54 protein-coding genes (2 of these 54 running past the window's edge) are annotated in these 55,609 nt (G+C 72.5%); 28 read left to right on the top strand and 26 right to left on the bottom strand.

Annotated elements, in window-relative coordinates; all coding sequences use genetic code 11:
• A protein-coding gene (locus AB0F52_RS26710; protein WP_360176475.1) for a TetR/AcrR family transcriptional regulator C-terminal domain-containing protein crosses the window boundary here: on the top strand, window positions 1-441 show its 3' portion. Its footprint begins 354 nt before the window's first position; only the last 441 of its 795 coding nucleotides appear in the window; its start codon lies off the left edge, out of view; it ends in the stop codon at window positions 439-441.
• Window positions 442-743: 302 nt separating this feature from the next.
• Window positions 744-917: a hypothetical protein gene (locus tag AB0F52_RS26705; RefSeq protein WP_360176472.1), complete on the top strand. Its 174-nt coding sequence runs from the start codon at window positions 744-746 to the stop codon at window positions 915-917.
• Here the strand turns inward: AB0F52_RS26705 and AB0F52_RS26700 are convergent, their stop codons facing one another.
• From AB0F52_RS26700 to AB0F52_RS26670, 7 genes are all read right to left on the bottom strand, one after another.
• Window positions 918-1,667, bottom strand: coding sequence for a methyltransferase domain-containing protein (locus tag AB0F52_RS26700; protein WP_360176736.1), 750 nt, complete (start codon window positions 1,665-1,667; stop codon window positions 918-920).
• Between the two features lie 2 nt (window positions 1,668-1,669).
• The gene (locus tag AB0F52_RS26695; protein ID WP_360176469.1) at window positions 1,670-1,900 is read right to left on the bottom strand and encodes a ferrous iron transport protein A; all 231 of its coding nucleotides are present in this window, start codon (window positions 1,898-1,900) and stop codon (window positions 1,670-1,672) included.
• The gene (locus AB0F52_RS26690; protein ID WP_360176466.1) at window positions 1,897-2,127 is read right to left on the bottom strand and encodes a glutaredoxin domain-containing protein; all 231 of its coding nucleotides are present in this window, start codon (window positions 2,125-2,127) and stop codon (window positions 1,897-1,899) included. The genes AB0F52_RS26695 and AB0F52_RS26690 overlap by 4 nt, the downstream gene beginning before the upstream one ends.
• On the bottom strand, window positions 2,124-4,229 hold the full coding sequence (locus tag AB0F52_RS26685; RefSeq protein WP_360176463.1) for a phage holin family protein: 2,106 nt from the start codon (window positions 4,227-4,229) through the stop codon (window positions 2,124-2,126). The genes AB0F52_RS26690 and AB0F52_RS26685 overlap by 4 nt, the downstream gene beginning before the upstream one ends.
• Window positions 4,226-4,807, bottom strand: a complete 582-nt coding sequence (locus AB0F52_RS26680; RefSeq protein ID WP_360176460.1) for a VTT domain-containing protein — start codon at window positions 4,805-4,807, stop codon at window positions 4,226-4,228. Before AB0F52_RS26680 ends, AB0F52_RS26685 begins: the two co-directional genes overlap by 4 nt.
• Complete coding sequence (locus tag AB0F52_RS26675) at window positions 4,804-5,595, bottom strand: MBL fold metallo-hydrolase (RefSeq protein WP_360176457.1); 792 nt, start codon at window positions 5,593-5,595, stop codon at window positions 4,804-4,806. The genes AB0F52_RS26680 and AB0F52_RS26675 overlap by 4 nt, the downstream gene beginning before the upstream one ends.
• Before the next feature lie 124 nt (window positions 5,596-5,719).
• The gene (locus AB0F52_RS26670) at window positions 5,720-7,900 is read right to left on the bottom strand and encodes a germacradienol/geosmin synthase (RefSeq protein ID WP_360176733.1); all 2,181 of its coding nucleotides are present in this window, start codon (window positions 7,898-7,900) and stop codon (window positions 5,720-5,722) included.
• 200 nt (window positions 7,901-8,100) lie between these two features.
• Here AB0F52_RS26670 and AB0F52_RS26665 point away from each other — a divergent pair, with 200 nt between their 5' ends.
• Window positions 8,101-8,397, top strand: coding sequence for a GNAT family N-acetyltransferase (locus tag AB0F52_RS26665; RefSeq protein ID WP_360176454.1), 297 nt, complete (start codon window positions 8,101-8,103; stop codon window positions 8,395-8,397).
• A 153-nt stretch (window positions 8,398-8,550) separates the two neighbouring features.
• Complete coding sequence (locus AB0F52_RS26660; protein WP_360176451.1) at window positions 8,551-9,567, top strand: S1 family peptidase; 1,017 nt, start codon at window positions 8,551-8,553, stop codon at window positions 9,565-9,567.
• Between the two features lie 57 nt (window positions 9,568-9,624).
• On the opposite strand, the gene AB0F52_RS26655 is transcribed toward AB0F52_RS26660, so the two are convergent.
• Window positions 9,625-10,248, bottom strand: a complete 624-nt coding sequence (locus AB0F52_RS26655) for a class I SAM-dependent methyltransferase (protein WP_360176448.1) — start codon at window positions 10,246-10,248, stop codon at window positions 9,625-9,627.
• Window positions 10,249-10,325: 77 nt separating this feature from the next.
• Complete coding sequence (locus tag AB0F52_RS26650; protein ID WP_360176445.1) at window positions 10,326-11,903, bottom strand: discoidin domain-containing protein; 1,578 nt, start codon at window positions 11,901-11,903, stop codon at window positions 10,326-10,328.
• Between the two features lie 169 nt (window positions 11,904-12,072).
• Here AB0F52_RS26650 and AB0F52_RS26645 point away from each other — a divergent pair, with 169 nt between their 5' ends.
• The 7 genes from AB0F52_RS26645 (at window position 12,073) to AB0F52_RS26615 (ending at window position 20,529) form a co-directional block, all read left to right on the top strand.
• On the top strand, window positions 12,073-12,801 hold the full coding sequence (locus AB0F52_RS26645) for an SDR family oxidoreductase (protein ID WP_360176442.1): 729 nt from the start codon (window positions 12,073-12,075) through the stop codon (window positions 12,799-12,801).
• A 96-nt stretch (window positions 12,802-12,897) separates the two neighbouring features.
• Complete coding sequence (locus AB0F52_RS26640; protein ID WP_360176439.1) at window positions 12,898-14,097, top strand: cytochrome P450; 1,200 nt, start codon at window positions 12,898-12,900, stop codon at window positions 14,095-14,097.
• A 311-nt stretch (window positions 14,098-14,408) separates the two neighbouring features.
• Window positions 14,409-15,623, top strand: a complete 1,215-nt coding sequence (gene aspS, locus AB0F52_RS26635) for an aspartate--tRNA(Asn) ligase (protein ID WP_360176436.1) — start codon at window positions 14,409-14,411, stop codon at window positions 15,621-15,623.
• Window positions 15,624-15,631: 8 nt separating this feature from the next.
• Entirely contained in the window at window positions 15,632-16,459 is an 828-nt protein-coding gene (locus tag AB0F52_RS26630; protein ID WP_360176433.1) for a hypothetical protein, read from the top strand.
• Between the two features lie 63 nt (window positions 16,460-16,522).
• Window positions 16,523-17,278, top strand: coding sequence for an SDR family oxidoreductase (locus tag AB0F52_RS26625; RefSeq protein WP_360176430.1), 756 nt, complete (start codon window positions 16,523-16,525; stop codon window positions 17,276-17,278).
• A gap of 205 nt (window positions 17,279-17,483) precedes the next feature.
• Window positions 17,484-18,287, top strand: coding sequence for a hypothetical protein (locus tag AB0F52_RS26620; RefSeq protein ID WP_360176427.1), 804 nt, complete (start codon window positions 17,484-17,486; stop codon window positions 18,285-18,287).
• A gap of 181 nt (window positions 18,288-18,468) precedes the next feature.
• Window positions 18,469-20,529: a PQQ-dependent sugar dehydrogenase gene (locus AB0F52_RS26615; protein ID WP_360176424.1), complete on the top strand. Its 2,061-nt coding sequence runs from the start codon at window positions 18,469-18,471 to the stop codon at window positions 20,527-20,529.
• A gap of 34 nt (window positions 20,530-20,563) precedes the next feature.
• On the opposite strand, the gene AB0F52_RS26610 is transcribed toward AB0F52_RS26615, so the two are convergent.
• The gene (locus tag AB0F52_RS26610; protein WP_360176421.1) at window positions 20,564-21,589 is read right to left on the bottom strand and encodes a carbohydrate kinase family protein; all 1,026 of its coding nucleotides are present in this window, start codon (window positions 21,587-21,589) and stop codon (window positions 20,564-20,566) included.
• Between the two features lie 219 nt (window positions 21,590-21,808).
• Here AB0F52_RS26610 and AB0F52_RS26605 point away from each other — a divergent pair, with 219 nt between their 5' ends.
• Window positions 21,809-23,089, top strand: coding sequence for a 6-phospho-beta-glucosidase (locus tag AB0F52_RS26605; protein WP_360176418.1), 1,281 nt, complete (start codon window positions 21,809-21,811; stop codon window positions 23,087-23,089).
• Here the strand turns inward: AB0F52_RS26605 and AB0F52_RS26600 are convergent.
• A complete protein-coding gene (locus tag AB0F52_RS26600; protein ID WP_360176730.1) occupies window positions 23,086-23,787 on the bottom strand; it encodes an SDR family NAD(P)-dependent oxidoreductase in 702 nt (233 codons plus the stop codon). The genes AB0F52_RS26605 and AB0F52_RS26600 overlap by 4 nt on opposite strands.
• Before the next feature lie 203 nt (window positions 23,788-23,990).
• Here AB0F52_RS26600 and AB0F52_RS26595 point away from each other — a divergent pair, with 203 nt between their 5' ends.
• On the top strand, window positions 23,991-25,181 hold the full coding sequence (locus AB0F52_RS26595; RefSeq protein WP_360176415.1) for a cytochrome P450: 1,191 nt from the start codon (window positions 23,991-23,993) through the stop codon (window positions 25,179-25,181).
• A 142-nt stretch (window positions 25,182-25,323) separates the two neighbouring features.
• Window positions 25,324-27,048: a 3-oxosteroid 1-dehydrogenase gene (gene kstD / locus AB0F52_RS26590; RefSeq protein WP_360176412.1), complete on the top strand. Its 1,725-nt coding sequence runs from the start codon at window positions 25,324-25,326 to the stop codon at window positions 27,046-27,048.
• On the opposite strand, the gene AB0F52_RS26585 is transcribed toward kstD, so the two are convergent.
• The 5 genes from AB0F52_RS26585 to AB0F52_RS26565 all read right to left on the bottom strand — a co-directional run bounded on the left by AB0F52_RS26585 (window position 27,045) and on the right by AB0F52_RS26565 (window position 33,300).
• Complete coding sequence (locus AB0F52_RS26585) at window positions 27,045-28,073, bottom strand: LLM class flavin-dependent oxidoreductase (protein ID WP_360176409.1); 1,029 nt, start codon at window positions 28,071-28,073, stop codon at window positions 27,045-27,047. The two genes, kstD and AB0F52_RS26585, sit on opposite strands and share 4 nt — an antisense overlap.
• Before the next feature lie 50 nt (window positions 28,074-28,123).
• The gene (locus AB0F52_RS26580) at window positions 28,124-29,296 is read right to left on the bottom strand and encodes a Glu/Leu/Phe/Val dehydrogenase dimerization domain-containing protein (protein ID WP_360176406.1); all 1,173 of its coding nucleotides are present in this window, start codon (window positions 29,294-29,296) and stop codon (window positions 28,124-28,126) included.
• Between the two features lie 20 nt (window positions 29,297-29,316).
• Window positions 29,317-29,898 (bottom strand): TetR/AcrR family transcriptional regulator, encoded by a 582-nt coding sequence (locus tag AB0F52_RS26575; RefSeq protein ID WP_360176403.1) that lies wholly within the window; start codon window positions 29,896-29,898, stop codon window positions 29,317-29,319.
• A 302-nt stretch (window positions 29,899-30,200) separates the two neighbouring features.
• Window positions 30,201-30,590 (bottom strand): hypothetical protein, encoded by a 390-nt coding sequence (locus tag AB0F52_RS26570; protein WP_360176399.1) that lies wholly within the window; start codon window positions 30,588-30,590, stop codon window positions 30,201-30,203.
• Window positions 30,591-31,593: 1,003 nt separating this feature from the next.
• On the bottom strand, window positions 31,594-33,300 hold the full coding sequence (locus tag AB0F52_RS26565; RefSeq protein ID WP_360176396.1) for a TIGR03086 family metal-binding protein: 1,707 nt from the start codon (window positions 33,298-33,300) through the stop codon (window positions 31,594-31,596).
• Between the two features lie 84 nt (window positions 33,301-33,384).
• Between AB0F52_RS26565 and AB0F52_RS26560 the strand changes: the two genes are divergently transcribed.
• Together AB0F52_RS26560 and AB0F52_RS26555 are read left to right on the top strand one after the other, a co-directional pair.
• The gene (locus AB0F52_RS26560; protein WP_360176393.1) at window positions 33,385-34,026 is read left to right on the top strand and encodes a helix-turn-helix domain-containing protein; all 642 of its coding nucleotides are present in this window, start codon (window positions 33,385-33,387) and stop codon (window positions 34,024-34,026) included.
• A gap of 177 nt (window positions 34,027-34,203) precedes the next feature.
• Window positions 34,204-35,031, top strand: a complete 828-nt coding sequence (locus AB0F52_RS26555) for a DUF11 domain-containing protein (protein ID WP_360176390.1) — start codon at window positions 34,204-34,206, stop codon at window positions 35,029-35,031.
• 76 nt (window positions 35,032-35,107) lie between these two features.
• On the opposite strand, the gene AB0F52_RS26550 is transcribed toward AB0F52_RS26555, so the two are convergent.
• Complete coding sequence (locus AB0F52_RS26550; protein WP_360176727.1) at window positions 35,108-35,827, bottom strand: trypsin-like peptidase domain-containing protein; 720 nt, start codon at window positions 35,825-35,827, stop codon at window positions 35,108-35,110.
• Between the two features lie 217 nt (window positions 35,828-36,044).
• On the opposite strand from AB0F52_RS26550, the gene AB0F52_RS26545 reads away from it, so the two are divergent.
• A complete protein-coding gene (locus tag AB0F52_RS26545; protein ID WP_360176387.1) occupies window positions 36,045-36,863 on the top strand; it encodes an alpha/beta hydrolase in 819 nt (272 codons plus the stop codon).
• On the opposite strand, the gene AB0F52_RS26540 is transcribed toward AB0F52_RS26545, so the two are convergent.
• Entirely contained in the window at window positions 36,820-39,597 is a 2,778-nt protein-coding gene (locus AB0F52_RS26540) for an AAA family ATPase (protein ID WP_360176384.1), read from the bottom strand. The two genes, AB0F52_RS26545 and AB0F52_RS26540, sit on opposite strands and share 44 nt — an antisense overlap.
• 121 nt (window positions 39,598-39,718) lie before the next feature.
• On the opposite strand from AB0F52_RS26540, the gene AB0F52_RS26535 reads away from it, so the two are divergent.
• Window positions 39,719-40,276 carry a hypothetical protein gene (locus AB0F52_RS26535; RefSeq protein ID WP_360176381.1) on the top strand — a complete coding sequence of 186 codons (558 nt, stop codon included), beginning with the start codon at window positions 39,719-39,721 and terminating at the stop codon, window positions 40,274-40,276.
• Window positions 40,273-40,776, top strand: coding sequence for a YceI family protein (locus AB0F52_RS26530; protein WP_360176378.1), 504 nt, complete (start codon window positions 40,273-40,275; stop codon window positions 40,774-40,776). The genes AB0F52_RS26535 and AB0F52_RS26530 overlap by 4 nt, the downstream gene beginning before the upstream one ends.
• Here the strand turns inward: AB0F52_RS26530 and AB0F52_RS26525 are convergent.
• Window positions 40,769-41,416, bottom strand: a complete 648-nt coding sequence (locus AB0F52_RS26525; protein WP_360176375.1) for a rhomboid family intramembrane serine protease — start codon at window positions 41,414-41,416, stop codon at window positions 40,769-40,771. The genes AB0F52_RS26530 and AB0F52_RS26525 overlap by 8 nt on opposite strands.
• Window positions 41,417-41,510: 94 nt before the next feature.
• Between AB0F52_RS26525 and folP the strand changes: the two genes are divergently transcribed.
• A complete protein-coding gene (gene folP / locus AB0F52_RS26520; protein ID WP_360176372.1) occupies window positions 41,511-42,389 on the top strand; it encodes a dihydropteroate synthase in 879 nt (292 codons plus the stop codon).
• Window positions 42,390-42,859: 470 nt separating this feature from the next.
• Here folP and AB0F52_RS26515 read toward each other — a convergent pair whose 3' ends face one another.
• A complete protein-coding gene (locus tag AB0F52_RS26515; protein ID WP_360176724.1) occupies window positions 42,860-43,912 on the bottom strand; it encodes a class I SAM-dependent methyltransferase in 1,053 nt (350 codons plus the stop codon).
• Window positions 43,913-44,105: 193 nt separating this feature from the next.
• Here AB0F52_RS26515 and AB0F52_RS26510 point away from each other — a divergent pair, with 193 nt between their 5' ends.
• From AB0F52_RS26510 to AB0F52_RS26500, 3 genes are read left to right on the top strand one after another with little or no spacing between them, the layout of a single operon-like run.
• Complete coding sequence (locus tag AB0F52_RS26510; protein WP_360176369.1) at window positions 44,106-45,233, top strand: hypothetical protein; 1,128 nt, start codon at window positions 44,106-44,108, stop codon at window positions 45,231-45,233.
• Entirely contained in the window at window positions 45,230-46,141 is a 912-nt protein-coding gene (locus tag AB0F52_RS26505; protein ID WP_360176366.1) for an ABC transporter ATP-binding protein, read from the top strand. Before AB0F52_RS26510 ends, AB0F52_RS26505 begins: the two co-directional genes overlap by 4 nt.
• Complete coding sequence (locus AB0F52_RS26500; RefSeq protein ID WP_360176363.1) at window positions 46,138-46,980, top strand: ABC transporter permease; 843 nt, start codon at window positions 46,138-46,140, stop codon at window positions 46,978-46,980. Before AB0F52_RS26505 ends, AB0F52_RS26500 begins: the two co-directional genes overlap by 4 nt.
• Here AB0F52_RS26500 and AB0F52_RS26495 read toward each other — a convergent pair.
• The 3 genes from AB0F52_RS26495 to AB0F52_RS26485 all read right to left on the bottom strand — a co-directional run bounded on the left by AB0F52_RS26495 (window position 46,970) and on the right by AB0F52_RS26485 (window position 48,883).
• Window positions 46,970-47,776, bottom strand: a complete 807-nt coding sequence (locus AB0F52_RS26495; RefSeq protein WP_360176360.1) for a lipase — start codon at window positions 47,774-47,776, stop codon at window positions 46,970-46,972. The genes AB0F52_RS26500 and AB0F52_RS26495 overlap by 11 nt on opposite strands.
• Window positions 47,777-47,879: 103 nt before the next feature.
• On the bottom strand, window positions 47,880-48,326 hold the full coding sequence (locus AB0F52_RS26490; protein WP_360176357.1) for a hypothetical protein: 447 nt from the start codon (window positions 48,324-48,326) through the stop codon (window positions 47,880-47,882).
• The gene (locus AB0F52_RS26485) at window positions 48,323-48,883 is read right to left on the bottom strand and encodes a sigma-70 family RNA polymerase sigma factor (protein ID WP_360176354.1); all 561 of its coding nucleotides are present in this window, start codon (window positions 48,881-48,883) and stop codon (window positions 48,323-48,325) included. The genes AB0F52_RS26490 and AB0F52_RS26485 overlap by 4 nt, the downstream gene beginning before the upstream one ends.
• A gap of 190 nt (window positions 48,884-49,073) precedes the next feature.
• Between AB0F52_RS26485 and AB0F52_RS26480 the strand changes: the two genes are divergently transcribed.
• Window positions 49,074-49,253, top strand: coding sequence for a hypothetical protein (locus AB0F52_RS26480; RefSeq protein WP_360176351.1), 180 nt, complete (start codon window positions 49,074-49,076; stop codon window positions 49,251-49,253).
• Here the strand turns inward: AB0F52_RS26480 and AB0F52_RS26475 are convergent.
• Together AB0F52_RS26475 and AB0F52_RS26470 are read right to left on the bottom strand one after the other, a co-directional pair.
• Complete coding sequence (locus AB0F52_RS26475; RefSeq protein WP_360176348.1) at window positions 49,250-50,434, bottom strand: glycoside hydrolase family 64 protein; 1,185 nt, start codon at window positions 50,432-50,434, stop codon at window positions 49,250-49,252. The two genes, AB0F52_RS26480 and AB0F52_RS26475, sit on opposite strands and share 4 nt — an antisense overlap.
• A gap of 37 nt (window positions 50,435-50,471) precedes the next feature.
• Window positions 50,472-51,386, bottom strand: a complete 915-nt coding sequence (locus tag AB0F52_RS26470) for an EamA family transporter (protein ID WP_360176345.1) — start codon at window positions 51,384-51,386, stop codon at window positions 50,472-50,474.
• A gap of 139 nt (window positions 51,387-51,525) precedes the next feature.
• Between AB0F52_RS26470 and AB0F52_RS26465 the strand changes: the two genes are divergently transcribed.
• Window positions 51,526-52,023 carry a MarR family transcriptional regulator gene (locus tag AB0F52_RS26465; protein WP_360176342.1) on the top strand — a complete coding sequence of 166 codons (498 nt, stop codon included), beginning with the start codon at window positions 51,526-51,528 and terminating at the stop codon, window positions 52,021-52,023.
• Here the strand turns inward: AB0F52_RS26465 and AB0F52_RS26460 are convergent.
• Entirely contained in the window at window positions 52,020-52,964 is a 945-nt protein-coding gene (locus AB0F52_RS26460) for an MBL fold metallo-hydrolase (protein ID WP_360176340.1), read from the bottom strand. The two genes, AB0F52_RS26465 and AB0F52_RS26460, sit on opposite strands and share 4 nt — an antisense overlap.
• A gap of 396 nt (window positions 52,965-53,360) precedes the next feature.
• Between AB0F52_RS26460 and AB0F52_RS26455 the strand changes: the two genes are divergently transcribed.
• The 3 genes in view from AB0F52_RS26455 to AB0F52_RS26445 are tightly spaced (at most 9 nt apart) and all read left to right on the top strand, a layout consistent with a single transcriptional unit that may run on beyond the window.
• Window positions 53,361-53,837, top strand: coding sequence for a PTS sugar transporter subunit IIB (locus AB0F52_RS26455; protein WP_360176337.1), 477 nt, complete (start codon window positions 53,361-53,363; stop codon window positions 53,835-53,837).
• Window positions 53,838-53,844: 7 nt separating this feature from the next.
• Window positions 53,845-55,476: a PTS system mannose/fructose/sorbose family transporter subunit IID gene (locus AB0F52_RS26450; protein WP_360176334.1), complete on the top strand. Its 1,632-nt coding sequence runs from the start codon at window positions 53,845-53,847 to the stop codon at window positions 55,474-55,476.
• Window positions 55,477-55,485: 9 nt separating this feature from the next.
• A protein-coding gene (locus tag AB0F52_RS26445) for a PTS mannose transporter subunit IIAB (RefSeq protein WP_360176331.1) crosses the window boundary here: on the top strand, window positions 55,486-55,609 show its 5' portion. 266 nt of this gene lie beyond the right edge of the window; the window shows 124 of its 390 coding nt (coding positions 1-124); it begins with the start codon at window positions 55,486-55,488; the stop codon falls past the right edge of the window.

Raw genomic sequence — 55,609 nt, 5'->3', positions numbered from 1 at the left:
CACCTGCGGCACCCGTGGCTGCTGCAGGTCTCGCCCGCGCGCCCGGTGCTCGGGCCGGGGGAGTTCCACGTGCAGGAGACGCTGCTGTCCGTCTTGGCGTCGACCGGGCTGCCGCTGTCCCGGGTCCGCTGGGTGGTGGCGGCGTTGTTCAACATCGTGCGCGGCTCGGTGCAGGCGGCGGCGGAGTCGCGGCAGGCGGCCCGCGAGACGGGACAGTCCGAAGAGGACTGGTGGTACGCGCGGTCGGCGTTGCTGGGCGAGCTGGCGCCGGACCTCCCGGCCCGGTTCCCGACGGTGGCTCGATTGGGTGAGGAGGGCGAGTACGAGGCTGCGGCGTCGTCGGAGGAGCCTTATCTCGAGCGGGAGGCGCGGCTGTCGTTCGAGGCGGGCCTGGAGCTGCTGCTGGACGGCGTCGAGGCGGCGATCGTGCGGCAGGGCTGACGTGGGGAGGGCGGGATGGGGTTTCTTCGATCAGGTGGTGCCGGAACCCGTGGAGCTGCCGGGCGTCGACGCCCGGACGACCGTCGCCCTGACCGGGGCCCGGGTCTGGAAGGCGAACCTCACGCTGGAACTGGGCTTCTTCTTCACCCCACCGGTGGGCGAGTGCGTCTCCGACCCGATGGGCGCCCAGGAGCGGATGCTCTTCTACCGGGACGAGCCTCGTCCGGGCGCGGGTCCACCGGCGCCGGACGGACCCCGGCTGGCCGTGGTCTTCGCCGACGGCCGGTACGCGACGAACCTGCGTGCGGGGGGCCGCCGGCAGATCCTCGACCTGTTGGCCGCTGCCGCCGGCCGGGCCGCTGACGCTCGTCTTCGCGTGGCCCGCCGAGCGGCTGACCGAGCATTCCGTCACGCTGGACGGGCAGGAGATCGCCACGGCCGCGGCTCACTGCGTCGACGTGTTCGGAGCCCGGTAGTCAGGGCTTCCGGGCCTCGATGAGGAACCGGGCCGTGTGGGCGACGAACGGGCCGTCGCGCTCGATCAGCTCGTGCAGCTCCCGCAGCTTGTCCCGGTGCTGCTCGACCGTGAAACCCGGCACCATCCAGATCACCTTGCGCAGGAAGTACACCACCGCGCCGATGTCGAAGAACTCCGTACGCAGCGACTCCGAGCGCAGATCGACGACCTCCAGCTCCGCGGCGGAAGCGGCCGCGACGGCCCGGTCCGGGTGACGGCTGCTGCGCGCTTCCTCAGGCTGCGGGCCGAGGAAGAACTCGACCAGCTCGAACACGCTCGCCGGGCCGACCTGCTGGGAGAAGTACGCCCCGCCCGGCCGCAGCACGCGGGCGATCTCGGTCCACCGCGTCGTCACGGGGTGGCGGCTGGAGACGAGGTCGAACACGTCGTCCGCGAACGGGATGCCGGCGGTCGCCACCACCAAGACCCCGCGCGGCCGCAGCCGGGCCGACGCCTTCGCGATGTTCGGCGCCCACGACTCGGTGGCGGCCGAAACCGGCGGCAGGGACGGGCAGCCGTCGAGGACTTCGCCGCCGCCGGTTTCCAAGTCGAGCGCGGTGGAAACCTGGGTCAGGCGCTCGCCGAGCAGCCGCTGGTACCCCCACGAAGGCCGCGCTTCGGTGGCGCGGTCGTCCAGCCACGAGAAGTCCCAGCCGTCGACGGACACCGCCGACGCTTCGGCCACCAAGTCCTCGAACACGCCTCCGATGGTCACAAAGCCGGCGGCGGGCCGCCACCCGATTTCCGGACCGGCGGCGGGGGCACCGGCTTGGCGAGCGTGACCGCGGAGAACGCCACCACGACCGGGCCGCGCCGGGTCTCCACCGTGCAGGAGTCCTCGTCGCGGGCCACCAGGTCGCCGAGCGCGTCGGTGAAGCCGCCCTCGATGCGGTAGCGCACCACGACCCGCGTACCCAGCGGCAGTTCTCGCAGCAGTTTCACAGCCGGCCGCTCAGCTCCTCGTCCGACGGCTCGACCAGGAACGAACCGTCCTCCCAGACGATCGTCGGGATGCGGCGGGCGCCGTCCTGCAGCTCGCGGACGCGGCGCTCGGCGTCGGCGTCCGCCTCGACGTCCACATAGGAGTATTCGACGCCTTCGCGGTCGAGCAGCGCGCGGCTGCGCTTCACGTCCGGGCACCAGCTCGCGCCGTAGACCGTCAGCTTCACGAAACTACCTCCCTGACCGGGGTTTCCACCGGGGCGTGCCCCAACTCTGCCAGCCAGCCGCGGAACACCCGGTGCAGGGCTTCCGCCCCGACGACCTCGCCCGGGAACCGCAGCTCACGCGGGTGCACGACGAACCCGCGCTGCTGCGGGCCGCCCAGGCCGCCGTGCGAGCCCACGTGCGTCTCGAACGGGGACGCCTGGTCCGAGTCCGGGTCGTAGCGGCTGTTGATCATCACGTCCGCGCAGTGCGGGAACGTGTCCACCCGGCGGATCAGGTCCGCGGCGTGCGGGCCGTACGGCGGCAGCGGATCCTCGCCGATGACGACCCCCGTCGCCAGCCGGTGCAGGCCGTCGCGGCCCAGGACCACCGGGCCGAACTCGCGGCTGCGCACCAGCAGGAAGCCGACGCCGGGGTGGTCCACCAGGGACGGCAGCAGGTCCGGGAACTCCCGCTCGATCGTCTCCAGCTCGACGCGGCCTTCGTGCCCGGTGAACGACACCATCGCGAGGTGCCCCGACACGACCACCACCACGCCGGGGGCCACGCGGGTGACCGCGCCGGGCGAGCCGGACGTCGTGCGCGGGCGGTCCTCGGCGCACTCCGCGTCCTCCACCCGGGCACGCAGCCGGCGCGCGATCAGGCCGCCGCTCGTCGTCGCCTCGGCCAGGGCCGCGTTGATCTGCCAGCTCTCGGCCTGCCGCCGCTTGCCGGCGGACGCCGGGGGCGAGCCGCCGCACAGCCGGCCGACGTACGCCTCGATCGTCTCGCCGAACCGCTGCGAGAACGCCTGGCCCTGGGTCTGGCCGTGGTCCGACAGCGCCACGACGTGGTAGCGGCGCGGCGCGAGCCGGCTCGCCCGGTGCAGCCGCGCGATCTGCTGGTCGATCGAGCGCAGCACCGACAGCGTGTCGAACCGCTCGATGCCGGAGTGGTGCGCCACCTCGTCGTAGCCGAGGAAGTCCGCGTACACGACCGGCCGCCCGGCGAGCATGTCGCCGAGGATCGCGGAGACGACGACGTCACGCGCGATCACGGTCGTGCCGGGCCGGGCCAGGGGGTACCAGCCGCCGCGCGGGACCCGCGGCACCACGCCGGCGCGGCGCTGGCGCACCGACGCGCTGATCTCGCGGAAGACGTCGACGAGCGCGACGGCGAACGTGCGCAGGGCGTTGATCGGGTTCGCGAAGTAGGCGTAATAGCCCGCGCCGAGCCGATCTCGGTGCCGGCGCAGCAGCTTTTTCGGGACCAGCACCGGGATCGAGCTCATCGTGAGGCTGACGTGGGCGGCGTCGCCGGAGAACAGGTTGCCGCGGCTCGCGCCGTCGCCGGACAGGAGGCCGCGCCCGTCGGAGTGCCGCCGCTCGATCTCGGCCGCGTCGGCCGGGTGCGCGCACGCCATCACGTGGTCGCGGTCCTTTTCGTACCAGCGGAAGCCGAGGATGTCGTGGTTGGAGCCGTGCAGGATGCCGCAGACGCTCGCCCCGGTCTGCGAGCTCCAGTCCGTGTGCCACCGGGTGAACGCGTGGCTGTCCTCGGCGAGCCACGCGGCGAACGTCGGCATGTCGCCGTCGCGGATCGCGCGGCGGACGGTGTCGTACCCGAGGCCGTCGATCTGCAGGAACAGCACCCCGGGCGGCTGGTCCGCGACCCCGGTGGCGGGGGTGTGCCGACGGCGGCGCCGGGCGGCGCGGCGGAAGAAGATCTCGTCCTCGTCCACGGCGAGCGCGCTCGAGATGAGCGCCCCGACGGCGGCCATGCCGAGCGTGACGATCACCGCGGTCCGGAACCCCGCGACCTCGACGCCGGGCACGGTCCGGAACACGGCCAGCGTCCCGGCCCCGAGCAGCAGGAACCCGAAGACGCCGAAGGTGAGGAACGCCAGCGGGTAGGCGATCCGCATGACCAGCGGCCAGACCACGGCGGCGAGCAGGCCGAGCAGCAGCGCGCAGACCGCCGGCTGCCACCAGTGCGTCATCCGGAACCCGGGCAGGAGCACGTCGAGCAGGCGCAGCGCGCCGGTCACCGCGATCCACACGCCCACCGCGCGGGCGACGGCCCGGCCGCCGCGCAGCAGCCGGCCCTTCGGCGCGGTCGACGTCACACCGGCTCCTTGGTCTTGCGCCGCCACCGGGCGATCAGGTTGGCCAGCACGGTGACCAGCAGGACGAGCACCGTCGCCAGCAGCGTCGCGACGACGGGCGAGTCGAAGATGCCCCCGCTCACGATGCCGAGCACCGCGTACGCGCTCGCCCACAGGACGCACGCGCCGAGCGCGGCGGGCAGCAGGCGCCGCCACGGGTAGCCCAGCGCGGCCGCGGCGAGCAGCACCGGGATGCGGCCGGCCGGGACGAGCCGGCCGATCACCACGAGCTGCCAGCCGCGGCGGGCAAACTGCTCGCGGGCCTTCTCGAGCCGTTCGGCGGGCTGGCGGCGGCTGATCCAGCGGAACGCGGCTTCGCTGCCCAGGCGCGGGATCCCGAACGTCACGACGTCGCCGAGGTAGGCGCCGACGGTGGCGAGGACGATCACCAGCGGCAGGGACAGGTGGCCGGTCGTCGTCGCGACGGCGGCCGCGGCGCCGACCACCGCGCCGGTCGGCACGACCGGGACGATCGAGCCGAGCAGCACGCCGCCGAACACCGCGGGGTAGCCGATGGCGGCCGGGTCGGTCCAGTTCACGCGCGGTCCTTCGGCGAGGGCAGGGCGACATCGGCGCCGGGCTCGGTGAACAGGACGTCGGTGGTTCCGCCGGCGGCTTTCACCTCGGCGGCGAACACCCGCGGCGGATCGGCCAGCAGCCGCCGCATCCGGGCGGTGCGCTGCAGGCCGGGGAGGGTGAGCGTGCCCCAGTGCACGGGGACGGCCGCGCGGGCTTGAACCAGCCCGGCGGCCCGCGCGGCGCGGGCGGGATCGAGGTGCCCGGGGCCGAGGTTCGGGCCCCAGCCCCAGACGGGCAGCAGGGCGACGTCGACCGGGCCGAGGCCGCGCATGCCGTCGAAGAGGTCGGTGTCGCCGGCGTGGTAGATCTTCTTGCCGTCGCTCTCCAGGAGGTGCCCGAGCGCGGGACTCTGCGGCCCGTGGGTCAGGCGCGGTCCCCACCGGTGTCCGGAGTGGACGGCTTCGGTGGCGGTGACGGTCAGGCCGCCGTCGGTGAGCGTCTCCCCGGGCGCGATCTCCTCGACGCGCTCGAAGCCCTTCTTGCGCAGCCACGTCCCGGCGCCGCGGGGGACGACGATCCGGGTGTCTTCGCCGAGCAGCCGCAGGGACGGCAGGTGCAGGTGGTCGCCGTGCAGGTGGGAAAGCAGGACGAGGTCGACGCCGGCGTAGCTGTCGGGTGCCGGCACGGGCACGACCCGGACGAGCCCGCCAACGCGCGCGGTGAGCACCGGATCGGTCAGCACGACCCGGCCACCGAGTTCGAGGCGGACGGTCGAATGGCCGAGGAATCGCAGGCTGAAGCCGCTCACGCCCCCGAGTATCACCTTCGCCGCCGCCGGACGCCCGGCGGAGTGGCCAGGGCAACGCTGGCGTGTGATCCGGGAGCCGACACGCGTGATCAGAGAGCCGACACGCGTGGTTGAAGGGTCAGGTTCAGTGACCTGCGGGGAGCAGGGACGAGATGCGCAGCGACGAGGTCCCGATGCCGGTGGGACCGCCGAACGTGGCTGCCGTCGCCGCCGGGTGGTAGCCCAGCTCCGGCTCCGTGTAGCGGCGCACGTTCTCGTGCCAGTTCAGGATCCCGGCGATCCAGTCGCGGAATTCCTCGACGTAGCCGAGCAGCATCTCTTGGACGTCCGGCTCGACGGCGTGGTCGCGGAACAGGGCGGGCAGCTCGATCGCCGACGCGTGCTCGAACTCCGCCAGCCGGGCGTGCGCCAGGTCGGTCACCACCGCGAACGCGCGCTCCTCGGTGCAGTCCAGGAAGTTCCGCACCACCAGCACCGCGTTGTGCAGCTCGCCTTCGTACTGGATCTCCTTGCGGTAGGAGTAGAGGTCGTTGATCAGGCAGGCCACGTCCGTCGCCGAGTGCTCGATCGCCTGCACCGGCCGCGTGCGGTACAGCGCGGGCGGCACCGAACGGCCGTGTGAGAACCGCGAGAGGCTCATCGTGAGGTCCGAACCGAACGTCCGGCGCCGCATCTCGACGTAGTCGATCGGGTCCGGGATGCGGTTCTGCGCCTGGTTCGCCAGCTCCCAGAGCCAGCTCGACGTCATCGATTCGACCGCGCGGCGCACCGCGCGCCGGTTCTCCGGGGGCATGCCGGCCGTGGTCCGCGGCCAGAGGTCGGCCAGGCCCGCTTCCAGCGCGTTCGCCGGTGCCGGCATCGGCGAATCGTGCACCGGCATGAACGCCGACAGGCGCAGATTGGCCGCCTTCGCGCCCGCCAGGTCGCGCGTCGCGCCGAACACCACCGGGTAGTAGTCGTCGGCGTAGGTGCCCCAGGTCAGCCAGTCGCTGGTGACGTCGAGGGCGTCGGCCGTCGCGTCCGGGTGGATGCCCGCCGCGCACAACGGCAGGTCGGCGGCCCGCAGCTTCCGCTCGTCCCACACCACGCCGTCGAGGAAGCCCGTGCGCCGCGCCCAGTCCACGTTGCGGACCCGGCTGGAATCCAGGTGCGGGCTCAGCCGCAGCGGGAACGGCACGGCGACGGACGGCCGCGGCACGTCCACCGCGCGGAACGGCGTCGAACCGTACGCCCGGAGCCGTTGCGGTGCGGTGGCGAGCACCGACGCGAAGATGCGTGCCGCGGAGGTGCCCAGACCGTTCGCGCCGCCCAGATCCGGGCCGCCCCGGTCGGTCAGGGCGCCTTCGTTCATGTACCGGCTGGACCGCAGGTGCCATTCGTGGCCGCCGGACTGCCAGTCCTGCAGGCCCTTGACGTAGGCGAACGTCGCCGCGCGCGCGGCCGGGTCGACGCAGTGGTCGTCGAGCAGCGCGGGCACCTCGGTGAGCGCGGTGTGCTCGAACTGGTGCAGCCGGGAGGTGATCAGGTCGTTGACTGCGTCGGCCGCTTCCTGGGTGCCCAGCCCGAGGAACTTCTCGAACACCAGCACGCCGTTGGACAGCTCGCCCTCGTCCTGCACTTCGCGCTGGTAGGAGAACAGGTCGTTGCGCAGGTGGACGCCGTCGGCGAAGCAGTCGCGCAGGACTTCCATCGGCCGGGACGCGGCGATCGCGGCCGGCACCTCGGCGTGCACCGAGTGCTCGACCAGGTTCGCCGACCACGGCGCGCCGCCGACCTTCCGCCGCATCTCGACGTACTCGATCGGGTTGGCGAGCCGGCCCTCGTTGATGTTGGCCAGTTCCCACAGCGACTCGTCCAGCAGCGCCTTGGTGCTGTCGGCGAACCGGCGCCGCCAGCCGGCCGACCGGTGCGGGACCGTCCGGTTCCACAGGTCGGTGAGGCCGCGCTCGACCGGGTTTTCCGGGGTCGCGGTGATGTCCCCTTCGACCGGCATGAACCGTTCGAGCCGGTCGAGGTAGGCGCGTGCGCTGTCGATGTCGCCGGTGCGCTTGTAGAGCTCCAGGAAGTGGTCGTCGAAGTAGAACACCCAGACGTACCAGTCGGTGATCAGGTCGAGCTCGTCGGCGCCCGCGTCGGGGTGGGTGTACGCGCAGAGCAGCGCGTAGTCGTGGGAGTCGAGGTCGTGCTCGGTCCAGATCACCGTGCCGTGCTGTGGCACGTCGATCATGTCCTGCTCGCGCGCCCACGCCTTGCTGTGCTCGCGTGCGCGATCCAGGTGCGGGTTCAGGCGCGCCGGGTAGGGCATGTAGAACTCGGGGAGGACGAACGGCTGTTCAGGCACACCGCGAGGCAACCAGCCGGTCGTGGTGTCCGCCAAGGGGAACAGCCGGGAAGCACACGAACGGGACGAGCGCTTCCCCCGGCCGGCCCAGCGGCGTTCCGGCCCGATCGGCGCGCGGTGGCGGGCCGTCGCACGATGGTGGAGTTCCCGAGCGAGGAGAGCAGATGACCGACGAAAACCGGGTGGTCGACAACCCGGACGAAGACCGCTACGAGCTGTGGGCGGGCGAGAAGCTGGCGGGGATCGCCCAGTACGACCGCCGCGGCGACCTCACGGTGTTCACCCACACCGAGATCGACGACGCCTTCTCCGGGCAGGGCCTCGGCAAGGTACTGGCGGCGGGCGCGCTCGACGACGTCGTCGCCCACGGCGGGACGATCGTGCCGGTCTGCCCGTTCATCGCCGGCTACCTGAAGAAGAACCCGGGGTACGAAGACCACGTCCGCTGGCGGCGCGAGTAGGCCGGAAGCACTGCGAACGTTGGGCCGTCCGGGTGATCTGAGAGGTATGTCCGAATCCCTTGGTTATTAACCAACCTTCGTCGGTAGTGCGTTGGTTGCCTGGCAACGAAAGTGTCGGCACCGGCTTCGAACGCCCCACCCTGGAGGAAGTTGATGACTCCCCGGAAGACCGCCTTCAAGACCCTCGCCGTCTTGTCGGCCGCCGCGCTGACCAGCGGCGTTTGCGCCTCGGCGGCCACCGCGTCCCCGCTGGCCTTCGCTGAGCTGCAGGCCCGCGCGATCACCGGTGCCACCCAGGTGGCGAACGCACTGGGCGCCGCGTCCGGCGGCGTTTACCTCGAAAACGGCAAGGCCGTCGTGAACGTCGTCGACGATGCCGCGATGCAGCAGGTGCAGGCCGCCGGCTTCACCGCCAAGAAGGTCAAGCACACCTTCGCCGCGCTCACCGGCGTCAAGAACCAGCTGGACGCGGTGAAGAACGTGCCGCAGACCGCGTGGGGCATCGACACGAAGACCAACCAGGTCGTGGTGAAGGTCTACGACGCGGCCAGCAAGGAGACCGCCGGCAAGGTCGCCGCGGCCGCCGCGCGGTACGGCGACAGCGTCCGCGTCGAGCACCGCACCGGCAAGCTGGAGCTGTACATCAAAGACGGCGACGCGATCCAGAACAGCCAGGGCCGCTGCTCGCTCGGCTTCAACGTGACGCGCGGCGGCTCGCCGTTCCTGCTCACCGCGGGCCACTGCACCAACCTCGGCGGCACCTGGGCCGGTGGCGACGTCTCGGGTGCGCAGGTCGTCGAAAGCGACTGCCCCGGCGCCGACTCCGGCCTGCTGACCCGCCCGAACGGCACCGGGCCCGGCCAGATCAACACCGGCCAGCAGATCACCGGCGCCGCGACCCCGACCGTCGGCGAGCAGATGCAGAAGCAGGGCTCGACCACCGGCGGCGGCAGCGGCGAAGTGACCTCGGTCGACGAGTCGGTCAACTTCGACGTCGGCGTGCTCAACCACGAGTTCGGCACCACCGCGCACACCGACCACGGCGACTCCGGCGGGCCGGCCTACGACGGCTCCAAGGGCCTCGGCACGCTGTCCGGCGGCGACACCGTGACCAGCTACTTCTACCCGCTCACCCTCGAGCTGCAGGCCTACGGTCTCGAGCTCGCCTGAGCCAGGGCGAGGGCCCGCTCACTTTCCGTCGGGGGAGGTGAGCGGGCCCTCGTTCCGTCACGCTTCGAGCCGCCGCGCGCGGTAGACGGCGTCGGTGTGGTGGCCCTCGCCGCGCGTCTCGCACGTCTCGACCACCCACTGCCACGGGTCGCCGAGGTAGCCGGTGATCTCCTCCGGCTCGAAGTACAGCTCCTCCGGCGGCTTCTGGCCGTCGAACTCCCGCATGGCCCTCGGCGAGTGGCCGACGACCAGCAGCGAACCGCCGGGCCGGATCGCCGCCGCGGCCGCCGTGAAGACGTCGCGGCGCAGGTCCGGCGGGAGGTGCATGTACTGCGCCGAGACCAGGTCGTACTGCGCTTCCGGCTGCCACTCGAGGATGTTGCGGTGCAGCCAGTTCACCGTCACGCCCGCCTCGGCGCCGGCTTCCGCCGCGCGGGCGAGAGCGGTGGTCGAGATGTCGACGCCGTCGACCGTCCAGCCCTGCTTGGCCAGCCAGATCGCGTCGCCGCCTTCGCCGCTGCCGAGGTCGAGAGCGTGCCCGGGGTTCAGGCCCTCGACCTCGGTGCGCAGGTTGACGTTGGCGTTCCCGCTCCAGATGCGGTGCTCGTCACGCTGGTACATCGCTTCCCAGAAGTCCTGCTTGAGCATCGCGTCGACGGTCATCGGGTGGTCGTGGGGCATGGTTCCTCCTCGGGGACGTCCTCCCAGCATGCGGACGACGTCCCCGAGAAGGCAAACCTCGTTGCCGATCCAGCAACTCAGGCCGTGCCGTACACCTGCATTTCGTACAGCGAGTAGCCGTACGAGGTCCCGCGCGTGACGCCGTTCATCCGCACGTACCGGCCGGTGCCGGTCAGGCCGGTGAGGTCGTCCGTGCCGCCGTTGCCGGTCGTGGTGCTGGAGATCGTCGTCCAGGTGGTGCCGTCGGCCGACGTCTGGATGCTGTACGCCTTCCCGTAGGCGGCTTCCCAGGTCAGCTTGACGTGCGTGACGGACTTCGGCGCGCCGAGGTCGACGCGCAGCCACTCCGCGTTGCTCCCTTCCTCGGACGCCCACCGCGTGCTCGTCAGGTTGCCGTCCACGGCCGCGCCCGCCGGGTACGACGACGATTCGGTGGAGGACGCCGTCGCGGCTTTGCCCTGCGACAGCAGCGTTTCCGGGCCGCCGGTGCCGGTCACCGTGACGCCCAGCGTGGCCGTCTTCGTGCCGCCGGTCAGCGTGATCGCCGCCGAGCCGGGGGACGCGGTGGCCGCGGCGGCGACCGTGACGGCCGAGGTCCCGCCGGCGGGCACCGACTCGGGGGAGAAGGAGACGGTCACGCCCGCGGGAGCGCCGCTCGCGGAGAGCGTCACGGCGTCGGTGGAGGTCACGGTGGCCGTCGCCGAGGTGCCCGGCGCGACCGTCACCGACGACGGCGCCACGCTCAGGCCCGCGGTGCTCGCCGCGGTGAACGTCCAGCGGGCGGCGGTGCCGGAGCAGCTGCCCGCGGTCAGGGTGGTGCCCGAGGCGCGGAAGCACTTCTTGCTCGTCTGGATGTCCGAGATGGTGCCGTCGGGGTTGATCGACCACTGCTGCGCCGGGCCGCCGGTGCAGGTCTGCAGCACGATCGAGCTGCCGGAGATGCCCGCGCACTTGCCGTTGATGACGAGGAAGGCGCCGTGGAAGGTGAACCGCTGTTCGGCGCCGGCGGTGCAGGCGGCCACCTTCAGCGTGGTGCCGCTGCTCGGGGCGGCCAGGCAGGTGCCGGTGGAGGTGTTGCGGTACTGCCCGACCGTGGTGTTCGGCTGCGCACCGCCCCAGCACTCACCGGTGCTGGTGTCGAAGATCGGCGTCGCGTCGTACGGCTCGTTCGAGGGCGGGTCGACGACGACGGGTTCCATGACCGGCGTGTTGTCGGGGTTGTAGTGGGTGAGCGCGTCTTCGCAGTCGATCGCGTCGAAGGCGCTGCCGCCCTTGCCGCCGAGCCAGAGGTCGATGTGGCGCAGGCCGGGGCCGCCGTTCGGGCCCTGGCTGTTCCAGTCGTCGGAACACTCGTCGCAGCCGTCCTCCATGATGAAGTACTTCTTCACCCGCGGCACCCAGACCTTGGTGCCGGGCTTGAGTTCGTCACTGCTGGTGGCGAAGGTGATCGGGTCGGCGTACGTGCCTTTGCCGCCCGCGGTGCCGTGGATCTGGGGGTAGGAGATGTCCCCGCCGGGCGGGGTGTTGTCCCACCAGCCGTAGAAGGTGAGGAACGTCGGCTGGGTCGTGGCCGCGCTCGCCGTGCTCGCGCCGGTCAGCGCGGCGGTCAAGGCGAGGAACAGGGTCACGACGAGCACGAGGGCGCGCCGGGTCATGCTGCCTCCGGGGGACTGGGCGGACGATGACTGCGGCGTGCGTCCAGGTTCGCCGGGCTTCGCGGGTGCGTCAAGACCTATTCGTAAACTTTCCTAACGAACTGGGGTTCGTGTCCCGCTCGCCGGGAAAATCCGGTGGGAAAGGGTTTTCCTCGGCGAAGATGACGCCATGAGTGAACAGCGGGAAATCGTGGTCACCGGCGGCGGCACCGGCATCGGGCTGGCGATCGCCGCGCGGTTCGCGGCGGCGGGCGAACGGGTGACCGTCACCGGGCGGCGCAAGGACGTCCTCGAAGCGGCGGCGGAGAAGATCGGCGCGCGGGCGGTGGCCTTCGACGCGAGCGACCCGGCGGCCGTGCAGGCCGCGCTGGCGGAACTGCCTTCGCGGGTGGACGTCCTGGTCAACAACGCCGGCGGCAACACCGACCGGGTCCGGGAGGCGCCCGCACCGGGCGATCTGAAGGGCCTCGCCGACGCGTGGCAGGCGAACTTCGAGGCCAACGTGCTCTCCGCCGTGCTCGTCACCGCGGCGCTGAAGCCGCGCTTCGCGGACAACGTGCGCGTGGTGACTCTCGGCTCGATCGCGGCGAAGCAGGGCTCGGGTTCGTACGGCGCGGCGAAGGCGGCGATCGAGGCGTGGAACACCGACCTGGCACGGCAGCTGGGCGCCGGGGGAACGGCCAACGTCGTCGCGCCGGGTGTCGTCCTCGACACGGAGTTCTTCCACGGCACGATGACCGAAGAGTGGCTGAGCTCGCGGATCTCCGTCGCCTTCAACCAGCGCGCCGGCCGTCCGGAGGAAATCGCGGACACCGTGCGGTTCCTGGCGGCTCCGGAAGCCGCCCACCTCACCGGCCAGGTCGTGCACGTGAACGGCGGCGCGTACGGCGCTCGCTAGGCCATCCGGGTCGCAAGTGGGGCGCCCGCCCCACGGCGGCCGCGGTCCTCTCCATGGTGGAAGGGAAAGACCACCGGAAGAGAGAGGTGATCCGCCGTGACGGCCGCACCCGCAACCCCGGCCCTCCCGACGACCCGGCCGGCCGGCTGCCCGTTCGACCCACCCGGCAGCTACGCCACCCGCCGGGAAACCGCGCCCACGTCGAAGGTGCGGTGCCCGGCGGGCATGGACGCCTGGCTGGTGACGCGCTACGCCGACGTCCGCGCGGTGCTCGCCGACCGCACGATGAGCTCGCGCGGCGCGTCATCGGTGCACGTGAACCCGAACGCCGACCTCGACGAAGAGGTCCACCCGGGCTCGATCATCCAGCTCGACGGCGCCGCGCATTCGCGGCTGCGGAAGAAAGTGATCGCGGAGTTCACCGTGCGGCGCGTGGAGGCGTTGCGCGGCTACGTCCGGCAGCTGGTGGAGAGCCACCTCGACGCGATGCTCGCGCAGGGCCCGCCGGCCGATCTGGTGCGGGACTTCGCGTTGCCGATCCCGTCGCTGGTGATCTGCGAGCTGCTCGGCGTCCCGTACGCCGAGCGGTCGCACTTCCAGCGGCAGAGCACGACGCTGGTCAGCACGGACGCGACGCGCGAGGAAGGCGAGCAGGCGTACGACTCACTGTCGGGCTATCTGGGGGAGTTGTTCGCTTCGAAGCAGCGGAATCCGCAGGATGATCTGTTCAGCAGGCTGATTTCCGGTGGTGCTTCCGACCCGCTCACGATGGAGGAGCTGGTCGTGCTCGGGTTGAGCCTGCTCGTGGCCGGCCACGAGACGACGGCGAACATGATCGCGCTGAGCACGCTCGTGCTGGTGGAGCACCCGGAGGGGCGCGACGCCGTGCTGTCCGCGCCGGAGCGGGCGGTGGAGGAACTGCTGCGGTACCTGTCGGTGGTGCAGTGGGGTGTGCTGCGGTACGCGACTGCGGACGTTCAGGTCGGCTCGCGTTCGGTGCGCGCGGGAGAGTGGCTCGTGGCGGCGTTGAACTCGGCGAACCGCGACGAGTCGGTGTTCCCGGAAGCGGACGAGCTCGACTTCCACCGCGAGCACCCGCGCACGCACGTGGCGTTCGGCTTCGGGGCGCACCAGTGCATCGGGCAGCAGCTGGCACGCGTGGAGCTGCAGGAGGCGTTGACGCGGCTGTTCCGCCGGGTCCCCGATCTCCGGCTGGCCGTGCCGCGGGAGGAGCTGGGGTACAAGCACAACACGCTGGTGTACGGGGTCCGGGAGCTGCCGGTCGCCTGGGGGTGACTGTGCTGACCCGGGAAAATGGGGAGCGTCTTCCCGGCTCGGCGGTTACCGTGGCCGGCAACGCGCTGATGGAGACGAGTAGTCCCCGGATCGCACGGGTCCAGAGAGCCGCCGGTAGCTGGGAAGGCGGTCCCGTGCCCGGTGGCGAAGACCCTCCGGAGTGCGGGGAGGAACGGCGTCCGCGCCCCATGCCCCGCCGGCCGGCCCCCGTCACCGGGCCGCGAAGAGGCCGCCTCGACGGCGGTGAAAGTGCGGTGGCACCGCGATTCCCCTAGTCGCCCGCACTCCCGAGGGATCTTGTTGGGAGGGTGATGAGTTCTCGTGTTCTGGCCGCCGACCTGCCCCGGTACGTCGGCGCCCGCGTCCGCGTCGCCGGCTGGGTGCACCGCCGGCGACGCCTGAAGTCCGTCACGTTCGTCGTGGTCCGGGACCGCTCCGGGCTCGCGCAAGTCGTGCTGCGCGGTGCCGCGCCGCCGGAGGAAACCGTCGTCGAGGTGCACGCCACCGTGTCGGCCAACCCGCGCGCACCCGGCGGTGTCGAGCTGACCGAGCCGGTCGTGGAAACGCTGGCCGAAGCGGTGCCGCCGCCGTTCGACCTCTACCGGCCCGCCGTCACCGCGTCGCTGCCGGTGATCCTCGACCACGCACCGGTGGCCCTGCGGCACCCCGCGTTGAAGGAACGCTTCGCGGTGGCCGCGGCCGCCGTGCGCGGCTTCCGGTCCACTTTGGACCACCTGGGCTTCACCGAGGTGCACACGCCCAAGATCGTGGCGTCGGCGACCGAGTCCGGCGGATGCGTCTTCGGCATCGACTACTTCGGCCGTCCCGCCTACCTCGCGCAGTCGCCGCAGTTCTTCAAACAGGCACTCGTCGGCGTGTTCGAACGCGTCTACGAGGTCGGCCCGGTCTTCCGCGCCGAGCCGCACGACACCGCCCGGCACCTCGCGCAGTACACCAGCCTCGACGTCGAGCTGGGGTTCATCCGGGACCACCACGACGTCATGGCCGTGCTCCGCGAAGTGCTGGCCGGGATGGCGGACCCGGCGCTGGTCACCGTGCCCGGGGAGATCCCGGAGATCCCCTTCGCCGCGGCGCTGGACCTGCTGGAGGCGGACCCGCGTGAGCCCGACCTCGCCCCGGCCCACGAGCGGGCGCTGTCGGAGTGGGCGCGGCGCGAGCACGGGTCGGACTTCCTCTTCGTGACCGGTTATCCGATGGCGAAACGGCCGTTCTACACGCACCCCGACCCGGCGCGGCCCGGCTACTCGAACAGCTTCGACCTGCTCTTCCGCGGGGTGGAGCTGGTGACCGGCGGCCAGCGCCTGCACCGGCACGCCGACTACCTCGAGGTGCTGGGCGACGCCGCGCCGGAGTACGCCGACTACCTGCAGGCGTTCGCGCACGGCATGCCACCCCACGGCGGCTTCGCGATCGGCCTGGAACGCTGGACGGCGCGGCTGCTCGGCGCCGCGAACGTCCGGGAGGTCACGCTGTTCCCGCGTGACCTGCACCGGCTGACCCCGTGAGGAGGGCCATGACAGCTCGTCGCCTGTGGGCCGCCGTGGAACCGTTGCACGCCGTCGTCTACTTCGCGCCCGAGACGGCCGAAGCGGCGAAGGCGGCCGGCCTGCGCGGCTACTGGATGGGCTATTTCGCGGGACGGCTGGCGCCCCTGGGCCCGATCGGTCCCGAGCCGGCGGCGGCGGTGCTGTTCGGCTTCGCGCCGGAGATGGTCGCCCGGGCGTTGCCCGACGCGTGGTCGTTCGCCTCGCCCGCGGCCGTCCTCGGCTCCCGGCTCGAGGCGGTGGGATCGGCGTTGCGGCCGGTCATGGGCGACGTCTCGGAGCTGAGCGCCCTCCTGTGGCGGGCGGTGGACGCGTGCGAGTTCGGCGGTCGGCCGCTCGCGGCGGCGTGGGCGGCGGTGCCGAAGCCGGCGGACCCGCTGTCGCGCCTGTGGCTGGCGACGACGATCCTGCGCGAGCACCGCGGCGACGGCCACGTCCTGGCGGCGGTCCACACCGGGCTGAGCGGCTTGGAGACGACGCTCACCCACATCGGTGACGGAGTGATCGGCCGCGCGGACGTCCAGCCCCACCGCGGCTGGCCGGACCATCAGTGGGACGCGGCGGTGGACCGGTTGCGCACCCGCGGAATCCTCGACGCGCACGGCCACCTGACCGACGCCGGCCGCGAGCTGCGCCGCGGAATCGAGGAGGACACGGATCGCCTGGCGGCGGCCCCGCTGACGGCCCTGGGCACCGACGTCGAGCGGCTGCTGGAGCTGGCGGTGCCCCTGGCCCGGGCGGTGCTCGACAGCGGCGTCGTCCCGGTGCCGAACCCGATGGGTGTCGCGCGCCCTTGAGCGTCGATTCCGGGCGTGGCCGTTCGACGCACCGGTGAACGCACCCGGACTTCGGAGGACTCCATGACGTTGCTCGCCGGCAAGAACGCGATCATCTACGGCGCCGGGGGGCGGATCGGCACGGCCGTCGCCACCGCGTTCGCCGGGGAAGGCGCGCGGGTGTTCCTCGCCGGCCGGACCCGCGCCCGCCTCGACGAGGTGGCCGGCGCCATCCGCGCGGCCGGCGGCAAGGCCGAGACCGCGGAGGTCGACGCCCTCGACGAGCGAGCGGTGGACGGGCACGCCGCCGCGGTCGCCGCCGAGGGCGGGATCGACGTCTCGGTCAACCTGATCGGCCACGGCGACGTCCAGGGCACGCCGCTGGTGGACATGGCGCTCGCGGACTACGAATGCCCGGTGGTGACGGCCGTGCGCACCCAGTTCCTGACCGCCCGCGCGGCGGCCCGGCACATGATCGCGCGGCGGTCCGGGGTGATCTTGTTCTTCGGGGGAGCGGCCGATCCGGTGCGCGAGTTCGCGGTCGGCGGGCTGCAGGTGGCGTTCCACGCGCTCGAGGCGATGCGCCGCCAGCTCGCGGCCGAGCTGGGCCCGCACGGGATCCGCACGGTGACGCTCCGGACGGGCGGCATCCCGGAGACGCTGCCGGCGGACTTCCCGGGGAGGTCGGAGCTGGCGGAGAACATCGCGGGCAAGACGATGCTCGGCCGCGCGGCGACCTTGGCCGACGTGGGTGCGGTGGCGGCGTTCGTGGCCTCGGACCGGGCGGCCTCGATGACGGCGGCGACGGTGAACGTCAGCTGCGGCGCCTTGGTCGACTAGGTGTTCTGTCCGGTGAGGTCGGGGGACGCGGGTGCCGGGTGATTTCCCGTCGAGCGCGGTGTGGCTGTGGTGAGCACCGTCGCGGCCACGGCAGCGGCTACGCCGCGCTGGCACGCGGGCGCGTCGACATCGATCGGCTACACACCGCACTGAGCGGGGGTACGGTTGGGACCCCTCCCCGGTGTGGCCCTGTTTACTCGCCCCCGTGGATGCGGAGCAGTTCGGCCCGGTGCGCGGCCGGCACGCGGTTTCGGTCAAGTCGATGATCACTTTTGCCGCAGTGATGGCGATGCTGGGTGTCGCCATAGCCACTGTGGAGGTGATCCTGGACTACGCCGATCCAGCAGTTCTGGGAAAGGATCGCCACTGCGCTGCGGGGTACTGCACGGAAATCCGAGGTATGGGTGGCCTCTGGATCGCCATCCCGATCGTCGTCCTGTCGTTTGCCGTCATTTTGCTGGCCAGGGCACTGCGGCTGGGCCCGAAAGCCTATTTCGAAGTTCGCCGGCGCGGCTTGGTGTGGGGGTCGGCGTGGTGGACCCGGGGTCGCCCCTGGGACGAGGTATACGCACTGGACGTACACCGCATGGTCGGCACCCCGAACGGGCTATCGCGACTGTGGGGCCAGGATTTCCGCTGCACCATCGTGTTTACCGACCGTAAACAGCTGACCTTCCGCAGTAACACTGCCGACTGTGCCGTGCTGGAAAGGCGGGTGCGGCAATACTGCCCTACCGTGGTCCGGCTGCCGCCCGAGGAACAGCGGGTGCGGCGATTCCGATTCGTATGGCTGGCCATCGCCCTCGTGCTGCTGGCCGTGTTTGCCGGGGGCATGCTCTACGTGGCCAGCGTTCCGCCTGAGGTGAAAATCGGCAATGCGCTGGTCCCTACCTTCAGTGACGGCCAGATCGTGCTGGGCGCTGTCGTTCTCGGGATCGCGCTCACCGGTAGTACCTTGAGCTTTGCCGTCTACCTGATGGCGGCGCCACTTCGCAGGCGTCGCCGCTGACAAGGGTTCAACCGTGATCACCTGGACCACGGCTTTGTCGGACACGCTAGGGCGAGGCCCGCCGGGAGCACCGGCTCAGCCGGCGGCTGCCCGTTGACCGGGACGCCGGTTGACCACCGGGTCGCCGCGCTCGTAGGGTTTTTCCTGACCTCCGCCGTCGTCATCAGCCATGGAGGACGGGATGAACAGACGGATTCGGGCGGGGGCGATCGCCTTCGCGCTCGTCGCCGGCACGATGATCACGGCGGGGCCGGCGCAGGCCGCGGACCCGTTGCTGTCACAGGGAAAGCCCGTGACGTCGTCGTCGTCGGGTGGCTGCTGCCCGGCGGCCGGCGCGGTCGACGGCGACTCGGCGACCCGCTGGGCCAGCGCGGCCGGCGTCGATCCACAGTGGATTTACGTCGACCTCGGCGCGGCGGTGCACGTCAGCCGCGTGCGGTTGCAGTGGGACGCTTCCTGTGCCACGGCCTACGAAATCGACACGTCGGCCGACCACGTCACGTGGACCAAGATCTACGCGACGACCGCGGGCAAGGGCGGCGTCGAAGACCTGACCGCCCTCGACGGCATCGGCCGGTACGTCCGGGTGTACGGCACGAAACGGTGCCGCACCGACGCGTCGAAGGGCTACTCGCTGCAGGAATTCGGTGTCTACGGCTCGGCGGGCGACGTCCGGCCGCCGTCACCGCCCGGCACGCCGACGCTCACCGGGGTCACGCCCGTCAGCGCGACCATCTCGTGGACCGCGGCCACCGACGACGTCGGCGTCACGGGCTACGACGTCTACCGCGACGGCCAGCTCTGCGCGAGCACGACCGGCGCGCTGACGGCGACCTGCGGCAACCTCGCCCCGAACGGCAGCTACGGCTTCTACGTCAACGCGCGGGACGCGGCCGGGAACGTCTCGCAAGCCAGCGGGACCCTGATCGTGAAGACGCCGCCGTCCGACGACCACACGCCGCCGTCGGCGCCGTCGAACCTGCACACCACCGCGGTCAACAGCACTTCGATCGGCCTGGCGTGGACGGCGTCGACCGACGAGGTGGGGGTCGCCGGCTACCGGATCTACGACGGCGGCACGCAGATCGGCACGTCCGACACGACGAGCACCACGCTCGGCGGGCTGACCCCGAACACGGCCTACCACTTGCAGGTGCGCGCGGTCGACGGGAACGGCAACCTCAGCGACCCGAGCACGCCGGTCCTGGACGTCACCACCACCGGCGGCTCGGCCTGCACGCCGTCGCAGGGGGTCTGCGGCGCCACGCAGGTCGGCACGGACGACGACGTCGTGTGGGGGCTGGTGACCCTGCCGGACGGCACGATCCTCTACAACCAGCGTGACGCGCACGCGATCGTCCACCTGAACCCGAAGACCGGCGCGAAGAAGACGATCGGGACCGTGCCCAACGTGCAGAGCACCGACGGCGAAGGCGGGCTGACCGGCCTGGAGATCAACCCGGCGTCGTTCGCTTCCGACCACTGGCTCTACATCATGCACACCTCGCCGAACGACAACCGGATCGTCCGGATCAACTACGACCCGGCCGGCGACTCGCTGACCACGAGCACCGAGCAGATCCTGCTGACGGGCATCGCGCGCAACAAGTTCCACAACGGCGGCCGGCTGCGGTTCAGCCCCGACGGCCGGTACCTGTTCGCGGGCACGGGTGACGCGCAGAACGGCGACAACGCGTCGAACACCAGCAGTCCCAACGGAAAGGTGCTGCGGATCAGCCCGGACGGCTCGATCCCGGCCGACAACCCGTTCCACAACGCGGTGTGGAGCTACGGGCACCGGAACGTCCAGGGCCTGGCCTTCGACTCGCAGGGCAGGCTGTGGGAGCAGGAGTTCGGCAACAGCATCATGGACGAGACGAACCTGATCGTGAAGGGCGGCAACTACGGCTGGCCCGCCTGCGAGGGGACGTCGGGTTCGTGCGGCGGCTCCATCGCGCCGAAGAAGACGTACCCGGTGGCGCAGGGCTCGTGCAGCGGGATCACGATCATCCGTGACGCGCTGTACGTGGCCTGCCAGCGCGGGGCGCGGCTCTACCGCGCGGTGATCAGCGGCAGCTCGCTGACGAACTTCCAGACGTTCTTCAACGGCACGTACGGCCGGCTCCGCACGGTCGAGCCCGCTCCGGACGGGCAGATGTGGCTGGCGACCAGTGTGGACGGTGACAAGGACAGCACCCCGCACAACAGCCACAACAAGATCCTGCGGGTGTCGGTGGGGTGAGGCCGCGCCGACCGGGGGCCGGCCCGGCCCCCGGTCAGCGCCAGCCGTCGTCGCCGAAGCCGAGGGTCACCGGGCCGCGGCGGATCCCCGCCACCGTCTCCGACGGCAGCACTTCGTCCAGGAACGCGTACTCCGGGCTGCGGGTCCGCGCGTGCCACTGGGCGATCTCGTGCCAGCCCGGCGCCGCCAGCGCGCCGCCGAAGTGCTGCACCGACAGGCTCGCCGTCAGGCAGGCGAACCGGAGGCGCTCCACCAGGGGCCAGCCCGTCAGCGTCGCGGCCACGAAACCGGCGCCGAACACGTCACCCGCGCCCGTGGCGTCCAGCACGTCGACCGGGAGCGCCGGGACCGCCGCCGTCTCGCCGGTCGTCCCGTCCACCGCCAGCACGCCCTCGCCGCCGCGGGTGATCACCGCGATCGGGACCAGGTCCGCCAGCCTGGCCAGCGCCGCTTCGGGGGTGTCCGTGCGGGTGTAGCGCATCGCCTCGATCTCGTTCGGCAGGAAGGCGTGGCAGCACGCCAGCTGCTCCAGCAACGCCGGCGACCAGGCTTCGGACGGGTCCCAGCCGACGTCGGCGAACACGAGGCTGCCCGACTGGTGCGCGGTGTGGACCCACTCGGCCGTGTCGAGGCCGATGTGCGCCACCGTCGCCCGGCTCGGCGGCGGCGAACCGGCCAGTTCCGCGACCGGGACGGGCGGCGGGTGGCCGTGGGTGACCATCGCGCGGTCACCCGCGTAGGCCAGCGAGACCGTCACCGGCGAGTGCCACTCCGGGAACCGCCGCGACCGCGACAGGTCGATGCGCTCCTGCCGGGTCAGCACGTCCCAGCAGTAGCGCCCGTAGACGTCGGTGCCGAACGCCGCCGCCAGCGAGGTGCGCAGGCCGAGGCGGCTCAGCGCGACGGCGAAGTTCGCGATCCCGCCCGGTCCCGAGCCCATGCCGCCCGTCCACACCTCGGTGCCCGGGGCCGGCGGGTGTTCGAGCCCGGTGAAGACGAGGTCGAAGAACAGCAGGCCGGACAGGAAGACATCGACTTCGGGGGCGGGCTCGGCCGGCACGGGCGCCTCCACGATCAGGCAACGGTGGCCCGAGCCTGCGTCAGCGGCGCGAGATCCGCAAGAGCTGCGCCGGTTGAGCCGCGGATTGCGTGCTCCCGGCTGCTATGGTCGCCGGATGCGGCATGGCTGTGACTCGGAGCTTCGCTCCGGGCCGGGGGCTCCGCCACCCGGACCCCCGGAAAACATGGTGGGTCACCCGATCGAGCAAAGCGCTCCGCGATGAGGCTGGCGATCCTCGGCGGTGGCGGGTTCCGCGTGCCGCTCGTGCACGGCGCACTGCTGGCCGGCGGCGAGGTCACCGAGCTCGTCCTGCACGACGTCGACGCCGGTCGCCTCGCGGCGATCGAACGGGTCCTGGCCGAGCAGGCCGCCGGCGCGGCGAACGCGTCGCGGGTGCGCACGACCACCGACCTCGCCGCCGCGGTGTCCGATGTGGACTTCGTGTTCTCGGCCATCCGGGTCGGCGGCCTGCGCGGCCGGCGGCTGGACGAGCAGGTCGCGCACGCGGAAGGCGTGCTGGGGCAGGAAACGGCCGGCGCGGGCGGGATCGCCTACGGGCTGCGGACGGTCCCGGTCGCGGTCGCCCTCGCGCGGCTGATCGGCGAGCTGGCGCCGCGCGCGTGGGTCATCAACTTCACCAACCCCGCCGGGATGGTCACCGAAGCGATGGCCGCGCACCTCGGCGGCCGGGTGATCGGCATCTGCGACTCCCCGGCCGGGTTGTGCCGCCGCGTCGCCCGGGCCCTCGGCATCGACGCGGCGTCGGCGAAGTTCGACTACGCGGGGCTCAACCACCTCGGCTGGCTCCGCTCGGTCCGCGTCGACGGCCGGAACGTGCTGCCGCGGCTGCTCGCCGACACCGCCGCGTGCGAGTCGTTCGAGGAGGGCAGGCTCTTCGGTGCGGACTGGCTGCGCACGCTGGGCGCGGTCCCCAACGAATACCTGCACTACTACTACTTCGCCCGGGAGGCCGCCGGCTCGGCGTCGCGCGGCGCGTTCCTCCTCGAGCAGCAACGCGGTTTCTACGCGGAACCTTCACTGGCGTCGTGGGAACGCACGCGCCTGGAACGCGAAGCGACGTACATGGCCGAGACACGCGAGGGGGAGCGTGACGACCTCGAGGGCGGTGGCTACGAGAAGGTCGCGCTGGCTTTGATGCGCGCCCTCGCGCACGGCGAGCGCACCACGCTGATCCTCAACGTCCGCAACGGTTCCGCGCTCCCGGGCGTGCCGGGTGACGCGGTCGTCGAGGTCCCGTGCACGGTCGGCGCGGACGGCGCCCGCCCGCTCGCCGCCGCGCCGCTGGCGGACCACGCGCTGGGCCTGGTGACGACGGTCAAGGCGGTCGAGCGGGCGGCGATCGAGGCGGCGACGACGGGTTCGCGGGCGGCGGCGCTGCGGGCGTTCGCGCTGCACCCGCTGGTCGGCTCGGTGCCGGTCGCCCGGCGGCTGCTCGACGCCTACGTCGCCGCGCACCCGGAACTCGCCTACCTCGCTTAGGCCACGGCCATCGTGGTGAACTCCGCTTCGGCGGCCCGCTCGGTGTAGAGCTCCCACGCCTTCTCGGCGATGTCGTCCGGATCGAGCGTGCCCACGGTGAAGCCGTGGTCCTGAGCGGTGAACATGCGGTGGATGTCACCGCGTTCGATGAGGCCGCCGATGGTCAGGAGCCCGGCGTGGACGCCCTTCTCCCGCAGGGCCGCGTGCAGCGTGAGCACGTACATCCGCAGCGCCGCCGACGCCGGGGCGAGACTGCCGAGCATCGGCATCGGGTACTTGCCACTCAGGCCGCCGGCGAAGAGCAGTGAACCCGAACCGCGCGCCAGCAGGCCGGGCAACACGGCTTCGACGAGGTTCGCCGCCGGGACCACGACGGCGTCGAACGCCGCGCGGAGGGTGCCGCCGCCGGCTTCGGTGAGCGGCGTGATGCCCCCACCGGACGTCGCGTCCGCCGGCCCGAAGTACACCGTGTCGATCTCGCCGGCGTCGGCGGTGATGCGCACGAGCACGTCGCGGAGCTGGGCTTCGTCGGTGACGTCGGCCGTGTAGGTGGGGGCGGTGATGCCGGCCAGCGACGCGCGGTAGCCCGCGTGCCGCGTGTCGGTGCGGGACACCAGCGCCGTCGTGAAGCCTTCGCGGCCGAAGCGGTGGGCGACCGACAGGCCGAGCCCGGGACCGACGCCCAGGACGGCGAGCACTTTCGGCAAGGGAACCTCCTTCTCGAAGAAATTGAGACTGTCCTCAACTTAGTCACAAGTTGAGCATGCCGTCAACTTGCTGCCCGGAGTCCGAACAGGACATCGCCTGGGTGAGGCCGTCCGGGCGATGTGCGGCGTCCGGACGGGTTTTCCGGGTTGCTCCACCTTCCGGGGCGCCGGAAACGGCGCTCATCATCGGCCGCATGACCGCTGCCTACCCCGCCGAGAAGGACCATCCCGCCGTCCCGATGGGGGCGATCTACGCCGGGCACCCGCCGATGTCCCGGATCGCGTTCCCCAGCGGCCACGAAGGCTGGCTGGTGACGCGCTACGACGACGTCCGCACGGTCTTCTCCGATCCGCGGTTCAGCCGCGACCTGCTGTACCCGGGTGCGCCGTGCCTGATCGAGCCGGGCGACTTCTCGACCGGCGAGCACAGCATCCTGAACATGGACCCGCCCGACCACACGCGGCTGCGGCGGTTGTCGGCGCAGGCGTTCACCGTCCGCCGGATCGCCGCGCTGCGGCCCCGGATCCAGGAGATCGCCGACGGGCTCCTGGCGGCGATGATCGCGCACGGCCCGCCGGCGGACCTGGTCGAGGCGTTCGCCTTCCCGCTGCCGACCGCCGTCATGTGCGAGCTGCTGGGTGTCCCGTTCGCCGGCCGCGAGCGGTTCCGGCAGTGGTCGCGGGTGATCGTGACGCCGATGCAGCACGCCCCCGCCGACGTCGAGCGGGCGCGGCGCGACGGCGCCGAGGACATGGCCGCGCTGGTGGCGGAGAAACGCGCACGCCCCGCGGACGACTTCCTGAGCGCCCTCGTGCACGCCCGCGACGAGGACGGCGACCGGCTCACCGAGCCGGAGCTGATCGACCTGGCCACCCAGCTGCTGCTCGCCGGGCACGAGACGACGGTCAGCCTGATCGGCTGCGGGGTCGTCCTGCTGTGCCGGCACCCGGAGCAGCTGGCGGCGTTGCGCGCCGATCCCGCGCTGACCCCGGGGGCGGTCGAGGAGATCATGCGCTACGACGGCCCGGTCGACTCGTCGCTGCTGCGGGTGGCGCTGGAGGACGTGTCGCTGGGCGGGGTGCCGGTGCGGCGCGGAGAGGCGGTGCTGGCCCACGTCGGGGCCGCGAACCGCGACGAGAACGTGTTCCCGATGGCGACGGAGTTCGACATTCGCCGCAAGGATGCACCACAGCTGGGCTTCGGGCACGGGATCCACTTCTGCCTCGGCGCGGCGCTGGCCCGGCTGGAGGGCGAGATCGCCTTGCGGGCGCTGCTGGACCGGCTGCCCGGCTTGGAGCTGGCGGTACCTCCGGAGACGATCACCTGGCGGCCGCCGCTGTCGGTGCGCGGGCCCGAGGAGGTACCGATGACCTGGACGGCTTGAGCCTGCGCCGAATGCCGCGCCCGGTTGGCGCCACCGGCCGAGCCGGGCCCGCCGGGACTGCTCCAGTCGTGTAGAACCTGTTCCAGTTTCGGGCCAGTGTGGAGATCATGGCCCTCGCTGTTCCGCGAGCGAGGAGTGCGCCATGGATGCCGACCTGACCCGCCGTCAGCTCCTCCGCGGCAGCGCCGCCGGGGTGGGCCTCGCCGTCACCGCCGGGCTGGCGAACCCCGCCGCTGCCGCGCCTGCGGCCGAGTACGACGTCGTCGTGGTCGGATCCGGTGCGGCGGGCATGACCGCGGCGCTGACCGCCGCCAAACGGGGGCTGAGCGTCGTCGTGCTCGAGAAGGCGCCGACGTTCGGCGGCTCCGCGGCCCGGTCCGGCGCGGGCATCTGGATCCCGAACAACCGGGTCCTGCTCGCCGCGGGGGTGCCGGACACGCCCGCGAAGGCCGCGCAGTACCTCGCCGCCGTCGTCGGGCCGGACGTGCCGGCCGCGCGACAGGAGGCGTTCCTGCGCAACGGCCCGGCGATGATCGACTTCGTCCTGGCGAACAGCCCGCTGCGGTTCCGGTTCATGGAGGGCTACAGCGACTACTACCCGGAGCTCCCGGGCGGCCTGCCGAACGGCCGGTCGATCGAGCCGGACCAGTTCGACGGGCGCCTGCTGGGGGCCGAGCTGGCGAACCTGAACCCGCCCTACCTCGCCACGCCGGCGGGGCTCGTCGTCTTCAGCGCGGACTACAAGTGGCTGAACCTGGCCCTGGTGAACGCCAAGGGCGCCGCGGTCGCCGCCGAATGCCTCGCCCGCGGCACAGCGGCCGCGCTGGCCGGGCAGAAGCCGCTCACCATGGGGCAGTCGCTCGCCGCCGGCCTGCGCGTCGGCCTGCTCCGGGCGAACGTCCCGGTGCTGCTCAACACCCCGCTCGTCGACCTGAACGTCGAAAACGGCGCGGTCACCGGCGTCGTGACGCCGCAGGGGCTCGTGCGGGCGCGGCGCGGTGTGATCGTCGGCTCGGGCGGGTTCGAGCACAACGCGGCGATGCGCGCGCAGTACCAGCGGCAGCCGATCGGCACCGACTGGACGGTCGGCGCGAAGGAGAACACCGGCGACGGCCACCGCGCCGGGCAGCGCGCCGGAGCCGCCCTCGACCTGATGGAGGACGCCTGGTGGGGCCCGGCCATCCCGACCCCCGGCGACCCGTACTTCTGCCTGGCCGAACGGACCCTGCCCGGCGGCCTGATCGTCAACCAGGCCGGGCAGCGGTTCGTCAACGAAGCCGCGCCCTACAGCGACGTCGTGCACACGATGTACGACAAGAACCCGACGGCGCCGGACATCCCGGCGTGGCTCATCGTCGACCAGAACTACCGCAACCGGTACCTCTTCCGCGACATCGCGCCGCTGCTGCCGTTCCCGGATGCCTGGTACGCCGCCGGCGCGGTCTTCAAGGCGTCGACCGTCCAGGAGCTCGGCGCGAAGATCGGCGTACCGGCGGCCGCGTTGAAGTCCACTGTGGACCGCTTCAACGGCTTCGCCCGGTCCGGCACCGACCCCGAGTTCCGGCGCGGCGCGAGCGCGTACGACCACTACTACACGGATCCGTCGGTGTCACCGAACTCCTGCCTGGCGCCGCTGTGGGCGGCGCCGTACTACGCGCTGCGGCTCGTCCCCGGCGACCTCGGCACGAAGGGCGGCATGCGCACGGACGCCCGGGCGCGGGTGCTCCGCCCGGACGGCTCGGTGATCCCCGGCCTGTACGCGGCGGGCAACGCGAGCGCGGCGGTGATGGGCCACAGCTACGCCGGTGCGGGGTCGACGATCGGCCCCGCGATGACGTTCGGCTACATCGCCGCGAACGACGTCTAGAACTCCTTTTCCACCAGCGGAAGCACCTCGGTGCCGAGGAGCTCGATGGCCCGCATGACGTCGGCGTGCGGGACGCCGGACCAGTCCATCTGCATCGCGTACCGGTCCGCGCCGGTGAGCTTGCCGACCGCGATCAGGCGCTCGGCGATCTCCTGGGGGCTGCCGACGAACAGCGCCTGCGCGTCACGGGTGTATTCGTCGTACTCGGCGCGGGTCGGGACCGCCCAGCCGCGAGCGCGGGCGCCGTACTTCATCGTCTCGAGCCAGTACGGGTAGAAGGTCTCTTTGGCGTCCTGGGAGTTCTCGGCGATGAAGCCGATCGCGCTCATGGTGACGTGCAGGTCCTCCGGAGCCTGTTCGCCCGCCTCGCCGGCGCGGCGGTAGAGGTCGACCAGCGGGGCGAAGCGCTCGGGCTGTCCGCCGATCACGGCGTACACCACCGGCAGGCCGAGCAGCCCGGCGCGGATCGACGACTCCGGGTTGCCGCCGGTGCCGACCGAGATGCGCAGGCGCCTGCCGTACGGCCGGGGCAGGATCCGGGCGTTCTCCAGCGGCGGGCGGAACCGGCCGGACCAGGTGAGCGGGTCTTCGCGGTCGATGCGCAGGAGCAGGGCGAGCTTCTCCTCGAAGAGCTCGTCGTAGTCGCCGAGGTCGTTGCCGAACAGCGGGAACGACTCGGTGAACGACCCACGCCCGGCGAGCAGCTCGGCGCGGCCGTGGCTGAGCTGGTCCAGCGTGGTGAACTGCTGGTAGAGGCGGACCGGGTCCTCGGTGCTCAGCACGGTCACGGCGGAGCTCAGCGTGATCTGGTTCGTGACGCTCGCGGCGGCGGCCAGCACGGTGCCCGGGTTGGAGATCGCGTACTGGTCGAGGTGGTGCTCGCCGAGGCCGTAGAAGCCGAGACCCAGCTCGTCGGCGAGCTTGATCCGCTCGAGGGTGTTGGCCAGCGTCCGCGCGACGGTGGGCTGTTCGCCGGTGCGCGGGTCCGGCGCGCGGTCGCCGAAGCTGTAGATGCCGAGTTTCATACAACGCTCAACTACTTTGGGGGCGGATTCGTTCCCCCGGACCTCAGCACTCAGCCGAAGCGGGCCTGGATGGCCGCGAGGTTCTTCTCCGACAGCTGCAGCGCGGCGGCGCGCAGGCTCAGGCCGTCCAGGGTGGCGACCTCGAACATGCTGGTCACCAGGGCGCGCATCCGGGCGCGGACCTTGCCGAAGGCTTCCTCGGCGTCCGCGCCGACGTCGCCGAACAGCGTCCACCACCACCACGAGTTGGTCGCCGAGTTGGCGACGAAGTCCGGCACCACGCGGATGCCTCGGGCGTCGAGGAGCTCTTCGGCGTCCGGGGTGACCGGCAGGTTCGCGGCCTCGACGATGAGCTCCGCGCCGATCTTGGCCTGGTTGTCGGCGTCGACGCAGTAGGAGATCGCCGCGGGTACCAGCACCTCGGCCGGCACGTCCAGCCAGGCTTCCGGCGGCAGGAGCTCGTCGCCGGGCTTGAGGTTGTCGCGGTCGATGCCGCCGAAGCGGTCGCGGTGCCGGAGCAGGTTTTCGACGTCGAGCCCGGCCGGGTTGGCGACGACCCCGCGGACGTCCGAGACGCCGACCACGCGCAGCCCGGCGTCGGCGAGGAAGCGGGCGGTGGCCCCGCCCATCGCGCCGAAGCCCTGCACCACGACGCGGTTCGGCCGGTTGTGGAGGCCGAGCATCTCGAGCCCGGTGAGCGTGGCTTGGGCGACGCCGAGGCCGCCGACGAGTTCGTCGAGCCCCAGCCCGCCGACCTCGATCCGGAAGGCCTCCGCCAGCCGGGCGGTCGCCGCGTCGCGGTCTTCGAGCAGCGGGTAGATCGCCTGAACGGGGCTCAGCAGGCCGATTTCGGCGAGGACGCCGTCGATGACGTCCCGCCGCAGCCCCAGGTCCTCGCCCATGGTCCAGTACTGCTCGATGAGCGGCCGCATGGCGTGCAGGTACCGGGCGACGACGTCGCGGGCGCGCTCGTCGTAGGGGTCGAAGTCGATGCCGCCCTTGGCGCCGCCGAGGGGGACGTACCGGCCGTCGGGGTCGTAGTTGAGGCCTTCCTTGAGCGTCATGCCCCTGGCCAGGCCGCGGACCTCGAACAGCGAGCAGCCGCGGCGCATCCGCAGGCCGCCGCTGGCCACGCCGCGCACGAGCCGGTCGATCACCAGGTACCCGCGGCACCCGGTGACGGGGTCGGTCCACGCCACTTCGAGCAAGGCTGTTTCGGTCATCGCCCCTCCTGATCCCCCGGTCAACATCCGAGCTCGTAAGCCATCGCCTGCTCGACCCACCGGTCGCAGTCCCCGGTGGTGACGGTGCCCTGCCGGGCGACGACCTGGACGGCGAGCCCGTCGAGAAGAGCGGTCAGCCGCCACGCGGCGCCGTGCGGATCGGCGCACCGGAAGGTCCCGGCCCCGACCCCCTCCGCGATCAGCGCGACAACGGCATCCCGCCACCGCAGATCCAGCCGCTGCAGCACGGCCCGCAGGGCGGCATCCCGCATGGCCGCGGCGCCGGCTTCGATCCACAGCTGCCAGTTGTCGTGGTGCGAGGGCCCGTACAGGGCGAGAACGGCGCGAAGCCGCTTGTCGGCGGGGCCGCTTTTGCCGAGTTCGTCGTTCAGCTTGGTCAGTTCGTGCTCGGCGGCTTGCCGGAAGGCTTCGATGACGAGCGTTTCAAGGGTCCCGAAGTGGTAGAAGATCAGCGCGGTGCTGACATCGAGCGAGTGAGCGACATCGGCGGCCCGCACACCGGCGATGCCCCGGGAGCGAATTTGGGCAAGAGCGGCCCGCACAATCTCCTCCCGCCGCACGGCAACGGCCTTCCGCATCATGCGGCCACCGTACCGAGGCGAATGGGCCGGCGGGAGGCGCCGAATGTGGGTTCCTCGGCCTGTGCGGACAGTCAGGACCGCAGGTGAGGGGGTTGCTTAGTGGGGTTCTGTGGCGGGCTTGGACCCCGGCTGGGTGATCGGCGGCGGCGCGGGGTTCGGCCCGGCGGCTGGCGTCAGGGGCAGGGTTGGCGCCGTCGAGGACGTTGTGGGGCGTCAGGCCAGGCGGATCTGCGGCGTTGTGCTTCTTGCCCGCCGGCGATCGCCGGCTTGGGCTGTTCCGGGTGGAGCGGGCGCAGAGTGGATCAGCGGAGACTCTTTCCGCGGAATCGCCACTGCGCGGCCTGTCGGTAGTACTGGGTCGACTCGGGCAAGCAAGCCAGGACGGCGCCCGCCAAGAACAAGGCCGTGCCGATCAATGCGTAGGACGCTGCCTGGGTGGCTGCCGCCTCGTTCATGTGCTTGAGAGCGCCCGGGAGCCACAAAAAGGTCTGCAGGGCGAGAATGACCAGCGACGTCACCCGAGCCCCGTTGAAGCGAATCGCCAGCAGCGAACTCAGCAAGGCCAACGACGTCCATCCTGTTGTTGTCCCGTCGACGGCCCCCTCGGTCATCCCGAACAGGAAAGCCGCCATCGGCAGCACCACCAGAGCGGCGATCAGGACCGGTGGCCGCCGCGGAGCCGGTTCCATCATGTACCCAGCGTGGCGGGTCTCGCCCGGGACCGGTCCCCGTCCCGCGACGTCGGCACGCACAGTCGGCCAGTGTGCCATCCCGATCTCGCCGCGGGTCCGGACCTTGTCATCGCCCGGTTTGGGCCAGGGGTTTGGAGAACAAGGAACTCTCGCCCGAGGAGGCGGGGGCTGTGGCGGGAGCCGGGATGGCAGGTCTGCTGCGGGTAGGCGGCAGGAGGGTTGGTTGGCGCGGGCGGGGCGGCGGGTTTGGCTGGTGGGCCGGGGTAGCGACGAGTGGCATGCGCTGGGCCGGGGTGGTGGCTTGGCTGGGCGGCCGGAATGTGGGAAGGCCGAGAACAAGAGGGCCGGAAGGTGCGACCGTGGTGTTGGGGAGTGGCCGGGGCGGGGGCGGCGGCCTTTGTGGGTGGTCGGAGTGGTGAGAAGTGGCCGAGGGCCAGGTTGGCCAACTGGCCGGGGACGGGCCCGCTGCTGGGCGACCGAAGGGCGGGGAGGGCCGTGGTCAAAGGGTGGGCAGTGGCCGGGGGCCAGGTTGGCCAGCAGGCCGGGGGCGGGCCCGCTGCTGGGCGACCGAAGGGCGGGGAGGGCCGTGGTCAAAGAAGTGGATGGGTGCGGTCTCGCTGGAGGAGGGGCGCGAGTCAAGAGGGCCGGAGGCGTGGCGGTGGAGCGGCCTGCGGTGGTCACGCGGCTGGGACAAAACCCTGCCGCTCGGTTGCCGAAGTCGCCCGTCGCTGGAGGTTGGAGCGGAGCTGATGGCGTGCGTGCGGGAGTGCCGGGGCCGCGACCGCGGCTCCCGACACTCCCGCCCCCCGGAGGCCCGACACTCCCGCCCCCCCGCCCCCCTGGAGGCCCGACACTCCCGCCCCCCGCCCCCCGCCCCCCGGAGGCCCGACGCCCCCGGCCCCCGGCTCCCCGGCCCCCGGCTCCCCGGCCCCCGGCTCCCCGGCCCTCGGGGCCGCGCGCCCCCTGCCCCCTTCCCCCTGCCCCCTGCCCCGCGTCCCCGGCTTCAGGCGGTCCACTCCGGGTTGCGGCCCAGGTACCGGAGCAGCGTCGCGACCGCGTCGTCGTCCGCTTTGCCCTCCAAGGCCGGGGCGTACGCGAAGCCGCGCAGGGGCTCGGCCAGCTGGCGTGCCACCGGGAGCAGCTGCTCGGCCAGCTCCGGCGTCAGCGGGGACTCCTGGCCCGCCGCCCTGGCGATGTCCCATGCGTGGACCGCTGCGTCCAACGCCGCCGCTCCCACCGCCACCGGGGCCGGGAACGCTCCCTGCGGCAACGGCGTCGGGACCGAAGGGGCGTCCTGGGCCACCGTCGCGAACGCCGCCGCCGAGGCGGACAGGGTTGGCTCCAGGTACTCCGCCGCCGGGGCCGGGAGCGTGCCCGACGGGGCGAACGGGTTGAAGTCCGGGCCGTCCGAGCCCGTGATCGCTGCCGCGTAGCCCAGCTGGTCGCCCGCTGCGTGCTGGAGGACCTGCGTCACGTTCCACTCCGCACACGGCGTCGGGGCCGACCAGTCCGTCACACCCGCGATCGCCGACCGCAGGGCCTGGTGGGCCGCCTCCAGGATCGGCCAGGACGAGCCGCGGTTCAGGCCCGCGAAGAACTGGCGGATGTCGGCCACCAGGACCTCCGTGGCCTCGTGGGCCGCGTAGTGGCCGGCCGCGTCGCGGGGGCCGCCGCTGCTCGATGTCACGTCGTAGCCGTTCCAGCTGACGATGTTCGCGTGGTCGCGCTCGGCGAACCGCCTGATCGACTGGAAGTCGCCCGCGAACATCGCCAGGCCCGTCGGGACCGTCGTCGGGCCCTCCGGGTGCGACGTCGTGTGCGCGTCCTCGTAGTAGAAGCGGATCGACGAGCCGCCGGTGCGGGTCAGCCAGTACAGCGCCACGTTCGCCAGGACGAACTCCGGGTCCAGGTGCTCGCCGAACAGCTGCGCGTTCCACGCCAGCAGGCCCAGCGGCGAGTCCGCGAGCGCGAACGCCAGCGTGTGCGGCTGCTGGCTGTGCAGCGTGTTGAAGGAGAACATGTTCTCGTAGAACCACTGCAGGTGCGCCAGCGCGGCCTGGTCGGCTTCGCTCAGGTCCGCCAGCTCGGCCGGGTCGCCGGAGGGGAACGAGAACAGCTGGGTGACGTGCACCCCGACGACCTTCTCCGGCGCGTTCCGGCCGATCTCCGGCGAAACCATCGACCCCGCGTCGTTGCCCACCGCGCCGTACTTCTCGTAACCCAGGCGGCTCATCAGCTCGGTCCACGCCGCCGCGGTGCGGTGCGTGCCCCAGCCCGCCGACCGGGTGGGGCCCGAGAAGCCGAAGCCCGGCAGGGACGGGATGACCAGGTGGAACGCCGGTTCGTCGGCCGACGCCGGCTCGGTCAGCGGGCCGATCACGTCGAGGTACTCCACGATCGAGCCCGGCCAGCCGTGAGTCAGCACCAGCGGTGTCGCGTCCTCCCGCGACGAGCGGACGTGCAGGAAGTGGATGGTCTCGCCGTCGATCTCCGTCACGAACTGCGGGTGTGCGTTGAGCCGCGCCTCGAACGCCCGCCAGTCGAACTTCTCCAGCCAGTACTCGGCCAGCGCGCGGACCCGCTCGTTCGTGACGCCGTACTCCGCCGGCAGGTCGTCCGGCCAGAGCGCCCCGCGCAGGCGGTTCTGCAGGTCCTCGAGGGCGGGCTGCGGGATCTCGACGCGGAACGGGCGGAGGGCGGGGACCGTCATGACTGGCTCCTTCGGGTGGAACGGAATGCTTCGTTCCGAACTGTAGCAGACCGGAACGATCCGTTCCAGTGCTAATCTCGGCCCATGCGTGAGACAGCCCCGCCCGAGACCGCCCTGCCCGGCCGCCGCGGCCAGGCCGCCCGCAACAACATCGTCATCCTCGACGCCGCCCGCCACGTCTTCCTGGGTGACCCGAAGGCGCCGATCTCCCAGGTCGCCGAACGCGCCGGGGTCGGCATCAGCGCGCTCTACCGCCGGTACCCCAGCAAGGAGGCCTTGCTCTGCCGCATCTGCCACGACGGACTCCTCATGTACATCGGCGAGGCCGAAGTCGCCGCCGAGGAACCGGACGGCTGGGCGGCGCTGACCGGATTCCTCACCCGGGTCGTCGAACTCGACGTGCACTCTTTGACCGTCCACCTCGCCGGCACGTTCACCCCGACCCCCGAGATGGGCCAGGACGCGCGGCGGGCGGGCGAGCTGACGAAGCACCTGGTGGAGCGGGCGCGCGAAACCGGGCGCCTGCGGCCGGACGCCGTCACCGAAGACATCGGCATGATCCTCGAGTGCTGCGCCGCCATCCGCGTCGACGACGAGGAACGGACGTCGCAGCTGCGGCACCGGTACCTCGCGCTGCTCATCGAGGGGTTGTCGGCGAAGGGCCCGGATCTGCCGGGGCCGCCGCCCCGGCCCGGTGAGATGAACGGCCGCTGGCGTCCCGCCTGACGGGGGTGCCGGGGCGCGTCCGGATGGCGGTAACGAATTCCGGGAGCGCGACGACTGATCAGCGTCGGCGTCCGAAAAAGACCTATGCAAGATCTGTCAGAGCGGCATTCCCCGGACTGGAACAGCGAGATGACGACTATGCAAAGAACCTGGCGAAGGACCACGATCCTGTCCTCGGTGGCCGCACTGGCCACGGCGTTCATCGCAATCGCCCCCGCTGCGCAGGCGGACACGCCCACCAGTTCCGTCGAAGTCAGTCCCACCACGGTGCTGCCGGGACAGACATTCACGATCACGCAAACAATTCACAACGACCGCGATTTCACGGTGACTTTCGCGAAGGGCGCCATTTACGGCACCCCGACCGCGATCGTCGACGTCGCCGACGTCGTGTCCTGCACCAACACGACGGCGGTCGGCTGTTTCCAGGCCGGCAGCAGCTACCGTGCCGCGTTCGGCGATCTCGAGGCGGGCGGCACGAAGACCACGGTGTGGACCTTGCGCGTCAAGGACACCGCGGCACCCGGGTCGTTCACGCTGCAGCACCAGTTCGTCGGCGACAACTACGCCTTCGAAACCTTCGACGGCCCGGTGATCACCATCGCCGAGCCGGCCACGCAGGCCGACGTCAAGGTCGCGCTGGGCGCCACCGGGCACGGCGGGCTGAACGCGCGCATCGACTACACCGTCACCGTGACGAACACCGGCCCCGCCACGGCGACCGGAACCCGGGTCGTGGCCACGTATCCGGCGGGCCTGTCGTTCGCCAGTGGCTCCGGGTGCGCCCACGTCAGCGGCACCCGGACCGTGAACTGTGACGTCGCTTCGCTCGCGAGCGGCGCGTCGGCGACGCCGAAGTTCTCGGTGAACGGCGGCCTGCTCGCGCTCGGTTCGTACACCGCGACCGCGAAGCGGACGGCGAGCTCGCCGTCGGATCCCAACCCCGCCAACGACAGCGCGTCGAAGACGTGCTCGGCGCTCACCGGGCTCATCGTGACCTGCTGAGGGTTCGCGAGAGGTGAACCGGGCTCGTGTCCTCCGCCAGGGACATGGGCCCGGTTTCGCGTTCCGGCCGCCAGCGCTAACCGGTGACCGACGCGTACAGCTTCGCGATGTCGTCGTCGAAATAGGCGCTGTAGGAAACGTCCGGGGTGTCGCCGCCGAGCTGGTAACCGCCGATCACGCCGATCACCGCGCCGCCGGTCACCCACGGCCCGCCGCTGGTTCCGTCCGGGAAACCGGGGCACGCCACGCGCAGCTGGTAACCGCCGGAACGCGTGGTGTCCCCGTCGCAGACGACCGGGGAATCGGTCGTGTCGGGGTAGCCCGTGAGGGTGATCCGGTGCGCGAATCCGCGATTCGTGCCGAGCACGTTCGCGCCGGTGAGGCTTTCCAGTGCGGCCGGGTTTCCGGTCTGCCGGACGGTCAGGAACGCGAAATCCAGATCCGGGTCCGCCGAAGACGTCCAGCCGCCGGAGACGGCCGCCGACGTCACCGTCCACATCCCCAGCGGCGCGACGCCGTCGTGGTAGCCAGGGGCGAAAGACATGCCGTCCCGGACGCAGTGCGCGGCGGTCAGGACGAGGTCGCCGGCGGTGGAGTGGACGACGCTCGCCGTGCAGAAGTGGCGACCGCCGGCGAACAGCGCCCCGACCGGGGAGGCGGCGGCGGATTTCGCCGGCGCAGGCGGCGCAGGTGGGGCGACGGACGTGGCAACCGGAGTGGTGACCGCCGCGGGCGCGCCCGCGGCGTAGGCGTCGTCGGCGGTCGTGCCGGTGCCGAGGACCAGCCCGGTCCCCATGACCAGCAACGCCGCCGCGGCCGTCAGCGCGGTGCGGGGAAACTCGATCGCCACCGCTTCAGATCACCACAGCACCGCCGCATCCGCAGCGTGCGGAGCCGGATGCACAGCGACCTCATAGCGACCGCACAGCGCCGCACAGGGACGGGGCCGCCCGAAAGCGCGGTCTTCGGCGCGGGGCGGCGGCGGACCCGGCGGACGCGGTTGGCCTCGGACCATGACGGCATCGGTCACTTCGCCCGACGGGACGGTCATCGGCTTCGAGACCACCGGCGACGGGCCGCCGATGGTCCTCGTCCACGGCACCGGCGCCGACCACACGCGCTGGTCGGCGGTGAAGGACCGGCTCGCCCGGCACTACCGCCTGTACCTCGTCGACCGCCGCGGCCGGGGCCTCAGCCGTGCCGAAGCGCCCGGGTACGACATCCGGCGCGAGGGCGAGGACATCGCCGCGGTCGCCGAGGCCGCCGGGGGAGACGTCTACCTCCTCGCGCACTCCTACGGCGCCCTGTGCGCGCTGGAAGCCGTCCGGGCCACGAAGGCGGTCAGGCGGCTCGTGGCCTACGAACCGCCGCGGCCCGAGCCGGGCGGGGCCGTGGTCGGCCCGGACGCGCGAAGCCGGATGCGGGCCGCGGAAGATCCCGAGCAGCTCCTCGAGATCTTCCTGCAGGAGGCGCTCCGGCTCCCTCCGGCGGACGTCGAGGCGATGCGCGGCACCCCGGTCTGGCGCGCCCGGGTGGCCGCCGCGCCCACGATCCCGCGTGAACTGGACGCCGTCGAGAACACGGTGTTCGACGATCGGCTCGGCGAGATCGCCGTCCCGGTCCGGCTGTTCGCCGGCACGGAGAGCCGGGGCTATCTCCGGCTCGCCGCCCAGGCGGTCGCGGACCGGATTCCCGGTGCCGACGTCGTGCCGATGCGCGGCCAAGCCCACCAGGCCATGGACTTCGACCCGGACCAGTTCACCGAGGCGGTGTTCGCGTTCGACCGGCTCACGGGGAGTTCCGGAAGCTCCCGGCCCCGGCCGGCACCGTGAGACCGCGGCGGTGCGCCCACGCCGTCACCTCGGTCCGGTTCGCCAGGCCCAGCTTGGCCAGGACGCTGCGGACGTGGCTTTCCACCGTGCGCTCGGACAGCACCAGCCGGTGGGCGATCTGGCGGTTGCTCAGCGCACCGGCCACCAGGGCCACGATCTCCCGTTCGCGGCCGGTCAGCGGATCGGCCTCGGTCCGCACCCGGTCGAGCAGCGCGGTGGCGTCCCGGACCCAGCCGGGCATGCCGAGCCGCCGGGCTTCGTCCGCGGCCTGCCGGGCCAGGGGCTCCGCGCGGGCCGGCTCGCCCAGGGCAGCGAGTTCGCGCCCCAGGCGGACGCGGTTGTGCACGACGTAGGGCCGGGCGCCGAGCCGGGTGTCCCAGGCGATCGCCGCCTCGAACAGCGGCACGGCCTCGGTGTGCCGGCCGAGGAGCGCGGCCAGGCGGCCGGTCCAGCTGCTCGAGCAGTCGCTGCAGAAGGTGCCCGCCCCGCCCGAGCCGAACGGTGGCTCGCCGGCCATCCGGTTCGCGAGCCACTCCGCGGTTTCGAGGTCCTCGAACGCCTCCAGCAGCGGCAGCAGGTTCGGGCCGATGCCCGGTGAGTGTCCGAGGAAGTCGGGGTCGCGCAGGCGTGGGCGCAAGGCGTCGTACCCGGCGCGCGCCTCGTCGCGGCGGCCGGTGACCAGGGCGCAGAGCGGCCGGGAGACGATCGAGATCGGGATCGGGGGCGCGATCGCCAGCAGCTCGTCGTAGCCGTCGGGCAGCTCGGCCGGGTCGCCGACCACCTCCGCCAGCTGCTGGGAGAAGGCGAAGGACATCGCGAGCGTGGACCGGTCCTCGGCCAGTTCCGCCCCGGCGAGCTCGCCCGCGAGCCGGTTCAGCTCGCGGCTCTCGGCGAACGCGCCGCGGTAGGCGGCCACCGACGCCCGCAGCCGCAGCTCGTGCCAGCGGACGAGCGGCAGCCGCGTCGTCGCCGCGAGCTCGGAGATCGCGGCCAGCTCGGTCTCGACGACCGGGATCGTGCCGACTTCGAACGCCGCGTCGATCCGCCACTTGTGCCCCCACAGCGCCACGAGCGGCCGGGCGGGGCCGCCGAGGGACACGGCGAGCGCGCCGAACCGCAGCCGTTCGGCCAGCGGCAGCTCGCGCGGGCGGGTCTTCAGCCGGGCGCGTACGGCGTCCAGGCGCGCCTCCTGGTCGCCCGAAGATTCCGCGAGGGCCAGGGCTTCGTCGGCGGTCTTCATCGCTTCGCCGGTCTTCCCGCTGTCGGCCGCGACCGACGCCGACTGCGCCAGCAGCTTCGCCCGCACGACAGGGTCGGCGTCGGGACCGATCGCGGCCAGCGCGGCCGCCGTGAGCGCGGCCATCTCCGGCAGCAGGCCGGGCGCGGCGGTGTCGCGGACGACGAGCGCCGCGGCGGCCGCCAGCGCCGGATCGGACGTCAGCTCCGCGGCCTCGCGCGCGTGGCCGAAGCTGCGCGCGAACCGGCCTGCCCGGTACTCCGCGGTCGCCAGGTCGACGAGCAGGGCGGCGAGGCCGTCGCGGGTGCCCGCGCGGCGGCGGCAGTCGAGCGCGAGGGCCAGGAACCGGGCGGCTTCGGTGAAGGCGAGCGAGCGGGTGGCGTCCCGTGCCGCCGTTTCGGCCCAGTCCGCGGCCCGGGCGAGGGCGTCCGGGGTCGCCGTGGCCCGCAGCCAGTGCCCCGCCACCACCCCCGGCTCGGCCCGGTGCTCCAGCGCGGCCGCCGTCCGGGCGTGCAGCTCCTCGCGGACGCCCTGGTCGAGGTCGGCGTAGATCCCGTCGCGCACGACGGCGTGGGCGAACCGCCGCGAGCCGGCGACGGCGGGCCGCAGGACCCCGGCCCGCACCGCGCGGTCGAGCGCCGTGACGACGTCGCCGTCCGGCCGCGCGGCCACTTCGGCGACGACGTGCGCGTCGACCTCCTCGCCGAGGACGGAGGCGATCGCCAGCAGTTCCCGCGCCCCGGCGTCCAGCCCGGCGACGGTGGTGCGGACGAGGTGCCGCAGCTCGGCTTCGCCGCCGCCGGTCGCCGACGACCGGGCTACCGCCTTGAGGTAGAGCGGGTTCCCGCCCGAGCGCCGCAGCGCGTCGCGGGCGTCGACGCCCACCCGGCCGGCCTCGGCGAGGTAGGCGCGGACGTCGGGCTCGGTCAGCGGCTCGAGGCGCAGGCTTTCCGTTCCGGGCCGGCCCAGCAGCTCCGGGAGGGCCTCGAAGAGCGGGCCGGCCGCGTCGGTGTCCCGGTAGGTCGCGACCACGGCGAGCCGCGACCGGCGGATCTCGCCGGCCAGGTGCCGCAGCAGCCGCAGCGACGCCTCGTCGGCCCAGTGCACGTCTTCGAGGACCACGACGAGCCCGGCCGGTTCGGCCGCCGCGACCAGCGCGTCGGCGGCCAGCGCGACGAACCGGAACCGGGCCGCGACCAGGTCGGCCCCGGCGTGGTCGTCGAGGTCGGCGAGGGCGCGGTCGACCTCCGCGCCCGCCGCCGGCAAGGCCCGCAGCACCCGCCGCCACGGCCACAAAGGCGGCGCTCCCGGGTCGTCGACGCAGCGGCCCCAGACCGCGGCCGGGCCGGTGACCGTCTCGGCCAGGCGGGTCTTGCCGATCCCCGCCGGGCCGCCGACGAGCACCAGCGCGCCGCTGCCGCCGTCCGCCGCCGCGAGCCATGCGCGCAGGTCGGCCACGGCACCGGCCCGCCCGACGAACGGTTCGCTGCGCGTCACCCGAGCAGTATCCCCTCCGCGTCCGGTTTGCGCGTTGTTCTAGGTACTGGCACTGATGCCCGGTACGCGAAGCGCGGCGAGAGTGACTCCCAACGCATTGACCAGCGAAAAGGAGCATCCGATGCACGCCACCATCCACCAGTTCAGGAGTCCGCTGGGGACCCACGCCCTCGGCGAGGGCGCCCTCGGCGCCGCCACGCTCACCCAGCTCGGCGGCCAGGCCGGCGCGGTCGTCACCTTCTGGCCCGACGCCGCGGCGGCGGATGAGGCCGCGGCCCGGCGGCCCGCCGGGACCGCCTGGCTCGACACCGGTGTCTACCGGGTCGCGGACGTGCAGCCGGCGTCGGACGCCGCCGCCTACGCCCAGCTCACCTGGTTCGACGGGCCACGCGGAGCCGACCAGTCGGCCGCCGAGCAGCGCGCCGGGCGCGAACGCATCTGGCCCGCCGTGCGGGACATCGAAGGCGTCGGTACGACCTACGCCCTGATCGCCGAAGACCGCTCGCTGGTCGTCGTGGGGTTCGCCGCGTCGCTGGCGACGATCGAGGCCGTCCAGGACGCGATCATGGCCACCGAACTGCTGCCCGGCGAGGACCCCGCGCTGCTGCCCGGCGCGGACCGGGTCGACCTGCACCGCGTCCGGCACGCGGCCCTGCCGGCCCCGGCGGGTGCGCGATGAGCCCGCACACCGCCCCCGCGCTGCGCGCCGGGACCTGGACCGTCCGCAGTGGACGGACGACGGCGTCGTTCGAGGTCCGCAACTTCGGCGTCAACCGGGTCCGCGGCACCGTTCCGGTCCGCACGGGCACCGTCGAGGTGCGCGACGGCGAGGTGCTCGCCGTCCGGGCGGAGCTGGACCTCGGCGCCCTCGACACGCAGAACGCGCGCCGCGACGCCGACCTGCGCAAGCCCACCCTGCTGGACAGCGCCGCCCAGCCGGAGATGGCCTTCACGGCCACCGGCGCCCGGCGGCACGACGACGGCTGGGAAGTGACCGGCGAGCTGCGGCTGCGCGGGACGTCTTGCCCGCTGACCCTGACCGTCGTCCCGGACGGCGGCACCCGCGTCCGTGCCACCGGGACGCTGGACCGCGCCCCGCTCGGCATGCGGGCACCCCGGCCGCTGATCGGCCGGTACGTCCGGATCGTCGTCGAGGCGGAGCTCGAGCCGCCTAGCTGAGGTCCTTGGGGAGCAGGGCGGTCGCCGGGTCGGGGGCGGCGACCGCCTTGGGACGCCGGTCGCGGAACAGCCAGCCGCCGACGATGCCGCCGGCGAACCCGAAGAGGTGGCCCTGCCAGCTGACCCCTTCCTGGGACGGCAGCAGGGAGGTGAACTGGTAGGCGAAGCACAACGCCATCACCAGCCCGAGCACGATGTCGATCAGGTGCCGGTCGAAGAGCCCGCGCACGATGATGTAGCCGAAGTAGCCGAAGACCAGGCCGCTGGCGCCGACCGTGACCGAGTTCGCCGGCGAGATGAACCAGACGCCGAGGCCGCTGGCGACGATGATCAGCAGGCTGACGCCGAGCCACTTCTTCACCCCGCGGTAGGCGGCGAGGAAGCCGAAGATGAACAGCGGCCCCGAGTTGCCCTCGAGGTGGCTCCAGCCGTAGTGCAGGAACGGGGAGCTGATGATCTCCGGCAGCGACGCGGGATTGCGCGCCTCGATGCCGAACTCCCGGCTCAGGCCGTAGCCGGTGGGGGCGTTGACGAGCTGGATCACCCACAGCACGGCCAGCAGGCCGACCATCACCCACAGGGCTTTCTTGGCCTCGGCGATCATCGCTTCGGCGTCGCTGCGGACCGGGCCCTCGTTCATCGCGTCCCCCTGCTCCCTTTGCGGCCGAGGATAACCGGCGCGGGCCCCGGACGCGGCGTTCCGGACCCAGCCGTGACCTGGCAGGGTTGGGCGCATGACGTCACACCGGCCGGAGATGGTCTTCCGGGGCCGTCGCATGCCCGGCGACCGCGCGCTGGTCATGGCCATCGTCAACCGCACGCCCGACTCGTTCTACGACAAGGGCGCGACCTTCGCCGGCACCGCGGCCCTGGACGCGGTGGACCGCGCGGTCGCCGCGGGCGCCGACATCGTGGACATCGGCGGCGTCAAGGCGGGCGAGGGCCCGGAGGTCGACGTCGACGAGGAGAGCAGGCGGGTGGTGCCGTTCGTCGCCGAGGTCCGTCGCCGCCACCCGGAGCTCGTCATCAGCGTCGACACCTGGCGCCACGAGGTCGGCCGCCAGGTCTGCGAAGCGGGCGCCGACCTGCTCAACGACACCTGGGCGGGCGCCGACCCGAAGCTGGTCGAGATCGCCGCGGAGTTCGGCACGGGGTACGTCTGCTCCCACGTCGGCGGCATGCCGGTGCGCACGGACCCATACCCGGCGCCGACCCCGCAGCGCCCGTTCTGGCCTCGTTACGACGACGTCGTGGCGGCCGTGGTCGCCGAGCTGACGGAGGCGGCTTCGCGGACGGTCGCGGCGGGCGTGCCTCGCGGCGGCGTGCTGATCGACCCGACGTTCGACTTCGGCAAGAGCACCCGCCACGGTCTGGAGCTCCTCAGGCACTTCGACCGGCTGGTGGCGACCGGCTGGCCGGTACTGGTGGCGCTGTCGAACAAGGACCTCATCGGCGAGACCTTGGACGTCGAAGCCCACGACCGCTTGGCGGGCACACTGGCGGCGACGGCGATCGCGGCGCAGGCGGGCGCCGCGGTGTTCAGGGCGCACAACGTCCGCGAGACCCGCGAAGCGGTGGAAGCGATCGCGGGTCTCGAGTCCGTTGTGGACTGAGCCCCTCAGACAGAAGGAGCGGGGTGGTCATCCCGTCGCCTGAGGCCGTGAAATCACTTTGAGCCGGGCCCGCAACACAGAGCGCAACGTGGGGGCGACAGCGCAGGCTTGCGGGCCCGGCTCAAAGTGATAGGCCTCAATCAGGCGACGGGATGACCACCGCGCGGCCCAACTCGAGAAGGCGAGGGGACAGCGGTTCTCGGTCATCCCGGAGCCTGCCGGTCCGGCGAGGACAGCTTTTGTCCTACGGCGTTCGTTTACCGCGGTGGAGCGGTAGGGCGGGTTCTGCCGCGGCTTCTACTGCGGGTTCTTCCGCGGCGGGGGAGGTCTGGTGACGTCGTTGGTCGGCTTGCGTTGCCGGCTGGCGGTTCGTCCGTCGCCCGCTGGCTGAGGAGAGAGCGGGGTCGGGGGCGGGGGAGGTCTGGTGACGTCATGGTCTTCCTGCGGTTCGCGATGACCTGCTCATGCCTCTACCGGCTGAGCCGCCACAGTGACGTGACTTCGGCTGCCCGCGCCCGGTGCAGCGGGTCGGCGGGGTCGAGGGCGCGCGGGTGCCGTGGCGCCGCCTCGGTTCGGCCCACCACCCGCAGGCCCGCCGCCGCGATCCACGCCAGGAGCTCGGTGCGGGTGCGCAGGCCGAGGTGCTCGGCGAGATCCGACAGCACCAGCCATGCCTCGCCGTCCGGGGTCAGGTGGCGGGGTGCCCTATCGAGGAAGCCGCGCAGCATCCGGCTGCCCGGGTCGTACACCGCGTGGTCGAGCGGGGTGCGCGGCCGGCCCGGTAGCCACGGCGGGTTGGCCACCACCAGCGGTGCGCGGCCGCGGGGGAACAGGTCGGCCGGCACCACTTCGGTGCGGCCGGCGAAGCCGAGCCGGGCCAGGTTGCCGGTTGCGCACGCGACGGCTCGGGGCGAATTGTCCGTGGCCACCACCCGCGCCACCCCGCGGTGGGCGAGGACGGCGGCGAGCACGCCGGTGCCGGTGCCGATGTCGAACGCCAGGTCCGTGCCCGGCAACGGCGCTGCCGCGACCAGGTCGACGTACTCCTGCCGCACCGGCGCGAACACGCCGTAGTGCGGGTGGATCCGTGCCCCGAGCGCCGGGACGGCGACACCGCGGCGACGCCATTCCGCCGCGCCGAGGACGCCGAGCAGCTCCCGCAACGGTACGGCCGCGGGCTCTCGCAGCGGCCCGTAAACCGCAAGACACGCGGCGCGCACGTCCGGCGCCCGGCGCAGGGGGATGACGTGTCCCGCGTCCAGTGGCACGTACAACAGGGAGAGCAGCCGCGCCCGGCGGGCCCGGTCCGCGCGGTAGCGGGGGTAGTCGTCCGGCGGGGGCGGTGGGATCCGCCGGTTCACGGCGTCGAGGAGGCGCCGGGCGGTGGGGTAGCTGCCGCGCCAGAGCAGGGCGGTGCCGGTGGACATCGAGCGGAGGGCGGCGTCGGCGGACAGCCGGTCGTCGGCGGCGGCCGCGTGCCGCGTGGGGGGTGAGAAGAGCCGGCGATCGGGTTCGCCGGGCAGGACGAGACGAGCCACGGTAAGGGGTTTCCGTTCTTGCTGCGGGCACGACGAAGCACCCGCGAGAGGTGCGGGGTGTGCGAAGGACCGGAGCGGGAACTAGCTCAGGACAGCAGCATGAACGGGATTCGTCACCCTTCGACCCTAGCTGCCGACCCCGGGCCATGGCGTACAAAGGACGAAGAGGTGATGCCGGATGACGCCCTCGGTGGTGCGGCACGAGAAGCGGCGCCGGTGGGCGGTCGTCGCCGCGGTGGCCGCGGTGCTCGTTTGCGCGCCGTCGGTCGTTGCCGCGCTCGCTCCGGCCGGTGCCGCAGCCGATCCGGATCGGCTGCGGGGCCTTGTGCTGGATTCCGCCGGGAAGCCGTACCAGGGTTACGCCGAAAGTGCCGGTTCGCTCGCCCTGCCGGAGCTGCCGAACCTCGCCGCCGTCACCGCGCTCTTCTCGATGCGGACGCCGATGCGGGCCTGGTACGCCGGGCCCGACCGGTACCGGGTCGACATCCTCGGCACCGCCGGTGAGCACGACGTCTACCGGCTGCCCGATGGCGAATACACCTGGGACTATGGCGACAACACGCTGACCGAGCTGATCGGCGAGCCGGGGCTGCGGCTGCCGCGGGCCGCGGACCTGCTGCCGCCCGAGCTCGCTCGGCGGATCCTGGGCGCGGCGAAGGGTGACGCCGTGAGCGCGCTGCCGGGGCGGAACGTCGCCGGGGTCGCCGCGTCGGGCCTGCGGCTCGTGCCCGCCGATCCGGACACGACCGTCGGGCGGGTCGACGTCTGGGCGGACCCGGCGACCGGGGTGGCGGTGCGCGTCGAAGTGACCGCGCGCGGGCAGGAGGCCCCGATCCTGGTGACCGAGTTCCAGCAGCTCGAACAGACGACTCCGGTGGTCGAAGCACCGCGGCCGGCGCTCGGGTCCGGGTTCGGCGTGACGAGCGCCCCGGACGTCGCCGACACGCTCGGCGCGTTCGGCCAGGTCCCGCTGCCCTCCTCGCTCGCCGGACGCCCGGTGGTGTCGTCGAACTTCGGGGGCGTGCAGGGCGCCGCGCTCTACGGGCGCGGGCTGGCCGCCTTCGCCGTGATCGCCGTGCCGCGGACGGTGGCCAACGCGGCGGGCGACGCCGCCGGAAAGGCCGGTGCCGTGCAGGTCAAGCTGGCCGCGGGGAGCGTCGTGCAGCTGTCGATCACGCCGCTGTCCCTGGGTATCGTGCGGTCGTCGGTGTCCCGGCGCTCCTACCTGCTGGCCGGGACGGTGACACCGGAGGTGCTGAAAACCGTGGCCGACGAGCTGTCCCGGCTGCGCCGGAGCGGCCCGTGATCGTCACGCGCGCGCTGACCAAGCGCTACGGCCGCACGGTGGCTGTCGACGCCGTCGACCTCGAAGTCCGCGAAGGCGACCGCTACGGCTTCCTCGGCCCGAACGGCTCGGGCAAGACCACCACCGTCCGGATGCTGCTCGGCCTGGTCTACGCGACCGCCGGGGAGATCGAGGTGCTCGGGAAACCGGTGCCGAAGCGGGTCGCCGAGGTGCTGCCGGACGTCGGTGCGCTCGTCGAGGGCCCGGCCGCGTACCCGCACCTGTCCGGGCGCCGGAACCTGGCGCTGCTCGACGCCGCCGGCCGCGGGGGCGGCCGGCGCACGCGGCGGCGCCGCATCGACGAAGCCCTCGAGCAGGTCGGGCTGGGCGGGGTCGACCAGCGGCCGGTGAAGGCGTACTCGCTCGGCATGCGGCAACGGCTCGGGCTGGCCGGCGCGCTGCTGCGGCGGCCGCGGCTGCTGATCCTCGACGAGCCGACCAACGGGCTCGACCCGCAGGGCATCAAGGAGATCCGCGAGCTGCTGGTCGAGCTGAACGCCGGTGGCACCACGGTGTTCCTGTCCAGCCACCTGCTGGCCGAGGTGGAACAGCTGTGCACGCGCGTCGGCGTCGTCGACCGCGGCCGGCTCGTGCTGGAGGAGGACCTGGCCACGCTGCGGGCGGCCACCGGCCGGATCCTGGTCGGCACGCCGGACGCCGCCGCGGCGGCCGCGGTCCTGGACGGCCAGCTCGAAGCCCGCGACGGCGACCGGCTGGTCATCCGGCACGGCGACCCGGCGACGCTGAACGCGCTGCTCGTCGAGGCGGGGGTGCGCGTGACGTCGATCCACGCCGAGCAGCGGACGCTGGAACAGGTCGTCCTCGACGTGACCGGTCCGGGCTCGGACCGGTTCGGGACGCCCGCATGATCGGCGTCGAACTGCGGAAGCTCGCGCTGCGGCCACGGGTGTGGTTCAGCGTGCTGCTGCTGTGCCTGCTGCCGGCGATCGTCGGCGTCTTCCTGGCCACGGCCGACTTCGCGCCGCCGCCCGGGCAGGGCGGGGCGTTCCTCTCGGCGGTGGTGAACGACGGCGCGCTGTACCCGGCCGCCGCGCTCGCGCTGGTGCTGCCGCTGTTCCTGCCGATCGCGGTCGCCGTCACGGCGGGCGACGCGATCGCGGGCGAGGCGGCCACCGGCACCCTGCGCTACCTGCTGGTGCGCCCGGTCGGCCGGACGCGGCTGCTGGGCGCCAAGATGGTCGCGCTCGCCGTGTACGTGACCGCGGCGATCGTCATCGTCGTGCTGACGTCGCTGGTGCTCGGGGTGATCCTGTTCGGCACCGGCGGCACGCCCGGGGTCGCGGGGCCGGGCGGGCAGCCGACCGGCGTGACGTCGTTGTCCGGGCAGTCGCTCAGTTCGTCCGCGCTGGGCCTGCGGCTGCTGGGCGCGGTGACCTACATCGTCGTGTCGATGCTCGGCTTCGCGGCGATCACCGTCTTCCTTTCGACGGTGTCCGACTCGGCGCTGGGGGCCGCGCTGGGCGGGCTGGCCGTGCTCATCACGAGCACGGTGCTGGAGACCCTGGACGCGGCCGCGTCCGTGCGGCCCTACCTGCCGACGCACTACTGGCTGTCCTGGATCGACTTCTTCCGCGATCCGGTGCTGTGGCGCAACATCGACCACGGGCTGGTGCTGCAGGCCGGCTACATCGTGGTGTTCTTCGGGGCCGCGTGGGCGAACTTCGCGACGAAGGACGTCACGAGCTGAGGCAGTCGGTGGGCGCTTCGAGCGGGGTGGTGCCGAGGGCCTGCAGGACGATCTCGGTGACGGCGGGGTCGGTGGGCAGGTCGCCGTGGCCGGCCGGGTTTTCGGGGCAGACCTGCTGCAGCGACACGTTGACGGCGCCGTCGAGCCGGGCGGAGTCCGGCGGGGTCACCGTCTCGTCGTGGTCGGTCCAGAGCGACAGCCACGGCAGGCCCGGCGGGAGCGGCTGCTTGGCCAGCTCCTGCAGCAGGCTGCTGCCCGGGGCCAGCTGGACGCACGCGGTGGGACACCCGCCCGGGACCAGCGCGCCGCCCGCCGTGGCGAGGCCGGTGCCGTGCATGGGCGCGCCGAGCGTCACGACGCGGCGGGCCTGGTGGACGCCGCCCTCCCGGTCGACCCACAGCCGCGCGACGACCCCGCCGGCGGAGTACCCGACGACGTCGACCGAAGGCGCGCCTTGTTCGTAGGCCTTCTCGACGGCCTCCGCGAGGACGCCGGCCTGTTCGACGAGGTCGCCGGTGCCGTCCCCGGCCAGGGTGAGCACCTCGGCGGACCGGCCGGTGGCCTGCCGGATCCGCTCGGCGAGGGTCTCCAGCGCACCCCGCCCGCCGCCGTAACCGGGGACGAGCAGCACCGGGCCGGGCTTGTTCTGGTCCGGCGTCCCGGCCTCGGGCGCGGCTTTCGCCCCCGAGGTGGCGATCACGGTGGCGACGACCACGGCCACCACCGCGACGGCGACGCCGTTCAGCATCAGCCGTCGCCGCGGGCTGAGCCCGCTCCACCAAGCCGTGATCCGCACAGCTCCATGATGACCCGGCCCGCGCGTGACCGCCGTGATCCAGCGGGCATCACGCGTGACTGGAGAGGCATCACGCGTGATCGGGAGGTCGACTCGCGGGTGGCTAGAGGCTTGCCCAGCCGGTGGTGACCGTTGTGCCGTCCGCGGCGGTCACCGTCACGCGGGTGGCTCCGCGCTCGAGGCCCGTCGCGGCGAACCAGCCCTCCGCGCCGATCGGGCTCGTGTGCCGCTCGTCCGCCACCTCGATCACCGCTTCGCCCGTCGCGCCGGTGATCAGGCCGCGCAGCGAAACCCGGCCGCCCGCGTATTCCACCTGCAGCTCCACCGACACGCGCGGCGACTCGAACGACAGCAGCCGGACGTCGTCGCCCGCCGCGCGGACCGTGCCGGCTTCCGCCAGGTCCGAATCGAAGGCCAGGTCCGCCAGCTCGGCGTCCAGGTCTCGGGTGGTCAGCGCCGCGCGGGCCTGGCGTAGCACGAGGTCCGGCACCGGGTCCGCCTCCGCCGCGGCCGCGCGCAGGACGGCCATGAGCTCGTCGTCGGTGGTCACGTCGGGTCCTCCGTTCCGAGCCCGGCCTGGCCGGCCCGCTCGCGCAGCCGGCCCAGGCAGCGCTGCCGGGTCGGGCCGATGCTGCCGACCGGCATGCCGAGGGCGTCCGCGACCTCCGCGTACGACGGCGGGGGCGTCGCCATGAGCACGCGCAGCAGCCGCCGGCACTGGTCGGACAACTTGTCCAGCGCACGCCAGAGCGCGGCGTCGCGCTCACCCAGCAGCAGGGCCGCGTCGACGGCCGCCCCGGGCGCCGGCTCGCTCTGCCAGACCTGGTCGTCGGCCGGGCGCTCCCGGTCGGTGCGGCGGAGCTGGCGCAGGCACTCGTGCCGCGTGGTGGTGGCCAGCCAGCCGGGCAGCCGCTCCGGTTCCTTGATCCGGCCGAGGTTTTCGACGAGCTTGAGCCAGGTCGTCTGGACGACGTCGGCCGCGTCGGCGTCGGAGAGCCGGTGGGCGCGGGCGATCGACCAGAGCAGGCTGGCGTACCGGTCGACCAAGGCGTGCCACGCCTCCTGGTCGCCGCGCGCGGCCGCCTCGAGCAGGGTCGTGGTGTCCACTTCACCTCCGCTTGACCCACTCAGCCTAGCCAACAGCAGCCCTTCGGACCGGTACGCCATCGGGGGACTCCTTCGCGTCTTCCCCCCACTCGTCCGATCCGGTGAGAGCGCGGGAAATACCTGAACCGGGTCCCCGGCGGCCGTCGTGTGCCCGGTGGGAGTGGTGGAGACGGATCGGGGTGAGCCGGTCATGCGCATGCGGGTGTTGCTCGTTGTGCCGGTGCTGGTGGTGGAACTGGTCGCCTGCGGGCAGCCGGTGGTGGAGGTGAAGGGCCGGGCGCAGCCGGTGCCGGCGAGCACCGGCGCGCCCCCGGGCGATTTGCTCGGGGACACGCCGGTGGCGCCGGGCGGAGCCGTGGTGAAGCTCTAGTCGAACGGATCCAACGTCAGGTAGGCCGTCGCCGGGTTGCCGTCGTTGACCAGGGATTCGTAGTGGCCGACGTCGTCGAACGCGAAGGCGTACGCCTTGCCGTCGGCCATCTGCGCGTGGATCTTGCGCGCGTAGTGGTTGGTCACGGTGTCCTGGTAGAAGGCCGCCGAGCTCGTGTCCGGCTGGTTCGCGTTGGTCAGCAGCGTCGAGCGGTTGAAGCCCGCGCAGAGCGTGCGCGAGATCTGGCCGCGGACGTCGTTCGGCGCGTCGAGGTTCTTGTAGCAGCCGAAGACGCTGTCGGAATCCGGTTTCTGGAACGCCGTCACGAACCCGCCGGAGGTGTTCGTGAAGTTCATGGTGTTGCCGGAGACCCGGCCGTAGTACTTCACGTTCGGCTGGTCCGCCACCGGCGTCACGGTCAGCGTCGACGAGCTGTACTTCGTCCAGACGCGGTTGATGTAGTCCTGCAGCACGGTGGCGGGCAGCGCGCCGGCTTCGATGCCGTGGCTCGGGGCCAGCGCGCGCAGGACCGTGCCGTCGGAGCGGGTCCGGATCAGGTTGGCCCAGCCGCCCGGCTGGCCGCGCAGCGCGGTGTAGAAACCGTTGTAGCCGCCCGGTTTCAGGTGGCCGGTGCTCTTCGTGGTGCCGCCCGCGGGCTGCACGCCGACCGCGTAGGGCGCGGAGAACATGTCCACCTGGGTGCTGTTGATCCAGAGCCCGCCGTCGTTGAGCGTGTACTCCGACCAGTTGAAGAGGATGTTGACGTTCGGGTCCGAGGGGTTCTGGATCGCCGGCTGGACCAGCCCGCCGGTGGCGAGCTTGAAGACCAGCTTCTGCCCGTAGGAGAAGTAGATCCGGCCGGAGAACTTCGGGATCCGGATGGTGATCGACTGGCCGTTCGCGGGGCCGGGGATCGACGCGTCGGGCGCCGGGATCGGCGGCACCGCACCGCCGGGCCAGGCGTGGAACCCGCCGCCGGCGTCGGCCCAGCCCTGCTGGCCGGTGGCGAGGTTAGTGCCGAGGTCGTAGAGGTAGACCGGGTCGCCGCGACCCGAGTTGTTGGTGATCTTCAGGGGGATCGTGGCCGGCACCGCCTCGGCGGCGGGGGCGGTCGCGGTGACCACCGCGAGCGCCGCGGCCAGCACCGCAAGCCGTTGCCGGAAGGACCTTTTCGTGCGCACGGGCGCCTCCTCGTCGAGGCTGGTGATCGCAAGTTGTTCAGACCATTTCAGCGTCGGTGGCCCGGTGAGCGGTTGTCAAAGGCTGATAATTATCAGCCCCCGTCCGGCCCAGCGGCCGCCGCCCCGCGGTCACGACGGCGGCCAGCACGATCGCGGCGCCCAGCAGCTGCCACGGCGTCAGCCGCTGGCCGAGCGCGAGCCAGCCGAGCAGGGTGGCGACGACCGGGCTCAGCAGCCCGAGGAACGTCACCTGGGTCGCGGACAGCGCGCGGATCCCGCGGAACCACAGGGCGTACGCGAACGCGGCGCCGATCAGCGCCAGGTAGGCGTAGCCGGCGAGGTTCGCGCCGGACAGCGACGCGGGCGGAGCGCCTTCGACGGCCAGTGCGACGGGGACGAGCACCAGGCCGCCCGCGACGAGCTGCCAGCCGGTCGTCGCCAGCAGCGGCGCGGGGGAGGTCCAGCGCTTGCTCAGCACGACGCCGGTGGCCATCACGACGGCACCACCGGCCGCGGCGGCGACGCCGATCGCGTCGAGGCGCGCGCTCGACTGCAGTACCAGCAGGCTGACGCCGGCCACCCCGGCGACGCCCGCGAGCACGGTGCGCCGGGTCAGGCGTTCGCCGAGCAGGCCGGTGGACAGGCCGGCGACCAGCAGCGGCTGCAGCGCGCCGAGGGTGGCGGCGACCCCGCCGGGCAGCCGGTAGGCGGCGACGAACAGCAGGGCGAGGAACGCGCCGATGTTCAGCGTGCCGAGCACGAGCGAGCGCCACCACCAGTCGCCCTTCGGCAGGCGGCGGGTGAGCGCGACCAGCAGCAGCCCGGCCGGCAGCGCCCGGATGACGGCGGCGAGCAGCGGGCGGTCGGGCGGCAGGAACTCGGTGGTGACCAGGTAGGTGGTGCCCCAGATGGCCGGGGCCAGTGCGGTGAGGAGGAGCTGTTTGTTTAGCACTAAGGTAGATTACCTCAGCGCTAAGGCAACCGGCTAGTCTGTGACATCCGGGGCTTCGCCCCGGGCCGGGGGCTTCGCCACCCGGACCCCCGAAAAGCGATTTCTCACTTACCGCTAAGGCATCGGTTACGCTGGGACCATGGCCGACCACGTGGATCGGGTGCTGGAGCAGTGGCACGCCGAACGCCCCGACCTCGACGTCTCCCCGATGGCGGTGATCGGCCGGCTGTCCCGGCTGAGCGCACTGGTCGACGCGGAGCTGCGCCGCACGTTCGCCCGCCACGGCCTGGACCGCGCGACCTTCGACGTCCTCGCGACCCTGCGCCGCAGCGGGCCGCCCTACCGGCTGACCCCGACGGAGCTGATGCGCTCGGCGATGGTGACGTCCGGGGCGGTCACCCAGCGCCTCGACAAGATGGAGGCGCGCGGCCTGGTGGAGCGCACACCCAACGAAGCGGACGGCCGCGGGGTCCGCGTGCGGCTGACCGAAGCCGGTGGCGAGCTGATCGACCGCGCGCTGCCCGAGCACGTCGAGACCGAGCACCGGATCCTGGCCGCGCTGGACACCGGCGAGCGCGAAGGGCTGGCCACGACGCTGCGGACGCTGCTGGAGAGCCTCGGCGGCTCGGTCTCCTAGGAGATCTGCCGGACCGGCTCGCTCTCCAGCAGCAGGTCCAGGTCGATCCGCCCGCCCGCGGCGGCCAGCACGGCGTCGATCGCCAAATCGACATCGAGCTTGCGGCCGTGCTGGTCGGCGTACGCGCGCATCAGGTTCCCGATGTGCCGCTCCGGGTTGCGCCACGACGGCCACCGCAAGGACGCCTGCTTGGCCAGCTTCCCGAAGTTGGACTGGCGGGCGGTCGCTTCCAGGAGCCACTCGAGGTAGACGCGCATCCCGTGGAAGGCCGTGTGGCCGGGGTTCGCCACCGGGCCGTGGCCGGGCACCAGGGTGCGCGGGCGGAACGTGTCCTGCAGCCAGTCGAGCGCGTCGAGCCAGCCGGGGATCGAGCCCTGCACCGCCATCGGGGTGTCGCCGATGCCCACCAGGTCGCCGGTGAACAGCGTGCCCGAACGCGGTTCGTGCACCACCAGGTCGCCCGCCGTGTGCGCGACACCGGGTACCGCCACGACGTCGACGGCCGCGCCGCCCAGGTCGAGCCGGTGCCAGCCGGTCACCGGGCGGACCGCGTCCGGCTCCGGCGGCTCGAGCACGCCCCAGCGCGTGTAGGTGAAGACGTTGCCGTAGGTCTGCGGCCCGGCCTTGACCAGGTCGAGGCTGCCGGGGGCGGCCAGCGCGGTGCCGCCGTCGCGCAGGGCGACGCCGAGCCCGTTGTGGTGTTCGCCGTGCGCGTGCGTGATGACGACCGTGAGCTCCTGGTCGCCGGCGTACTTGCGGACGTCGCGCAGCAGCTCGAGGGTCGCCTGCTCGGTGCCGCAGGTGTCGATCAGCGCGACGCCCTCCGTGCCCTGGATCCAGCCGCTGTTGGCGACGAACCACTCGGCCGGGCTCTTCACGTACGCCACGACTCCCGGCCGCGCGTGCCGGAGCGGGACGATGTTCGATCTGACGGCCGGCATGCTTTCCTCCCCTGAACGGACGATGCGGTTAACGACGGTGACCGGGCCAGGTTGCGCGGATTCCCCCGGGACGTTCTCCCGGGGCCGGCGGCCCTGGTCGCGGCCGCTCCGGGCGGCGGCGGCCGGGCCCGGGAATTCTTCCAATTTCTGTCAAATGACCGGTGGAGAATTTCCGATTGTTCTGTGGCCAAAGGTCTTGACAGTCGATCACGACCGTCCATACTGGTATATACCTTTATGGGAGGGTCCGGGAGAAAAGCAGGGGGACTTCGCGCTCGTGGGCCGACGGAAGGTCTGAGGGGTCCTTCCGTCGGCCGCGCGAAGGCCGGTCACCGGCAGTGTTGACACAGATACTGGTACGAACCAGTATGTCTCCTGCCGTCCGGGAGGAGAAACATGACGGGGGCACATCTCCGGATCGACAACCGGCTGATCCACGGTCAGGTCACCGTCGCGTGGACCCGCCGCCTCGGCGTGCGCCGGCTGGTCGTCTGCAACGACGACGTCGCCGCCGACGACCTGCAGCGGGCGCTGCTCCCGCAGGCCGCCCGGGGACTGCCGACGGACGTGCTGTCGGTCGAGGCCACGCTGGCCACCGAGGCCGGCGCGGAGGTCATGATCATCGTCAAGCACCCCGGGGACGTCTTCCGCCTCGTCGAGGGTGGGCTGCGGCCCGAGGTCGTCAACGTCGGCAACGTGGCCCCCCGGCCGGGTGATTCCTACACCATGGTCACCCGCTCGGTCGCGGTGACCGCGGACGAGGCCGACGCCTACCGCAAGCTTGCCGCCGCGGGCGTCCCGCTGGTCACGCAGCTGCTGCCGCAGGACAAGCCCGCCGATTTCGTCTCGCTGCTCGACCGGAAAGGGCTGTAGCTCCAGCATGCTCGTCGCGTTGGCCCTGACCCTGTGGGCGATCTACTGCACCTACGACGGGCTCGGCCCGTTCCTCATCTACGCCCAGCGCCCGCTCATCGCCGGCTCGGTGGCCGGGCTGATCACCGGCCACCCGCTGCTCGGCCTGCTGATCGGCGCGACGCTGGAGCTCGCGGCGCTGGGCGTCTACACCTACGGCGGCGCCACCATCCCGGACTACCAGACCGGCGCGATCGTCGGCACCGCGCTGGCCGCGGGCGCCGCCGGCGCTCCGGCCGCGCAGGCCGCGATCGGCATCGGCGTCGGGCTGCCGGCCGCGATCCTGCTCTCGGCGCTGGACCCGGTCGGCAAGATGGTCACCACCGGCCTGGTGCACCGGGCCGACGGCTACGCCGCCGACGGCAACGCCCGCGGCCTGGCGATGATCCACTGGGTCAGCCTGATCCCGTGGGTGGCCGTGCGCGCGGTCCCGACGTTCCTCGCCGCGCTCGCCGCGTCCGGCGGGCTGGTCAAGGACATCACCGCGAGCATCCCGGCCGGGTTCGTGCAGGGCATGACGCTGGCCGGGTCGCTGCTGCCGGCGGTCGGCTTCGCGCTGCTGCTCGGCATGATGGAGCTTTCGCGCTACTGGTACCTGCTGCTCATCGGGTTCGTCGGGTTCGCCTACCTGAAGCTGCCGGTGCTGGGGATCGCGCTGGTCGGCGTCGCGGTCGCGATGCTGTTCGTGACGCTGAAACGCGACGAGCCGGTGCTCGCGGTCCCCGAAGCGGAAGCCGAAGAGTCCACAGCGGAGTCCACAGTGGACCCTCGGCTGACGAAGCAGGACCTGCGGCGGGTGTTCCGCCGGTACTTCTGGTCGAGCCAGATCTCCTGGAACTACGAGCGGATGCAGGCCCTCGGGTTCGCGTACTCGATGGAGCCGGTGCTGCGCCGGCTGTACCCGGAGAAGGCCGACTACGTCGCCGGCCTGCAACGGCACCTGCAGTTCTTCAACACCTCGGTGCTCGTCGGCGGCCCGCTGATCCTCGGCTCCAGCGTCGCGCTGGAGGAGGCGGGGACACCGAAGTCGGCGGCGAGCACGAAGGTCGCGCTGATGGGGCCGATGGCCGGCATCGGCGACACCGTCGTCTTCGCGCTGTACAACAGCATCATCTTCACCATGGGTGCGTCGTGGGCGCTGCAGGGCAACTGGCTCGGGCCCGCCTTCGCCGCCGTCATGGTGCTCGTGCCCTACGCGCTGGTGCGGCGCTGGCAGTTCGGGTTCGCCTACCGCGAGGGCAAGCGGCTGGCCGGCCACCTCGCCGCCGGTGCGCTCGCCCGCGTCGCGCAGGGGGCGACCGTGCTCGGGTTCGTCGTCCTCGGCGGGTTCATCCCGTCGATCGTCAAGGTCGTCACCACGCTGACCTACCGGCAGACCACCACGGTCCAGGGGCAGCCGGTGACGCAGTCGGTGGCGATCCAGGACCGGCTCGACGAGCTGCTCCCGTTCCTGCTCCCGGTGCTCGTGACCGCCGGGGTGTACCTGCTGACGGTCAAGGCGCGGCTGCGGCCGGTCTGGGTCATCGGCATCGTCGTCGTCGCCGGGGTCGTCCTGGGGTGGCTCGGCTGGTTCGCGCCATCGGCCCCGGCGAAGAGTTAGGAGTCCGCCATGACCGTCCCGATCATCCTCGCCGGACACGGCCGGCTCCCCTCCGGAGTGGGGGAAGCCGCCGAGATGATCCTCGGCCCGCAGGTGCGGCTGAAGGTCTGCGAGCTGAGCCCGCGCGACAGTC

The organism is Amycolatopsis sp. NPDC024027 (genome assembly GCF_040638975.1).
GTDB lineage: Bacteria > Actinomycetota > Actinomycetes > Mycobacteriales > Pseudonocardiaceae > Amycolatopsis.
This window is presented reverse-complemented; position numbering and strand designations above follow the sequence as displayed.

Excerpts from the sequence above, each read along its gene's own strand:
- AB0F52_RS26465 (WP_360176342.1), top strand. The coding sequence starts at position 51,526 with ATGGCCGACCACGTGGATCGGGTGCTGGAGCAGTGGCACGCCGAACGC.
- AB0F52_RS26510 (WP_360176369.1), top strand. The coding sequence starts at position 44,106 with ATGACGCCCTCGGTGGTGCGGCACGAGAAGCGGCGCCGGTGGGCGGTC.
- AB0F52_RS26580 (WP_360176406.1), bottom strand. The coding sequence starts at position 29,296 with ATGACCGAAACAGCCTTGCTCGAAGTGGCGTGGACCGACCCCGTCACC.
- aspS (WP_360176436.1), top strand. The coding sequence starts at position 14,409 with ATGAGTTCTCGTGTTCTGGCCGCCGACCTGCCCCGGTACGTCGGCGCC.
- AB0F52_RS26545 (WP_360176387.1), top strand. The coding sequence starts at position 36,045 with ATGACGGCATCGGTCACTTCGCCCGACGGGACGGTCATCGGCTTCGAG.
- AB0F52_RS26625 (WP_360176430.1), top strand. The coding sequence starts at position 16,523 with ATGACGTTGCTCGCCGGCAAGAACGCGATCATCTACGGCGCCGGGGGG.
- AB0F52_RS26535 (WP_360176381.1), top strand. The coding sequence starts at position 39,719 with ATGCACGCCACCATCCACCAGTTCAGGAGTCCGCTGGGGACCCACGCC.
- AB0F52_RS26655 (WP_360176448.1), bottom strand. The coding sequence starts at position 10,248 with ATGCCCCACGACCACCCGATGACCGTCGACGCGATGCTCAAGCAGGAC.
- AB0F52_RS26585 (WP_360176409.1), bottom strand. The coding sequence starts at position 28,073 with ATGAAACTCGGCATCTACAGCTTCGGCGACCGCGCGCCGGACCCGCGC.
- AB0F52_RS26605 (WP_360176418.1), top strand. The coding sequence starts at position 21,809 with ATGAGGCTGGCGATCCTCGGCGGTGGCGGGTTCCGCGTGCCGCTCGTG.
- AB0F52_RS26525 (WP_360176375.1), bottom strand. The coding sequence starts at position 41,416 with ATGAACGAGGGCCCGGTCCGCAGCGACGCCGAAGCGATGATCGCCGAG.
- AB0F52_RS26560 (WP_360176393.1), top strand. The coding sequence starts at position 33,385 with ATGCGTGAGACAGCCCCGCCCGAGACCGCCCTGCCCGGCCGCCGCGGC.
- AB0F52_RS26660 (WP_360176451.1), top strand. The coding sequence starts at position 8,551 with ATGACTCCCCGGAAGACCGCCTTCAAGACCCTCGCCGTCTTGTCGGCC.
- AB0F52_RS26575 (WP_360176403.1), bottom strand. The coding sequence starts at position 29,898 with ATGATGCGGAAGGCCGTTGCCGTGCGGCGGGAGGAGATTGTGCGGGCC.
- AB0F52_RS26480 (WP_360176351.1), top strand. The coding sequence starts at position 49,074 with ATGCGCATGCGGGTGTTGCTCGTTGTGCCGGTGCTGGTGGTGGAACTG.
- folP (WP_360176372.1), top strand. The coding sequence starts at position 41,511 with ATGACGTCACACCGGCCGGAGATGGTCTTCCGGGGCCGTCGCATGCCC.
- AB0F52_RS26570 (WP_360176399.1), bottom strand. The coding sequence starts at position 30,590 with ATGATGGAACCGGCTCCGCGGCGGCCACCGGTCCTGATCGCCGCTCTG.
- AB0F52_RS26645 (WP_360176442.1), top strand. The coding sequence starts at position 12,073 with ATGAGTGAACAGCGGGAAATCGTGGTCACCGGCGGCGGCACCGGCATC.
- AB0F52_RS26670 (WP_360176733.1), bottom strand. The coding sequence starts at position 7,900 with ATGCCCTACCCGGCGCGCCTGAACCCGCACCTGGATCGCGCACGCGAG.
- AB0F52_RS26615 (WP_360176424.1), top strand. The coding sequence starts at position 18,469 with ATGAACAGACGGATTCGGGCGGGGGCGATCGCCTTCGCGCTCGTCGCC.
- AB0F52_RS26550 (WP_360176727.1), bottom strand. The coding sequence starts at position 35,827 with ATGGGGACCGGGCTGGTCCTCGGCACCGGCACGACCGCCGACGACGCC.
- AB0F52_RS26455 (WP_360176337.1), top strand. The coding sequence starts at position 53,361 with ATGACGGGGGCACATCTCCGGATCGACAACCGGCTGATCCACGGTCAG.
- AB0F52_RS26630 (WP_360176433.1), top strand. The coding sequence starts at position 15,632 with ATGACAGCTCGTCGCCTGTGGGCCGCCGTGGAACCGTTGCACGCCGTC.
- AB0F52_RS26595 (WP_360176415.1), top strand. The coding sequence starts at position 23,991 with ATGACCGCTGCCTACCCCGCCGAGAAGGACCATCCCGCCGTCCCGATG.
- kstD (WP_360176412.1), top strand. The coding sequence starts at position 25,324 with ATGGATGCCGACCTGACCCGCCGTCAGCTCCTCCGCGGCAGCGCCGCC.
- AB0F52_RS26450 (WP_360176334.1), top strand. The coding sequence starts at position 53,845 with ATGCTCGTCGCGTTGGCCCTGACCCTGTGGGCGATCTACTGCACCTAC.
- AB0F52_RS26650 (WP_360176445.1), bottom strand. The coding sequence starts at position 11,903 with ATGACCCGGCGCGCCCTCGTGCTCGTCGTGACCCTGTTCCTCGCCTTG.
- AB0F52_RS26530 (WP_360176378.1), top strand. The coding sequence starts at position 40,273 with ATGAGCCCGCACACCGCCCCCGCGCTGCGCGCCGGGACCTGGACCGTC.
- AB0F52_RS26665 (WP_360176454.1), top strand. The coding sequence starts at position 8,101 with ATGACCGACGAAAACCGGGTGGTCGACAACCCGGACGAAGACCGCTAC.
- AB0F52_RS26460 (WP_360176340.1), bottom strand. The coding sequence starts at position 52,964 with ATGCCGGCCGTCAGATCGAACATCGTCCCGCTCCGGCACGCGCGGCCG.
- AB0F52_RS26500 (WP_360176363.1), top strand. The coding sequence starts at position 46,138 with ATGATCGGCGTCGAACTGCGGAAGCTCGCGCTGCGGCCACGGGTGTGG.
- AB0F52_RS26565 (WP_360176396.1), bottom strand. The coding sequence starts at position 33,300 with ATGACGGTCCCCGCCCTCCGCCCGTTCCGCGTCGAGATCCCGCAGCCC.